The sequence below is a fragment of the Collinsella intestinalis genome, from assembly GCF_902364775.2.
GTDB lineage: Bacteria > Actinomycetota > Coriobacteriia > Coriobacteriales > Coriobacteriaceae > Collinsella.
The window spans coordinates 131063-188733 of sequence record NZ_CABJEU020000001.1 but is presented as its reverse complement, the minus strand read 5'-3'; the positions used below and the strand labels follow the sequence as shown (position 1 = coordinate 188733).

At 64.6% G+C, this 57671-nt stretch carries 41 protein-coding genes and 1 tRNA gene; 10 read left to right on the top strand and 32 right to left on the bottom strand.

Going from position 1 to position 57671, the window contains the following annotated elements; translation table 11 throughout:
* Positions 1-102: 102 nt before the first annotated feature.
* From FY258_RS00715 to FY258_RS00705, 3 genes are all read right to left on the bottom strand, one after another.
* Positions 103-1002, bottom strand: coding sequence for a TVP38/TMEM64 family protein (locus FY258_RS00715; protein WP_259324385.1), 900 nt, complete (start codon positions 1000-1002; stop codon positions 103-105).
* Between the two features lie 255 nt (positions 1003-1257).
* Entirely contained in the window at positions 1258-3048 is a 1791-nt protein-coding gene (locus FY258_RS00710) for a HAMP domain-containing sensor histidine kinase (protein ID WP_259324384.1), read from the bottom strand.
* Positions 3045-3863, bottom strand: coding sequence for a response regulator transcription factor (locus tag FY258_RS00705; RefSeq protein WP_259324383.1), 819 nt, complete (start codon positions 3861-3863; stop codon positions 3045-3047). The genes FY258_RS00710 and FY258_RS00705 overlap by 4 nt, the downstream gene beginning before the upstream one ends.
* Positions 3864-4155: 292 nt before the next feature.
* Between FY258_RS00705 and FY258_RS00700 the strand changes: the two genes are divergently transcribed.
* A complete protein-coding gene (locus tag FY258_RS00700; protein ID WP_118102411.1) occupies positions 4156-5031 on the top strand; it encodes a metallophosphoesterase in 876 nt (291 codons plus the stop codon).
* Between the two features lie 41 nt (positions 5032-5072).
* Positions 5073-5804 (top strand): hypothetical protein, encoded by a 732-nt coding sequence (locus FY258_RS00695; RefSeq protein ID WP_118102410.1) that lies wholly within the window; start codon positions 5073-5075, stop codon positions 5802-5804.
* Between the two features lie 279 nt (positions 5805-6083).
* Here the strand turns inward: FY258_RS00695 and FY258_RS00690 are convergent, their stop codons facing one another.
* The 11 genes from FY258_RS00690 to FY258_RS00640 all read right to left on the bottom strand — a co-directional run bounded on the left by FY258_RS00690 (position 6084) and on the right by FY258_RS00640 (position 20330).
* Entirely contained in the window at positions 6084-7472 is a 1389-nt protein-coding gene (locus tag FY258_RS00690) for a 6-phospho-alpha-glucosidase (protein WP_118102409.1), read from the bottom strand.
* Positions 7473-7626: 154 nt separating this feature from the next.
* Positions 7627-9291, bottom strand: coding sequence for a PTS transporter subunit EIIC (locus tag FY258_RS00685; protein WP_118102408.1), 1665 nt, complete (start codon positions 9289-9291; stop codon positions 7627-7629).
* 4 nt (positions 9292-9295) lie between these two features.
* Positions 9296-10183 (bottom strand): PRD domain-containing protein, encoded by an 888-nt coding sequence (locus FY258_RS00680; RefSeq protein ID WP_118102407.1) that lies wholly within the window; start codon positions 10181-10183, stop codon positions 9296-9298.
* 27 nt (positions 10184-10210) lie between these two features.
* Positions 10211-10765 (bottom strand): PTS sugar transporter subunit IIA, encoded by a 555-nt coding sequence (locus FY258_RS00675; protein WP_182279351.1) that lies wholly within the window; start codon positions 10763-10765, stop codon positions 10211-10213.
* A 619-nt stretch (positions 10766-11384) separates the two neighbouring features.
* On the bottom strand, positions 11385-12023 hold the full coding sequence (locus tag FY258_RS00670) for a hypothetical protein (protein ID WP_118103921.1): 639 nt from the start codon (positions 12021-12023) through the stop codon (positions 11385-11387).
* Positions 12024-12178: 155 nt separating this feature from the next.
* Entirely contained in the window at positions 12179-13636 is a 1458-nt protein-coding gene (locus FY258_RS00665) for a hemolysin family protein (RefSeq protein ID WP_118102405.1), read from the bottom strand.
* A 151-nt stretch (positions 13637-13787) separates the two neighbouring features.
* Positions 13788-14612: a PAQR family membrane homeostasis protein TrhA gene (trhA, locus tag FY258_RS00660; RefSeq protein ID WP_259324382.1), complete on the bottom strand. Its 825-nt coding sequence runs from the start codon at positions 14610-14612 to the stop codon at positions 13788-13790.
* 141 nt (positions 14613-14753) lie between these two features.
* A complete protein-coding gene (locus FY258_RS00655) occupies positions 14754-15491 on the bottom strand; it encodes a LytR/AlgR family response regulator transcription factor (protein WP_118102404.1) in 738 nt (245 codons plus the stop codon).
* A 170-nt stretch (positions 15492-15661) separates the two neighbouring features.
* The gene (locus FY258_RS00650) at positions 15662-17149 is read right to left on the bottom strand and encodes a sensor histidine kinase (protein WP_118102403.1); all 1488 of its coding nucleotides are present in this window, start codon (positions 17147-17149) and stop codon (positions 15662-15664) included.
* A gap of 209 nt (positions 17150-17358) precedes the next feature.
* On the bottom strand, positions 17359-18636 hold the full coding sequence (locus FY258_RS00645; protein WP_118102402.1) for a metal-dependent hydrolase family protein: 1278 nt from the start codon (positions 18634-18636) through the stop codon (positions 17359-17361).
* 245 nt (positions 18637-18881) lie between these two features.
* On the bottom strand, positions 18882-20330 hold the full coding sequence (locus FY258_RS00640; protein WP_118102401.1) for an APC family permease: 1449 nt from the start codon (positions 20328-20330) through the stop codon (positions 18882-18884).
* 944 nt (positions 20331-21274) lie between these two features.
* Between FY258_RS00640 and FY258_RS00635 the strand changes: the two genes are divergently transcribed.
* Complete coding sequence (locus FY258_RS00635; protein WP_259324381.1) at positions 21275-22036, top strand: C39 family peptidase; 762 nt, start codon at positions 21275-21277, stop codon at positions 22034-22036.
* A 161-nt stretch (positions 22037-22197) separates the two neighbouring features.
* On the opposite strand, the gene arcC is transcribed toward FY258_RS00635, so the two are convergent.
* Both arcC and nifJ read right to left on the bottom strand, forming a co-directional pair.
* Entirely contained in the window at positions 22198-23160 is a 963-nt protein-coding gene (gene arcC, locus FY258_RS00630) for a carbamate kinase (RefSeq protein WP_118102400.1), read from the bottom strand.
* Positions 23161-23871: 711 nt separating this feature from the next.
* Positions 23872-27417 (bottom strand): pyruvate:ferredoxin (flavodoxin) oxidoreductase, encoded by a 3546-nt coding sequence (nifJ, locus tag FY258_RS00625; RefSeq protein WP_118102399.1) that lies wholly within the window; start codon positions 27415-27417, stop codon positions 23872-23874.
* A 389-nt stretch (positions 27418-27806) separates the two neighbouring features.
* Here nifJ and FY258_RS00620 point away from each other — a divergent pair, with 389 nt between their 5' ends.
* Positions 27807-28742 (top strand): hypothetical protein, encoded by a 936-nt coding sequence (locus FY258_RS00620; protein WP_118102398.1) that lies wholly within the window; start codon positions 27807-27809, stop codon positions 28740-28742.
* A 37-nt stretch (positions 28743-28779) separates the two neighbouring features.
* Here FY258_RS00620 and FY258_RS00615 read toward each other — a convergent pair whose 3' ends face one another.
* The 7 genes from FY258_RS00615 to FY258_RS00585 form a co-directional block, all read right to left on the bottom strand.
* Positions 28780-29754 carry an FHA domain-containing protein gene (locus tag FY258_RS00615; protein ID WP_220396004.1) on the bottom strand — a complete coding sequence of 325 codons (975 nt, stop codon included), beginning with the start codon at positions 29752-29754 and terminating at the stop codon, positions 28780-28782.
* Positions 29732-31633 (bottom strand): serine/threonine protein kinase, encoded by a 1902-nt coding sequence (locus FY258_RS00610; RefSeq protein WP_182279350.1) that lies wholly within the window; start codon positions 31631-31633, stop codon positions 29732-29734. The genes FY258_RS00615 and FY258_RS00610 overlap by 23 nt, the downstream gene beginning before the upstream one ends.
* On the bottom strand, positions 31630-32574 hold the full coding sequence (locus FY258_RS00605) for a hypothetical protein (protein ID WP_118102396.1): 945 nt from the start codon (positions 32572-32574) through the stop codon (positions 31630-31632). The genes FY258_RS00610 and FY258_RS00605 overlap by 4 nt, the downstream gene beginning before the upstream one ends.
* Positions 32575-32602: 28 nt before the next feature.
* Positions 32603-33199: a recombination mediator RecR gene (recR, locus tag FY258_RS00600; RefSeq protein WP_118102395.1), complete on the bottom strand. Its 597-nt coding sequence runs from the start codon at positions 33197-33199 to the stop codon at positions 32603-32605.
* Positions 33200-33310: 111 nt separating this feature from the next.
* Positions 33311-33637, bottom strand: coding sequence for a YbaB/EbfC family nucleoid-associated protein (locus FY258_RS00595; protein ID WP_118102394.1), 327 nt, complete (start codon positions 33635-33637; stop codon positions 33311-33313).
* Between the two features lie 236 nt (positions 33638-33873).
* Positions 33874-36363, bottom strand: coding sequence for a DNA polymerase III subunit gamma/tau (dnaX, locus tag FY258_RS00590; RefSeq protein WP_118102393.1), 2490 nt, complete (start codon positions 36361-36363; stop codon positions 33874-33876).
* A gap of 12 nt (positions 36364-36375) precedes the next feature.
* Positions 36376-36663, bottom strand: coding sequence for a hypothetical protein (locus FY258_RS00585; protein WP_259324379.1), 288 nt, complete (start codon positions 36661-36663; stop codon positions 36376-36378).
* Positions 36664-37446: 783 nt separating this feature from the next.
* Here FY258_RS00585 and FY258_RS00580 point away from each other — a divergent pair.
* From FY258_RS00580 to pknB, 6 genes are all read left to right on the top strand, one after another.
* Complete coding sequence (locus tag FY258_RS00580) at positions 37447-39534, top strand: serine/threonine-protein kinase (RefSeq protein ID WP_182279349.1); 2088 nt, start codon at positions 37447-37449, stop codon at positions 39532-39534.
* A complete protein-coding gene (locus FY258_RS00575; RefSeq protein WP_118102391.1) occupies positions 39531-40520 on the top strand; it encodes an FHA domain-containing protein in 990 nt (329 codons plus the stop codon). The genes FY258_RS00580 and FY258_RS00575 overlap by 4 nt, the downstream gene beginning before the upstream one ends.
* Before the next feature lie 3 nt (positions 40521-40523).
* Complete coding sequence (locus FY258_RS00570; protein WP_006723393.1) at positions 40524-40937, top strand: FHA domain-containing protein; 414 nt, start codon at positions 40524-40526, stop codon at positions 40935-40937.
* A complete protein-coding gene (locus FY258_RS00565) occupies positions 40934-42604 on the top strand; it encodes a Stp1/IreP family PP2C-type Ser/Thr phosphatase (protein ID WP_118102390.1) in 1671 nt (556 codons plus the stop codon). Before FY258_RS00570 ends, FY258_RS00565 begins: the two co-directional genes overlap by 4 nt.
* Positions 42605-45421: an FtsW/RodA/SpoVE family cell cycle protein gene (locus FY258_RS00560; RefSeq protein WP_118102389.1), complete on the top strand. Its 2817-nt coding sequence runs from the start codon at positions 42605-42607 to the stop codon at positions 45419-45421.
* A gap of 63 nt (positions 45422-45484) precedes the next feature.
* Positions 45485-47416, top strand: a complete 1932-nt coding sequence (gene pknB / locus FY258_RS00555) for a Stk1 family PASTA domain-containing Ser/Thr kinase (protein WP_118102388.1) — start codon at positions 45485-45487, stop codon at positions 47414-47416.
* A 58-nt stretch (positions 47417-47474) separates the two neighbouring features.
* Here the strand turns inward: pknB and FY258_RS00550 are convergent.
* The 9 genes from FY258_RS00550 to FY258_RS00510 form a co-directional block, all read right to left on the bottom strand.
* Positions 47475-47550 (bottom strand) — tRNA-Arg (locus FY258_RS00550).
* 75 nt (positions 47551-47625) lie between these two features.
* Positions 47626-48006, bottom strand: a complete 381-nt coding sequence (locus tag FY258_RS00545; RefSeq protein WP_118102387.1) for a DUF956 family protein — start codon at positions 48004-48006, stop codon at positions 47626-47628.
* 204 nt (positions 48007-48210) lie between these two features.
* On the bottom strand, positions 48211-49131 hold the full coding sequence (locus tag FY258_RS00540; RefSeq protein ID WP_118102386.1) for a PTS system mannose/fructose/sorbose family transporter subunit IID: 921 nt from the start codon (positions 49129-49131) through the stop codon (positions 48211-48213).
* Between the two features lie 19 nt (positions 49132-49150).
* Positions 49151-49966, bottom strand: a complete 816-nt coding sequence (locus FY258_RS00535) for a PTS mannose/fructose/sorbose transporter subunit IIC (RefSeq protein WP_118102385.1) — start codon at positions 49964-49966, stop codon at positions 49151-49153.
* A gap of 10 nt (positions 49967-49976) precedes the next feature.
* Complete coding sequence (locus FY258_RS00530) at positions 49977-50969, bottom strand: PTS sugar transporter subunit IIB (RefSeq protein WP_118102384.1); 993 nt, start codon at positions 50967-50969, stop codon at positions 49977-49979.
* A gap of 413 nt (positions 50970-51382) precedes the next feature.
* Positions 51383-53308: an ABC transporter ATP-binding protein gene (locus tag FY258_RS00525; protein WP_118102383.1), complete on the bottom strand. Its 1926-nt coding sequence runs from the start codon at positions 53306-53308 to the stop codon at positions 51383-51385.
* Between the two features lies 1 nt (position 53309).
* The gene (locus FY258_RS00520; RefSeq protein WP_118102382.1) at positions 53310-55127 is read right to left on the bottom strand and encodes an ABC transporter ATP-binding protein; all 1818 of its coding nucleotides are present in this window, start codon (positions 55125-55127) and stop codon (positions 53310-53312) included.
* A gap of 439 nt (positions 55128-55566) precedes the next feature.
* Positions 55567-55941: a CDP-alcohol phosphatidyltransferase gene (locus FY258_RS00515; RefSeq protein ID WP_118102381.1), complete on the bottom strand. Its 375-nt coding sequence runs from the start codon at positions 55939-55941 to the stop codon at positions 55567-55569.
* Between the two features lie 235 nt (positions 55942-56176).
* A partial coding sequence (locus FY258_RS00510; RefSeq protein WP_187361952.1) for a CapA family protein occupies positions 56177-57671 on the bottom strand: 1495 nt, incomplete at its 5' end.

Below are 57671 nucleotides of genomic sequence, written 5' to 3'. Positions count from 1 at the left end.
CTTCCCCAAAACGTACACTTATTTAGCGTTTGCCCAGGATTTCGAAAAATAGGTGTACGTTTTGGGGAAGGTTTTGCGCTTGAATGCGGTGCTTGGCGCCTCTCACCGCGTGCGGCTGCGCAGGCGACGATACATCAGGCCGCCCACCGCCAAGAGAAGCGCCGACGCCACCAGCGTGCATGCGACCAGCGGCCAATTGCCGGAGCCGACCGCAGACGCCGTGATTGTCGAGGTCACGATGGAGGGGATACGCCCAAACGTGGCGATCAGGACGACCGGGAGAAAGCGCATGTTCGTCAGCCCGGCAAAATACGTCAGGAAATCCTTGGGCGTGCCGGGAATCAGGAACACGATGAGCATGATGAGCTCAAGGCGCTTGGCGCTCTTCAGCCAAGAGAAGCGGTCGAACAGCGACCGATCGAAAAACAGTCCGACGAGCTTCCAGCCCCAGCGACGAGTCGCCCAGTAAATCGCCGACGTCGCCAAACCCGAAGCAACCAGGCATAGGGCCGTGCCCTCCCAGAAGCCAAACGCATATCCACTGGCGAGCTCGACTGGTTCACCGGGCAAAAACGCCAAGAGCACCTGCACGATATTGATGCCGAGCATCGTCAGCCGACTGGCGAAAGCATGATCCGCCACGAACGCGCGAACGGCGCGCGCATCGGCGAGCCAGGCAAGCAGTCCGGGGAGATATTCCCAGCAGAGGAGCGCAGTGGCGGCGGCAGCCGCGACCAAGCCGATGAGCACGCGACGGCGCAGGGCCTTGCGGCGAAGCTTGATTCCCATGTCCTCGTCAAGGGGCTCACAGGTCTTAGCAGCCGCGGTGGAACGCGCCTCCTCGACGGCATCCGGCGCGGCTTCGGCGCGATCGCGCTTCCAAGCCTCAGCCAGCTTCTTGACGTCCAGCTTGCGCGCCGCACCGCCACATGCCACAGGCTGCTGCGGAAGCAGGGCGTTCATCTCCATGGGAGTCTCGCCCTCGGTCTGCATTCTCATCATCGCGGCACCTCCTACGTTCCGTGCGAGTTAAGTGTCACAAGGGGGTGTCTACGTTTTGTCGACCAGCGATGACAATTACGTAAGCCTTGGGTGTTCCTAAGTAATTCTTTACGGATGGCATGGATTGCCCCGCTATGCGAAAGCCCCCATCTATGGAAGGGCCTCGCCGCGGGAGCCACCCTCAGCCTTGGCGCCCCCGGCGTGGGAGCCAACTTCAGCCTTGGCGCCCCCGGCGTGGGGACCGCCCGCGCCTCTCTAGAAAACGCTCTCCCTGTCGAGCCGGACATCGAACGTCGCGATGACCCGCGCGCCGCCCGACTCCGCGTTCGCGAGGGCAATTCGGCCTCCGTGAAGTCCGCATAAGACGCTCGACACATTGAGACCCAGGCCAAAGTGCTCCGCCGATTTATTCTCGCTGAAGAACGGGTCGCATCCGCGCCTGAGCGCCTCGGGGGTAAATCCGGGGCCGTCGTCGGTGACAACAACGGTGAGGACGCCCGCATCGACCATCATGTCGAATGCCACGCGCGTCGATGCATGCACGCAAGCATTGCTCAGCAGATTGTCGAGCACCTCCTCCACCAAGGGAAGGTCGAGGAAGAGGGGAGGCGCAGCGGGACGACCGTCCGCCGCGGAGGCCGACCCGCCAATCGCATCGGGCGCCGGCATGACAGCCGTCTCGGTCGCCGACGCGGCAGCCGCCGTGCCCGTAGATGGCAATTCCAGCTTCAGACCACCACCGCGTGCGGCGATAACCCCAGATACATGGCGGTCCAGCTCCTCACGCAGGTCATCAAGCGCAAGCGACTCGCGTTCGACCGGACGGTCCTCAAGCTTGGTGAGGCCGCCCATCGAAGTCGCATATCGCTCAAGTCGCGCGACCTGGGAAGAAAGTGCGTCGAGCGCGTCCACATCCAACGTGTCCCCGCGACGCAGACGCATCTGAGCCATCTCCACCGTCCCCTTGAGCACGGTGATGGGCGTGCGCAGGTCATGCGCGAACGCCGCATTGAGGCGCCGCCGCGACTCGGCCGTGCGCCACAGTTCGCGCTGGACCTCGAGCAGCGATGCGCGCATGTGCTCGAGCGTCTCCGACAAGCGCCCCAACTCGCGACCGCGAACGGTGCCAATGGCAAAATCCAAGTCCTGCTCGGCGATACGGTCGGCCGCGCCGGCGAGTTCGGCCAGCGGCCCGGCAATGTGCACGCGGTAGAAGCGGCGGAACGTGAGCAGGCCCAGGCCGCCGTATGCGAGGACGGGCGCAAGTCCCGTGGCAAGCGTGAGGATCCACGGCATCAAGCTCGCGGGAGGCTGCGATGCCGCATAGTAAGCCGTATTCGAAACCAATCCCTCGCCGAACGTCTCCTCGAGATCCGCCCCGGTCATCGACTCGAACAACTCGACGCTCTGCGCACGGCCCTTGCGGCTCAACTCGTCATATCGGGCGAGATTGTCCGCGGAGATCGTGCTGTTCACCTCCAGAATATCCTCCTGCGGATACCCCTCGTTGTAATTCAGCCCCCAATCGTATAGCTGGACCTGGCCGCTGCGGACCAGGCCCACGGTTGCATACAACGAGCTGATAGTGCGTCCGCCATCCGGGACATAATCGCTTCCAGTCCCCCAATCGCCCGTCGCGATAAAAACCGCATACGGCCCGTCGCCTGGCAAGTCGAGCTCTGAGGCGGGCAGCAGCTCCCGTGTGTTGGGGTCATAGATATACGGGCCTGAATCGATTGGGCCGCGTTGGGTCAAGCCGTTGTCGAGCGTCACCTCAAGCTCGTAGTACCCGTTGTTCCAGGCTGAGAGCACCTCGATAAGCCCGAGCGACGCGACGGTCGCAACCACAAGGTACACGGCCAAATACACCGTGAACGTCACGCCGAGCGGACGCGTGCGCCACCACACGTGCAAGCGCTCGCGCCTGGGAAGCCGCTTCAGGGCCTCGCGCTCACGGGCGCGGGCCTCGCGGCGCTCGGCGCACCGGGCGCGGCGCTCGGCACGGTGAGCGCGACGTTCGCGGCGTTCTTCATCGCCCCTGATCACTTGGCCACCCACTTGTAGCCCACGCCCCACACCGTCTCGATGGGATCATCGGCCACGCCGGCGGCGGCAAGCTTGTTACGAATGCGGCGCACATGCTCGCGCACCTGCGACGGATCGCCCGCGGCGTCCCAACCCCACACGCGCTCGTAGATGGCATCGCGGTCGAACACCTGGCCCGGCCGCTTGCTGAGCAACGCGACGATGTCGAATTCAAGCTTGGTGAGGTCGACGTACGTGCGGGAGGGGCAGGCGCCGGCACCTCCCGCGATCGACCCCTCCAACGCATCGGAGATCTTTGCATGGGAGCCCTCCGAACCGGGCTTTTCCACGCCGACGCCCTTCACGGCCCCGTCGCCTGGCTCACCAGTGACGGGGCGCACCTCAACCGTGCGCTGCTTGTAGTCAATCGTGAGCTCCCGGAAGAACCGGACCGCGTTCTCACGTTCGCGCACGCGCCCCTCACGTGCCATGTGCGCGGCCACGCGACGCCCGAGCACCTCGAGCGAGAACGGCTTCATCACGTAGTCGTCGGCACCGGCTGCGAAACCGTCGAGCTGGTCGACATCCTCGACGCGCGCGGTCAAAAAGATGATCGGGCAGCTCAGATGCTCGCGCACGCGGCGGCATACCTCGAAACCATCCATGCCGGGCATGTTCACGTCCAACAACATGATGTCTGGGGCTGCGCCGACCGAGGCCGCCGTGAGCGCCTCGGGACCGCTGTTCGCACATGTGACGTCGTAACCCTCCATGCGGAAGTACTCGGCGAGCATATTCGCGATATCGACCTCGTCATCGACGACCAGCATGCGCATGGCGCTCTCCCCCATCTTCGCCCGGACCTCACATCAGGGCATCATCTCATCATTTCCCTTCCGCCATTTTCCTCCATATCTGTCTACGATTTGTCGATATGGATAAAATGTCATTCCACCGTATGGGGAACCGGTCAGTTTCGATTCGATCAGAACAACAAGTTATTAGACGCCCTGTTATTAGCTCTTTTTTACACCTATCTACCTGCAGTTTTCTAAAACTTGTTTAATTATAGGGAGAGGCAATCTGACAGACAATTTATTATTTGACCCCTCCATGAAAGGGGATTGCATGAGAACGATCGTCGTTGGGGACATGCATCAGAAGCAGCGTCTGATTTTACCCATCGTGGATGGCACCACGAGGCTCCTCGGGGCCAAAAGGGTCGTGCTGCTCGGGGATTACTGCGACGACTGGAGCCCCGACAGGGAAACGACCGATGCGAGGCGCCTGGTTGAGGGGCTGGAACATCAGGCAGATTGGGTCGATCGCACGCGTGGGCGCGGGATACAGGTCGATGTCCTGCTCGGAAACCACGATATGCAGTATCTCATCGAGCGGCAGGGGCCGGGCACCAATCTGAACTGCATCATCCCCGTCCAACGGCTGCTCATGCAGATGAATGTGCGCATGGCCGCCGTCGTTGACGGATGGCTCGCCACACACGCCGGACTTACCAGCCAATTCGCCGACATCGTGCTCGAGATCGGCGAGGAGGCAGCGCGTTCCGCCGAGCCCCCGTACACCGCCGATCCCCCATACACCGCTGAGTCGCTTTCCGATATCCTCAACGCCCTGTTCGACCGCGCGCTGACCGAGATGTCCGAGCACGGCGACGACGAGGGGCTCTTGCTGCTCAACCTTTGCGGCCCCGGCAGGGGCGGCGCGTGCATTCCCGGGCCCCTATGGGCATCGACCAGCGAGCTGGCGATTCTCGGGATGCCGCACCTCAACCAGATCATCGGGCACACGCCCGTCGATTCCGTACGGAAACTCGAGGAGCAGGGGTTCCGCGGCGAACGATACGTTGCCTGCGACACGTTCTCGACCAGCTTCGATTTCCGCCCGCTTGGCGACGGGAGCATCCTGCTCGTCGACGACGAGACGCACGAGATGCGAGCTGTGACGCCCGAGGAAGTAGACTGCGATTGGGCAGGGGCGCGCTGATGAAATGCGCCCGGCGCGACCGGCGAAGTAAAGGAGATGCCATGGGAAATGCATCAAGTCCCACATTCCGAGAGTTTCTCAATCTGCTTATTTCCGTCACCCCGGAACCGGCGCTGAAGACCGATGAATTCAAAGCCGCGTGGGACGCGGCAGCGAAAGAGCTTGATGAAATAATCGATAAGCTCAAAGGGAATGAGGGCGATGCGGGTCTCATCGATGAGCGCGACGCCAAGGTGCGCAGGCTCATCGCATTGATCCGAACAGACCTCCGCGACAGCTATCTTTTTAATGACACAGAACTTCAAAAGCAAGCTGGCAGCACCGCGCTCAGCGATTATGAGCGTTTCCTCGAAACGGATTCCGCAACGCAATCAAAGTACGCCGGCCATAACTGCGATGGAATTGCGTGGGGTGCACAGAGCGAGATACTTCCTCCTCCCGTCACCAGCAGAAGCATGGAATTCCCCAGCGGCGCTATCGACGGCCACCCCTATGCCAGCTGCTGGGACCACGCCATCACGAACCTCATTTGCAAGACCTGGGGATACTCAAAAATGTCGTACCTGAAAACGCCGTGTGCCGACAAGCTCGTTTCAGGACGTACCTATAAACCAAAAGACAAGAGCATCTTTCTCGCACTCATGCTTGGAGTCCACAAATCTCCTGGGGCCAATTGGCTCAACGTCGGAGCTAGCGATGTGATGCAGGAATACGTCACCTTGTATCGTGCCCAGCAGGCTGAACGAGAGGCGGCCTCCCCACCGTCATCGTAAGAAGTCGGTATGAGCTTATGAACAATTGCCGAGGGACGGCTTGGAAATGCCCGGCGTTTCCGCAGGTAGATCGGCGTGCAAAAATGGAGCTTATGAACGGACCGTTCATAAGCTCCTATTTCTGCCGGAAAAATCGTTCATATCCCCAGGATGCGCATCACGGAGCGCACCCGAAAGGCCCGTTACCGAGATGCGCTCCCTGAGATGCACCCCTGGAGGAAGCCATGGGGTCTCAGGAGTTGCAGCGGGCCGCACGCAGCCGGTCCGTCGACGGCCTCGTTATTTAAGCTCCGGCCAGTAATCCTTGTTTGCCTCGATCATGTCGTCGAGGACCTCCTTGGCGACCTTGATGGAAGGGACGGTCTTGTTAAGCGCGAACGCCTTCAGGACCTTCTCGTACGACCCCTCGATGCAACCCTCGACCAGCAGTTTCTCGCAATTGACCTGCTGCATCATGAGGCCCTGCTGGAACAGCGGGATCTCGTCGCGCGAGATGACCTCGGGGCCGTTCTTGCCGATGTAGGCGGGCAGCTCGACCATGGCGTCGTAGGGCATGTTGGGAATCGCGCCCTTGTTCTGGCAAATCACCAGGAAGCGCGCCTTGGTGTCGTTCTTGAGAGCGAGCGCCAGATCGGCGATCCAGTCACCGTGACTACCCGCGTAGAAGATGCTCTCATCGATTTCGCCGGTCGCCTCGTAGCGGTCGATGCCCTCGAACAGGCTCTTCTCGCGGCCGTCCATGACCTCATTCGCGCGGGTGCGCTCGGGGTCTGAGTGCTCGACGAACTCCTTCTGCTGCAGGTAGTAGTTGAGGTAGGTGTTGGGCAGGTACTCCGGGAAGAGCTCCATGATCTCGTAGACGCCCTTCCACACGTAGTACCAGCTGCCCTTGGTGTGGCGGTTCTGCTCGGCGCCACTCTCGCCGCCGTCCTTCTTCACGCCGGCCATGGCACCCTGCTTTGCAGCGTTCTTCACATAGCTGTCGGGCAACAGGATCTCGTGCTCCATGATGTAATCACGCAGCTCGGGCAGGATCTCCTCGCCCTTGCAGCGGATCGAAGTGAACCATCCGAAGTGATTGAGCCCAAAGTAATCGTACTCGACGTCGCGCTTGTCGATCTGGAGCGCCTCGCACACCACGTCGATGATGGCGATGGGCATGTCGCAGATATTGATGATGCGCGCATCCGGGCGCAACACGCGGCACGCCTCGGACACGATCGCCGCGGGGTTGGAGTAGTTGAGGATCCAATAGTCGTCCTTTGCGTACTTCTCCACCAAATCGATCAGCTCGACCATGGGGAAGATCGTGCGCATGCCATAGGCCATGCCGCCACACCCGCACGTCTCCTGTCCCACGCAGCCGTGGCGCAGCGGGATCTTCTCGTCCTGCTCGCGCATGGCGTACTTGCCCACGCGCATCTGGGCGAACACGAAGCTGGCGTCGGTAAACGCCTCCTTCGGATCCGTCGTGACGGTGAGCTTGATGTCGGTGCCGAGATCCTCGTGCAAGATCCAATCGACCAGGACGCCCACCTTGCGCTGGCGCTCCCCGTCGATGTCGTACAGGCGGATCTCGTCGACCTCGAGCTCCTCGCGGCGCAGGGCGATCGACTTGACGATGCCGGGCGTGAAGGTGGATCCGCCACCTGCCAGGGTGATAATCATGATGCATCCTTTCTCATATGCGAAAAAACGGGACAAACGCGCTTGCCTTGAGGATTCCCGGCGCGTGACGCGCCGAGCGGGCGGGGACGGGCGGGCTTGCGCACCCGCCCCCGCGCATGGCGCCGCCCGCAAGCGCAAACGGCGCGTTTGGGGGTTACATGCCCTCCAGGGCATCCTCGACCTGGCCGCGCACGCGAGCGACCTCCATGCCGAAGATGATCTGGATGTCATTGCCGTTGCGGACGATGCCGCTGTTCTTCATGTGGTTGATGAGGTCCTCATCGATGAGAGACTCGTCGGCCACATTTACGCGAAGGCGAGTGAAGCAATTCTCGGTGGACTGGATGTTGGCCTTCCCGCCGAGGCCGGCGATGAGGTCGAGGATCGGATCGGCGTCACCGGAAGCCAGCCCCGCGGAATCGCCGGCGACCGTCTGCGCGGGCTGAGAGCCCGTGGTGGAAGAGTCACCAGAAGCGTTGGACTCGCGAGAATCGCCCGCCGCGACGGCGCCCTCCGTCCGAGCCGCCTCGGCGGCGAGCTCGGGCTCGCCCTCCTCACCCTCGCGGCCGGGGGTGTGCAGGTGCAGCTTCTTGATGAGCACCGAGAACACGACGAAGTACAGGACCGCGTTGGCGACGCCCAGGACGAGCATCATGGGCCAGTTGGTCTTCTCGACGCCGAGCACCAGGTTACTCACCACGATGTTGATGATACCGCCCTGCACGGAGGCGGGGATGCTCAGGACCTTGAGCAGAACGAGGCTGATGCCGGACAGAATCGAGTGGACCACGAACAGCACAGGGGCAGCGAACACGAACAGGAAGTCCATCGGCTCGGTGATGCAGGTGAGGAGCGCGGTGATCATGAGGGGCAGGATAACGGCGCGGGTCTTGTCCTTGTTGGACTTATAGGCCGTGAAGATGAAGGCGGCGCCGATGCCCAGGTAGGGCCACAGGTTGTTGAAGGCGTAGCCGTTGTAGTAGGTGCTGTCGGAGAACGGGACGCCAGGCATGCCCATCTCGGCGACGCGGATCGGGTAGGCGCCGGCGATCACCGTCTCGCCCAGGGCGAGCGTGCCGCCCATGTCGGAGAACTGGAACGGGGCGTACACGAGATGATGAAGTCCGAGCGGGACGAGTAGCTTGTTGAGCGCGCCGTAGATGAACAGACCGATGTTGCCGCTCTGCTGGATCATGCCCGCCACCGAGGCGATGGCGCCCTGCACGGGAGGCCATGCGACGCAGGCGAGGGCACCCAGGCCGAGGGACACGCAGATCATAATGAGGAACGGGAAGCGAACGCCCGAGAACATCGACAGGGCGATGGGGAACTGCTTGCCGCCGAACTTGTTGAACACCCAACCGGCGATGCAGCCCAAGATGATGCCGCCGAACACGCCCATGTCGAGAACCTGGATGCCCAGGACCTCGCTCTGACCCGTGCCGATGAGGCCGAGCTGGCCGGGCTCGGCGAGCATGCCCATGGCCTCGAGGGTGATGTTGTTGGCATTCAGGAACAGGAAGAAGGACATGAGACCGATGAGCGTCGCATGGCCCTTGTCCTTCTTGGCCATCGCGCCGGCGATACCAGCGCAGAAAATCACCGCGAGGTTGTTCACGATGAACATCAAGCTGTTGTAGATGATCTTGCCCATGGTGGCGAAGAACGGCAGTTGCAGGAAGGGGACCATCGAGGTGATGGTCTGATTGGTGAGGAGGATTCCCAAGATCAGCACGGTGCCCGCCACGGACAGGTACATCAGCGGCTGGACGATTGACTTGGAAAACACCTCCAGCGAACTCTTCAGCTTATTTGCCATTGCCTTACGCTCCTTTCTGTTGGTCGCCCGCTGCGACAGACGACTCCCCCGACGCGTCCGCATGCGGGGCGTGTACGAGATTTGCGATGTGGTACACCAGATATCCCTTCTCGGCATCGCTCACGACGCAGCCATACTCCTGCTCGATATGCGCGCCGATGCGCTCGGTGCACTCAAGCGCATCAGGGTACTGGTCTTTACCCAAGTGGAATAGGAAGGTGTCCTCGGACTGCGCGATGCTCTTGTCGAGCACGCGCTGGGAGAAGAACTGAAGGTGGCGCAAAAAGCGCTCGTATTGGACGCTACCCTCGTCATACGTGAGCCCAAAAGTTTCGGACACGGTATCGAGGATGCCGTTGATCATCTTGATTGAAAGCATCAAATGGTCGGTACGTTGCTTCATCGTCGCGTTCACGATGTGCAGGGCGATGAAGCCGACCTCGCCCTCGGACACCTCGATGCCGAGGTGCGCGCGAATGATCTCGCGCGCCTTGAGGGCGAGCGCGAATTCGTCTTTGTAGAAGCGCTTGATCTCGAACAGGAGCGGGTTGTCGCAGGCGACACCCGTCCGCTCGCGCTCGAGCGCCATCGAGATGTGATCCGTCAGGGCGATGAGCACGTTGTCGTCGATCGGGGCCTTCGATTCGCGGCGCAGCATCTCGACGATCTCCTCGGCGATGAGCAGATACTCGGCGGGGATGCCCTTGATGAGGCGCTCCAGGCGCGTCAGCTGGTCGGGGTCGTCGAGGGTGAAGACCTTGTCAACGGATGCGGGGTCGAGCTCGTCTCCGCGCTTGCGGCCGAATGCGATCCCCCTGCCGACGGCGATCCTCTCGGCGCCGGCATCGTCGACCATCGCGACGTTGTTGTTGTAGATGCGTTTGATAACCACGGCTATGACCTCGGTTCGAGCAACCGGCTAGCGAATCAGGGAGAGGACGACGTCGCCGCGCGCGACGGCGCCAGCAGGGCACTTGGCCAATGAGAGGTCTGAACCAAGCTCGGTGACGACCATCATCGTCGTGTCCTCGAAACCGGCGGCCGCGATCTTCTCTCGATCAAACTCAACGAGAATCTGGCCCGCCTCGACGCGATCGCCCTGAGCGATGCGAGCGATAAAGCCATCGCCCTTCATGTCTACCGTATCGATGCCGATATGGAGCATGACCCCCATGCCGGCTTCGTCCTTGATAGCGAGCGCGTGGCCCGTCGGGAACAAGGCCTCCACCGTTCCAGAAATAGGCGCAACGAGGACACCCTCGCTCGGCACAATGGCGATACCGTCGCCCATGGCCTTGCCCGCAAAGACGGGATCGTTCACCTCAGAGATGTCCATCACGGTGCCGGATACTGGGCAGAGAACCGTCGCAACGGGGGTGGCCTGAGGGGATGCTTCGGCCGTGCGACCGTCCTCAGTCGCCGGCTGCTCGACCTCAGATGTCTTACCGCCAAACAAGTTCGAAAGGAAACCCATTTCGTAATCACTCCTCGTGTTGCCGCATCGCGGCATGAAAAAAGACCGGACCGAAACTGTGCGGTTGCGCAAGAATGCCGCCACTGGGCGGCGCTTGGCACTGCAAGAGTTTGGTCAGGCCCACGAAGCGCGTCGAGGTAACCTTCCTCATTTCTTGTTGCGGTTTGGAGTATAAGAATCCCCCGCGAGCCGCGTCAAGCCGCAGCACCGAGATGGGGCCTTCATGCAACCGTGAACGGTAGCTATTTTATGGTAAACGGTCATTCGTTTGCAGAGCCGCATTCAAAAGATCGGACCGGAAGCCCCTCTTGGCTCCTTGGGAACCGCAGGCTGACGAGCCCTCAACGAAGCAACGCGACGCGACGCGCAGCCATCAGGAACCATGTGCGGTTGAAACCCGTGCGCAATCGAGAGCTTATGAACGATTGGAGGATATGAACGATTGCAAAAATCGCACTCATGAGTCCATGACGTTTTCCCAGGTAGAGAGCTGTACAAAAATGGAGCTTATGAACGAATCGTTCATAAGCTCCTATTTCTGCCGGCAAAATCGTTCATATCCTCAAGGGACATGGCGGCACGACGGCGATGCCGCGCGGAAACGCGATGCGATGCCTTGCTACTCGGCGGCAGCGCCACCGAAGACGGCGCCCTCGACGTCATCATGCGCGACAACGGAAGCACCCTCGGTATCGATCGGGCCGAAATCCTCGGCCCCGCACTCGGCGCCGTTCGCCGCGGCACCCAAACTAGCACCGGCGCCATCGCCCGTAGCGGCCTCCCCGCGCAGGCTGCCAACCAGGCTTGCGAGCGCGGCAACCGTGCCCGGGAAGTCCGGCGGCGTCTGATCGGCGTGCAGATACGCCCAGTTCATCATGAAGGAAGCGGAAGAGAGCGCACCGACGGCAAGTGCGTCATCAGGGCAGGAGATCTCAACGTCAAACAGACGGTCATCGCCCATCACGCCACGCGTGCGACCGCTGGAAATACCGCCGGCAAGCCCCGTCTCGTTCATGATCTCGACTGTGAGGTGCTCGAGCAGGTGGGCAAGCTCCGTATGGCCCATGCAGTCCTGGAACTTGGAACCAGCATCGCCCAGGCACATATGCTCGGCGATGGCGGGGGCGAGATAATACACACGGGCGGTCGCCTCAACGTCCTCAGACGTCATGAGGGGCATGCCAGGGTTCACAAGCACGCGGGCGGTCAGCTTTTTGGGTCCCACCGTGACCTTGAGAATGTTGAACAAATCGGCCATGGCCTTACCTTTCTCATCGGCGCCCGAACGGCGCTGATCGACTACATCGCTACGGAGCGACATCCGCGCACCCCGCGCACGCGCTCGCTCGGCATCCGGGTGCCAGTGCGGTTCACTCGCCTTGCGGCTCGCGCCCCACCGGAAACGCGTCGCCCCTACTCGCTCTTCTCGGGCTGGTACTCGGGCGTGAGATCATCCGGCGAGATGTTCGCGCCCGCTCGCACCGAACGGGAGCGCGTGGCGTTCTCCTGCACGTGCTCGCGAATCGCGCGCTCGACTCCGGACCGAACGTCCGCGGCGCGCTCCTCCTCGGAGGGCTTGGGCTCCTCGAGAGGCGCAATCACGCGAATGAGCGAGATGCGCTGCCCGCGCATGGACTGCACCTTGAACTTGTACCCATCGGACTCGAAAACCTCGCCAATATCGGGCAGGGAGTCGCAAAGGTCGAGGATCCAGCCGGCGATGGTCTCGTACTCGTCGCTCTCCTCGATGGGCCAGCCGAGCTCGATCGCGTCATCGCACGGGAAGCGGCCATCGACCAGCCACTCGCGCTTGGAGAGACGCGTGAGGTACTTGTTGTCGGGGTCGAACTCGTCCTCGATCTCGCCGACGATCTCCTCGACGATGTCCTCGATGGTGATGATGCCGGCAGTGCCACCGTATTCATCAACCACCACGACGATCTGGTCGTGCGCCGTCTGCATCTCGGAGAGCAGAGGCAAGATGTCCTTGGTGTCGGGGATAAAGGTGGCGTCGCGCATGAACTCGGACACGGGGCGATCGCCCTCGCCGCCCATGACGGGGCCGATCAGGTCCTTGATGTGGGCGATGCCGACCACGCCGTCCTGATCCTCGTGGAACACCGGCATACGGGAGAAGCCCGTCTGGCGCATGAGGTTCATGACCTCGGTGACCGTCTGGATATCCTCGGCCATGGTCACGTCGACGCGCGGCACCATGACCTCGCGCGCGGAGGCGTCACCCAGGTCGAACACCTCATGGATGATGCGCTTCTCCTCGTCGAGCAGGGTGTCCTGCTCGTTGATCATGTAGCGGATCTCCTCCTCGGAAACGTTCTGCCGGTCGTCGGCGTTCTTGATGCGCAAGATGCGGGCGAGACCGTCGGCGGAGGCCTGCGTCAGCCAGACGAGCGGGCGGGCGACCTTCTGGAACACCGTGAGCGGTTTGGCGACGCGCTTGGCCATGCCCTCGGCATCGGCCAGGGCGATGCGCTTGGGAACAAGCTCGCCCACAACAATCGAGAGGTAGGACACGGCGAGCGTGATGAGCACGGGCGCGAGGCCGGGAGCGACCATGGTCAGCGCATCGATGCCGAAGCTCGACAGCCACTGCGCGAGCGGGTCGGACAGGTTGGTGGACGCGACCGCGGAAGACGCAAAGCCCACGAGCGTGATCGCAACCTGAATGGTGGCGAGGAAGTTGCCGGAGTTGGCCGCGAGCTCGGCGGCGCGGGCGGCGCGGCGGTCGCCTCCTTCCGCCTCGTGGTCGAGCACGGCACGCTTGGCCGTGGTAAGGGCCATCTCCGACATGGAGAAGTAGCCGTTGACGATGGTGAGGACGAGCGTGGTGATGATACTGATGGTGATGTCCATGGGGACGGGTTCAAACCTCCTGGGTAGGTGTATGGCGCGAGCAATGTGTAATTGGGGACGGGTGCGAATTGCACATCGCACGATGCACGCAAATCGATGTGTAATTTGCACCCGTCCCTCATTACACATCCGAGGATTTACGCACCAGAAGCTAGATCACGAAGAGGACCACCGCCAAGAATTGCAGCACGCTGCCGGCAAGAACCCACAGGTGGAAAATACTGTGCATATAGCGAATCTTCTTGAGAACGTAAAACACCGCTCCGACGGTGTAGCACACGCCGCCCACAGCGAGCAGAACGAGCGCGGTGGGATGCAGTGCGGCGACAAGCTGCGGCAAGCGGAAGACGACGAGCCAACCCATCGCGACGTAGATTACAGCGGCGAGCCAATGGGGCTGGCGCTCGCGCATGAACGCCTCGAACAGCACGCCCGCGATTGCGATCGCCCACACGGCGATGCACAGCGGGATACCGCCGGCATCGGCCAGCGTGATGAGGCAAAACGGAGTGTACGTGCCCGCGATGAGCAGGTAAATGCAGCTATGGTCGATCACGCGAAAGACGCGCTTGGCAGCCGGGACGGCAATGGCGTGATACAGCGTCGATGCAAGATATTCGAGGATGAGCGCGATGCCGAAAATGATCGCACTGGCGAGCGACGCCGGATGGGCCCCATGCATGGCCGCCTTCACGACCATGACGACGAGCGCGGCGATGCCGAGGGCGACGCCTATGCCGTGCGTGATGGAGTTCGCGATTTCCTCACCCAGCGTGTACTGGGGCACCAAGTGACGCTTGACCGTACGAGCCGCCGCCTTGACCGGCGCTCCGACGGTGGCGACCGCCTCCTTTGCGGTCGAACCGGCGGCATGCAGCAAGCGCTGCGCCCGCGATGCCGCGTCGGCGCGCGCTATGGGAACAGGGGCAGCCGCGACATCGGGTCGCGGCGAGGGACTGTCACTCGCGTCAGGCATGGTCTCAGATCGTCCTCCAAAAATAGCTACATTGCTCGTTACTATAGCAAAATGACGTGGTACGCGCGAGGAAGCGCACCACGTCACCCATGTCTATGAAGACTCGCCACAAACCGCGCGCGGGCGCGCGGCGCCGGCTCATCACGCCAGGCCGAGCTGCTTTTTAACACCGGTCGCACGCCTGCGGCTGACCGGGATGCTCGCGTCCGTCCGGCCGAGCTTGAGCTGCATGAGGCCGCTCGGCTTGAGCACCTCGACATCGCGGACGTCGTCGATGTTCACCAGGAAGCTGCGGTGCACGCGCAGGAACCCCTCATTTGCCAGACGGCGCTCCAAAACCGAGATGGAATCATTGACCAGGTAGGTGCCGGCCTCCGTATGAGCGGAGGCGTAGTCGGCGCGGGCCTCGATATAGGCGATGTCGGTCACGGGGATGTAGGTGCGCTTGCCGTTGCGCTCGCCCTGGATGCGGCGCACGGGCTCGGCCACCGCCGGCCGGCGGGCGTTGAGGGCGTTCTCGACCTTGTCGAGCGCCTTCTCAAGGCGGTCCTGCTCAACCGGCTTGAGCACGTAGTCCGCCGCGTCGAGCTCGAACGCCTCCGCCGCGTACTCGGAAAACGCCGTCACGAACACGATCACCGGGGGCTTCTTCAGCTTTTGCAACGTATCTGCGAGCTGAACACCGCTCGTGCCGGGCATTTGAATGTCGAGGAACAGCACCTCGGGACCAAAGGCCAAGATCTTCTCGACCGCCTCCGTCGCCCCGCCGGCCTCCTCGATGCGTCCGACGCGGCCGTCCTGCTTGAGCAGGTAGTTCAACTCAGCGCGAATCGGCGGCTCGTCATCGACAATCAAAACACGCCATGCCTGGTCGGCCATGCCATCTCCCTTGTCCCATGGGCTCTGCGCCCAACACGTCATCCAATCAAATCGGCCGCGACGCGCAACCGTATGTCGCGCACAGTCAGGACCTTAGTGTAACGCGGGCGCAGGGCACGGCGCGCCCGCATCGACCCGCAAGACGCGCTGTGCCGCGGGCCGAACCGCCGTCACCTGGCAGAGGGAAGCGCCGTCCCCTCCGGCTCGTGAGGTTCGCCGATCAGGTCGACCGTCACGCGCGTTCCCACGCCCTCCTGCGATTCGACGTGGATGCCCGATTCCGCGCCAAAGAAGAAGTGTATGCGCATGAGCACGTTGACGAGGGCCAAGCCGCCGCCGCGCTTGAGCGAGCCGTCCGCCGTAGTGGGAGCGTCCCTCCTGCTCATGGACTCGAGCTTGGCCTCGACGCACTCGCCGTCCTCCTCGGTGCAACCACACGAGCACATATCGTCCTCATCGCGCTTCACGTCGAGCAGGTGGGCGAGCGTCTCCTCGTTCATGCCGATGCCATCGTCCTCGACAACGATCTGGATACCGTCATCCGTCTCAAGGGAGGAAAGCTTGATGGACAACGGCTCGACCTCGCGCATCGCATGCTTGATGCAGTTCTCGAGCAGCGGCTGCAAGATGAACGGCGGGACGCGGCAATCGAGGGTGAACGGGTCGAAGTCGACTGAAAGCTTGAGACGGCCGTCGCCGTAACGCGCCTGCATGAGGTTGATGTAGCGCATGCCCTGATCGAGCTCGTTCTCGAGCGAGGTAAGCGCATCGGAGTTCGACAGCGTCTGGCGATAGTAGTTCGAGAAGTCGATGAGCAGCGAGCGCGCCTTCTCCGGCTCCGTTCGCACCAGCGACACGATGGTGCCGATGGTGTTGAACAGGAAGTGCGGATCGACCTGGGACTGCAACGCGCGCAGTTCCATGCGGGCGCTCAGGTCTTCCTGGCGCTCGAGCTCGAAGCTCGCCAGCTGTGTGGAGATCAGCTCGGCAAAGCCCGTGGCGAGCGCAGTCTGGCGCGCGTCGATGTCGCTGTAGCGCGGATAGTACAGCTCGAAGGTCCCCATGCAGCGATCGCGGACGATGAGCGGCGCTGTGATGCCGGCCTGCAGGCGCGGGAAGAAATACGGCTCATCGGGACCGGACGTCTCGCGCGCAAAAACCTCCATGCGTTCGTTCTCGATGACGCGCAGCGTGCTCTCGAGGACGACCGGCGTACCTGTGGGGCAGCGGTCCGAATCCTCGCCCCAACTCGCGATGACCGCCGTGCCGTCGGTAATGCAGATCGCCGAGGCCAGGGTCTCGGGCAGGATCAACTTGCAAGCGCCCAGCGTCGCCTCGGGCGCCAGACCGTGACGGATGTAGGCGAAAATCTTGCTCGCAATGCCAAGCGTTCGGTCGGTCGCGGAGAGCGAGAAATCATCGGGCGCGACGAACACGTATGCAAAGAAGAAGCACAGCAAGACGAGGCCGGCGATGGTAATGACCGCAGGGACCGGGTTAGGGTTGGCCACGAATTCGAGGGCCAGCAGGCCGAGCAGCATCGGGACGCACAGGATGAGGCCGCGCAGCGCCCAACTCTGGGCGACGCGGAAGAATTTCGTCTGATTCCAACGGGCAAACGGCCGCCGCACGCAAACACCTACCTTTTTAATATTCATCGCACGCGCTCCATGATACCAATCGGCCGAAAAAAGCGCCCACCCCGAATAGCGGGATGGGCGCTCGTGTCGTCCCCCTGGAGCGGCGCCCTGCCCCGCCCCGGGTAAACGTGGGGACTCCCCGGCCCCTCCACGACGCCGCTTCTCTGTCTGATGCGAAGCCGCTACGCCTGGAGGCAGAGCCAGGGAGCCCTATGGGAGTAACTCAGTTACTCGGAGTACTTGTTGCCCTCACCGAAGGTGCCGGCGTCGACAATCCAGCCGTCCTTCATGATGACGTCCATGTTGTCAACGTTGAGGGTGTGGATGTCAGCGGCGACATCGCCGTTGACGACCAGCAGGTCGGCGCACTTGCCGGCCTCGAGGGAACCGGTCTCGTCCTCGATGTGGCACATCTTGGCACCGTTCAAGGTGGCGCAGGTGATGGTCTCGACCGGGGTGAAGCCGATCTTGTCCACGAACTCGTACATCTCCTCGATGGAGCAAGTGCCGTAAGGAGTGACGAAGGAGAAGGAGTCGGAACCGATGGTCATCACGACGCCGCGCTTCTTGGCCTCGCGCAGGCAGTCGTAGTTGCGCTGGAGCTCCTTCTCGACGAGGGTGCCCTCGTACTTGTCATGCAGCTCGGGCACGTAGACCGGCGGATAGGTGGAGTACCAGGTGGGCAGGAAGGCGATCGTCGGGGTGAAGAAGGTGCCCTGCTCGGCCATGAGGTCCATGGTGCGCTCGTCGATGTCGAAGCCGTGAATCAGCTGCTCGCAGCCAAAGCGGACGGAATCGTAGGCAGCGGCGTGGTTGTTGTAGCAGTGACTCCACACCGGGATGCCGACCATCTTGGCCTCGTCGATGACGGCCTTGATCTCCTCGGAGCAGTAGTGCTGGTCGCGGCCGGAGTCCCAGCGCCAGATGCCACCGCCGGTAGCCCAGATCTTGATGGCGTCGGGGTTCTCACGCAGGCGACGACGAACGGCCTTGCGCAGATCCCACGGACCGTCGACCTGGTCGCCCCAAGGATGGGACTCTTTGTTCTCGAGCTGGCTGCAGTGGTGGGAGTCACCGTGGCCGGCGGTGCGGCAGAAGCCGAGGCCGGTGGCGAGGACTCGAGGACCCTTGAAGACGCCTTTCTCGATGCAGTCGCGGACCTGGATGCCGAAGCGGCCGATCTCGCACACGGTGGTCAGACCGTGGGTGAGGCAGTCGTAGGCCTGCTTGACGGCGACGGCCTGCTTCTCGAGAAGCGGCTGCATGACCCAGTCGGTGTCATCGTCGGTGAGGTTGCCGGAGAAGTGCAGGTGAGTGTCGATGAGGCCGGGCATGACGGTCTTACCGGCAGCGTCGATGACCTCGTAGCCCTCAGGGGTGTCCTGGTGGGCGCCGGCGTACTCGATCTTGCCGTTCTCGTCGACGAGAACCAGGGAGTTCTCGACCGGCTCGGCGCCGGTGCCGTCGATGAGCTTGCCTCCGACGATTGCATACTTCTTACCCATGTTGTTCCTCCTTATTGGAACTTTTGGATTGGCTAGTGGCACCCGGCCACGCGGGGTACGTGCGCGGCCGGGCATGCCGCAAGAGAGGAGAGACGCGGCGGGTATGCCGCGATGGAACGCGGAGCTCGGTGCACCTTGTTCCATGGTGGGGTCGGCGCCGGGGCGCTCTCCCCTGGGGATCGGTGTGGACCCCCCGGAATGCGGCGGGCGCGTCGTGTCGTGCGCCCGCCGACGAAGGGGTTTCGCTACTTCTTGGCGCGAGCCTTGGTGGCGAACATGAGGATCAGGCCAACGACCAGCCAGCCGAGCACGATGGACCACTCAACCATGTTGAGGGAGGCCGGGCTGAAGGGCAGGACGAGCAGGCCGATGATCACGGCGCCGGCCAGGATGGCCAGGAAGATGCCGAACTTGCCGCCAGGGACCTTGTAGGGACGAGGCAGGTCGGGCTCGGTGTAGCGCATCTTCAGGCACGCAAGGGCGACCATGGTGCAGGAGAAGATGAACGCCAGGGCGGACACGTTGGTCAGCGGGATGAGCATGTTCTTGCCCAGGAACGGACCGATGACGGTGATGACACCGAGGACCACGCAAGCGAGCTTGGGGGCGCCGGACTTCTCATCAACCTCGGCGAACTTCTCGGGGAGCTGACCCTTGCGGCCCATGGCGAGCATGATGCGGGAGGTAGCGCCGTAGAAGGAGTTCATGGGACCCATGGGCCCGAGGGTGGCGATGACGAGCATGGCCACGTACAGGATCATGTTGATGTTCTTCAGGCAGGCCAGAGCGGGGACGGGCTGAGCCACGAACTCGTTCCAGGGGAGGATGGTGCCGAAGGAGTAGATGCAGACCATGTAGAAGCCACCGGCGGCCAGGAGGGCCAGGGTGATGATCTTGCCGAACTTGTTCCAGTTCAGACCCTCAGCGGCCTCCTCGGCCTGCTGCGGGATGGTGTCGAAGCCCGCATAGAAGAACGGGGTCAGCACCAGGACCGAGACGATACCTGCGAGCAGGTTGGTGGACTCGGTCTCGGCGACACCGCCGCCAGCGCCGGCGACCTGGGAGAACACAGGCATGGCGTTGTTGGGGGAGCCGGTTATGATGGAGACGCCCATGGCGAGCAGCATGCCGCAGAGCAGGGCCTTGGTGAGGAAGGCCTGCAGCTTGGCAGCGGAGCTGGCGCCGCGGAAGTTCAGGAAGACCACGTAGCCGGCGAAGGCAAGCGCGATCAGCGTCGGGAACAGGTAGACGTCTGCACCGAGGATGGTGTAGAGCTTGACGGCGCGGAGCCACTCAAGACCAGGCAGGCTGCCGAACATGTCCGAGACCAGCGTGGAGATGGCGATTGCCTCCCACGGGCACAGAATGCCGTTGCCCAGAGCCAGGAGCCAGCCGGTGATGTAGGACACCGTGTGACCGAAGGTGCGGTCGACGTACTCCACGATACCGCCGGAAACCGGGATGGCGGCCGTAAGCTCGCCAAACACCGCTCCGATGGGCACCAAGGCGATGGCGCCCAAGAGGAATGCGATCATAGCGGGGACAGGACCGCCGCCAACGACCATCCAGTCGCCGACCTGCAGGACCCAACCGGTACCGATGATGGCGCCGAAGCCGATGGTGAAGAAGTTCCACAGCGACAGCGTCTTCTTCATGCCGCCCTGATCGGCAGCAGAAGCGTTGGTTTCCGCCATAGCACGCCTCCTTTCTTTTGTTTGGGGCCGACGTTTCCACTCGTCGACCCGCCCCCTCGCGCTCGCCGGTTTGGCGGGCGCCTTTTCCACGTCCTGAAGAATATTGCCAACCGATGTGAAGGTTTGCGGTCAGTCGACGTTCGGAATGTCATCGCAGACGAACGGGCGCCGTTCTCCGACTAACGGTCGTTGCGCGAAAGAGCGGCCGCGCCCGATTTTCCGTTCACCGCTCAAATCGACCAGTCGCGGAAGTGGGGTTCGCCACCACCAAAGTAGGTTATAAGGCGAGCGGCCCTTCGCAGCGCCCCGGCCCGATCGCACCCGGACGCACGGCTGCCCAGCTGTTTATATTTGGGCTGGTAGAATGTACTTCGTTTGTTTTCGATGGCGTTTGAGCCGTCTCGATCCGGGAGGCACCGATGGACGACCGATACCGCGGGGACGACCCCCGTCGCTCCGTGCGCCTTGCATCCTCCGCGAATAACGGGCCCACGCGCGACCGCGCTCCCCTGCCGCTCGGCGTCAACGAGCGGACGCGCGGCGTGGGATCGCGCCCGATGAACGGCAACGGAGTTCGCTCGAGCAGCGGCGGCGCCCCGCATCCCGAGTTCCGTCCTCCCGCGCGGGCAGCGGCCAACGCCCCTGTGTATCGCGGCCCCCGCACGCCGCGCTCGCAGAGCCCCCACGCCCCGCGCCCACAAGGCGATCGGGACCCGCGCCCCATGCGCCGGGACCCCTACGCCCGCGATTCCCGCGTCGGACGGGCGTATCCCGACCCACAGGCGCGCGCAACGGGTAGGCCCTCTTCCGGTGGCCGCGCGCAAAACCAACCATCTCGCGACGCCGGTCAACGCCGAACCCTCAACGGAAGCTACGCCCACACGCCCTCACGTCACCGCTCAAGCGGAGGCCGGGGTCCGCGCGCGGGATACGTAGGCGGGCCTTTGCGTGGGGGCCGCAATACCGGCCGCATCTTCTCGCGTCCCACGTGGCGATCCGTGCTGTTCAGCCCGCGCGGAATCGCCGTGCTCTTGGTTATCGCGGTGATTGGTGCGGGAGGCCTTGGCATCAACGCCAAAATCCAACGAGACAAAGCGGAGGAAGCCGCGCGCATCGAGGCGAAGAAGGAAAAGGAGCGCCTCGCCAAGCAGACGGTCAACCCGTTCAAGCTCGGGCCCACCGCCATCCCCGTCTCCACGCCGCGCTCGCAATGGACGGCGGGCACAATGCCGCATCTCTATCAAACCGACCCGCTCTGGGCGAACAAGCCTTACGCCGGAAGCAACATCCGCATCGCCGGCTGCGGCCCCACGAGCCTTTCCATGGTCTACACATACCTGACGGGCAAGACCGATCTCGATCCAGTCGCCATGGCCTCGTTTGCCGAGGAGCACAACTTCGCCCCCACCGGTGCGACCGAATGGCGCTTCATGACCGACGGTGCCGCCGCCATCGGATTGAGATCGACCCCCGTGGCCCCTTCGCGCGCGAGCATCGCATCCGCGTTGGATGCCGGCATGCCGATCATCTGCTGCCTCACGCCCGGCGACTTCACCACAGTCGGGCATTTCCTTGTCATCAAGGGCATGGACAGCCGCGGCATGGTCGAAATCCATGACCCCAACAGCCCCTACAACAGCGCAAGACGCTGGCCGATCAGCCAGGTTCTCCCGCAAATCGAAGCGCTCTGGGCCTTCTCGCTCTAAGGCCATACAAATAGACGCCCCGGGGCAGTAAGCCGGGGCGTCTGGGAGGGGGAGGCTCTGTAAGCGTCACGCGCGATGCAGCAGCCACACGCGGCGACGGAAATCATCGGACGCCCGGCCGGCTCGAAGCGGCAGCCGGGCGCCTGACGACATAGGGGGCACTAACCGACGATGCGGGTACCGGAGAGGCCGGCCATGGTCTCGGCAGCCTTGTCCAGGGCGCCGATGATGCAGGTGCGGCCCTTGCGGGAGCGAGCGAACTTGATGGCGGCGCGGACCTTGGGCTCCATGGAACCCTTGCCGAACTGGCCCTCGTCAGCGAGCTTCTCGGCCTCGTCGGCGGTGAGCTCCTCGAGCTCCTGCTGATCGGGCTTACCGAAGTTGATGGCGACGTGCTCGACGGCGGTCAGGAGGAACAGGACGTCGGCGGAGCAGTCCTCAGCGAGGAGCTCGCCACCCATGTCCTTGTCGATGACGGCGGCGACGCCCTTGTAGCAGCCCTTGTTCTCGTAGTCGCGGACGACGGGGATGCCGCCGCCACCGCAAGCGATGACGATGAACTCGTTATCGAGGAGGTTGAGGATGGAGTCGGCCTCGACGATCTTCTTGGGTTCCGGGGAAGCCACGACGCGACGCCAGCCACGGCCAGAGTCCTCGACGAAGGTCATCTCGGGGTTCTCGGCCATGATCTCCTTGGCCTGCTCCTCGGTGTAGAAGGGGCCGATGGGCTTGGTGGGGTTGGCGAAGGCGGGATCGTCCGGGTCGACCTCGATCTGGGTGACGACGGAGGCGGCGTGCCAACGCTTATAGCGCTTGTGCATCTCGCGGCCGATGCCCTGCTGCAGGTGATAGCCGATGTAGCCCTGGGACATGGCGCCGCACTCGGGAAGGTCCATGGAGGGGGTGCCGATGGCGTCGTGAGCAGCGGCGAAGGCGTTCTGAATCATGCCGACCTGCGGGCCGTTACCGTGGGTGATGATGATCTCATTGCCCTGCTCGATGAGGCCGAGCAGCGCGTGGGCGGCGTGGCCGACCTTCTCGATCTGCTCTTCAGGGGTGTTGCCGAGGGCGTTGCCGCCGAGGGCGACGACGATGCGATCGGGCTTGCCAAGGGGCTTGGACATAACTGCCTCTTTTCTTCTCGTTTTGCTGGTAACAAATATTCACCAGCTGACGTACTTTATGCAATATACCCTCCCAAGCACAATCGATTAACAATGATTTCGACTGTCTTGGTGAACGGACGATAATTGGCGATAAACGTTATATCCCAAGGATATAGGCATAGTTTGACCACATTGCTCAAACGGTTTTGCACGCCTTAAATCTGTATACCTATCCTGCCGATTTGGCTTGTCTATTCATCTCTATACAAGATTCTGCGCGAATATGCGTACCTGTTATTGCAATGGAGTGACGTCCGATCTGACAGGCCCCGCAGCAGTCGCGAGGCCGAGCGCGAACGTAGGGCCGGGGACGAGGGCGAGCGCGGGGCCGGGGGCAGGGGCGGGCTCTGGGCTGAGCGCGGGGCCGGGGGCGGAGCTGGGCCGGGGCAGGCCCGGCCCCTCGAGATGCAACGTAAGTCACGTTTGGCGCATCAAAAACGTGACTTTGGTTACACCTCGGGCCCCGGCGCAACGGCGGCGGCCGCACCTCGGGCCCTGGCTCAACGGCGGCGGCCGCACCTCGGGCCCTGGCTCAACGGCGGCGGCTGCACCTCGGGCCCCGGCTCAACGGCGACGGCCGCATCTCTACTCAAAACAAAAGCGCCCCCGCCGAACATCTCGACGGGGGCGCACAAATCGCTCTGTGCTACAAAGCGCAGCTCTCGAAGACTACTCCTCGTTATAGAGGGTCTTGAGCTTGACGAGGTGCTTGTAGCGATCCATGGCGGCAGCCTCGTTGGCGGCGAAGAGCTCCTCGGCGCGCTCGGGGAACGCGGCGGTCAGGCTCGCGTAGCGGGCCTCGTTCATGAGGAACTCCTGGTAACCGCCGGCCGGCTCCTTGGAGTCGAGGGCGAACTTCTTGCCCTCGGGGGCAGCCGGGTTGTAGCGGAACAGGTTCCAGTAACCGCAGTCCACGGCCTTCTTCATCTCGGCCTGGCAGTTCTGCATACCGCCCTTCTTGATGGAGTGCATCTCGCAGGGGCTGTAGCCGATGATGATGGACGGACCGTCGTAGGCCTCGGCCTCGTGGATTGCCTTGAGGGTCTGAGCCGGGTTGGCGCCCATGGCGACCTGTGCCACGTACACGTAGCCGTAGCTCATCGCGATCTCGGCGAGGCTCTTCTTCTTGATGTTCTTGCCCGCGGCGGCGAACTGGGCAACCTGGCCCAGGTTAGAGGCCTTGGAGGCCTGGCCGCCGGTGTTGGAGTACACCTCGGTGTCGAACACGAAGACGTTGACGTTGTTGCCGGAGGCCAGGACGTGGTCCAGACCGCCGAAGCCGATATCGTAGGCCCAACCGTCGCCGCCGAAGATCCAGAAGGACTTCTTGGTGAGGTACGCCTTGTCGGCCAGGATCGCCTTGGCCTTATCGCAACCGCAAGCCTCGAGCTGCTCGATGTAGGCGGCAGCCGCGGTCTTGGAAGCCTCGGCGTCGTCGCGGGAGTCGATCCAAGCCTGAGCGGCGGCCCTCAGCTCGTCGGTCGCGCAGTCGGAAGCCATGAGCTCCTCGGTCTGGGCGACGAGCTTGCCCTGAACGGCCTTGTAACCGAGCTCGAGACCGAGACCGTGCTCGGCGTTGTCCTCGAACAGGGAGTTGTTCCACGCCGGGCCATGGCCGTTCTTGTCGGTGCAGAACGGGGAGGTCGCGGCCGGGTTGCCCCAAATGGAGGAGCAGCCGGTGGCGTTGGAGATGAACATGCGGTCGCCGCAAACCTGGGTCACCAGGCGAGCGTAGGCCGTCTCGGCGCAGCCGGCGCAGGAGCCGGAGAACTCAAGCAGAGGCTGCTTGAACTGGCTGGACTTGACGTTGTTGCCGATGAGCTCGGGCTTCTCGGCGACGTTGGCCACGCAGTAATCGAAGGTCTTCTGCTCCACGAGCTCGCCCTCGGCGGGAACCATGGTGAGCGCGTCCTTGGGGCAGACCTTGGCGCAGTTGGTGCAGCCCATGCAGTCGAGCGGGCTGACGGCGATGGCGAACTTGTAGCCGGTGTCCTTGGGGATCTTCACATCCAGCATGCGCATGGTCTCGGGCGCCTCGGCGACCTCGGCCTCGTTGAGCGCGAAGGGACGGATGGTGGCATGCGGGCAGACGTAGGCGCACTGGTTGCACTGGATGCACTTGGTCTCATCCCAGTGCGGGACCATGACGGCCACGCCGCGCTTTTCGAACTGGGAGGCGCCCAGCTCGAACTGACCGTCGGCGCAATCCTTGAACGCGGAGACGGGCAGGGAGTCGCCGTCCATGCGGGCGATGGGCTCCATGAGCTCCTTGACCTGCTTGGCGATGGCGCTCTTCTCCTCGTCGGAGAGGACGGAGGCGGGAGCGGCGTCGGTGGCGTCGGCCCAGTCGGCCGGGACGTCGAACTTCACAAAGGCAGTGGCGCCGGCATCGATGGCCTTGTGGTTGGCCTCGACGATGGCCTCGCCCTTCTTGGCATAGGACTTGGTGGCCGCTTCCTTCATGTAGCGGATCGCGTCCTCCTGCGGCAGCACGCCGGCCAGGGCGAAGAACGCGGACTGCAGCACCGTGTTGGTGCGCTTGCCCATGCCCACCTTGGCGGCCAGGTCGATGGCGTCGATCAGGTAGACGTTGATGTTGTTCTGGGCGATGTAGCGCTTGGCGTTGGCCGGCATGTGGGAGGCAAACTCCTCGGGCGTCCACTGGCAGTTGACCAGGAACGTGCCGCCGGGCTTGACGTCGCGGACCATCTTGAAGCCCTTGATGATGTAGCTCGGGTTGTGGCAGGCCACGAAGTCGGCCTTGTTCACGTAGTACGGCGAGCGAATCGGGGAGTCACCGAAGCGCAGGTGCGAGGTGGTCACGCCGCCGGTCTTCTTGGAGTCGTACTGGAAGTAGGCCTGGACGTACTTGTCCGTGTGATCGCCGATGATCTTGATCGAGTTCTTGTTGGCGCCAACGGTGCCGTCGCCGCCGAGGCCCCAGAACTTGCACTCGATGGTGCCCTCGGCCGCCGTGTTGGGGGCGTCCGGATCCATGGGCAGGGACAGGCCGGTGAGGTCGTCCTCGATGCCGATGGTGAACTCGCGCTTGGGCGCGTCGGACTTGAGTTCCTCGAAAACCGCGAAGGCAGCCGCCGGGGGCTCGTCCTTGGAGCCGAGGCCGTAACGGCCGCCGGTCACCACGAGGTCGGAGCGACCGGCCTCGTACAGGGCGGAGACGACGTCCTGGTACAGCGGCTCGCCGATGGAGCCGGGCTCCTTGGTGCGGTCGAGCACGGCGACCTTCTTGACGGTCGCGGGCAGCGCGGCCACGAAGTCCTCGACGGACCACGGACGGTACAGGCGGACCTTGACCAGGCCGACCTTCTCACCATGGGCGTTCAGGTAGTCGATGACCTCCTCGAGCGTATCGCAGAAGGAGCCCATGCACACGACCACGCGGTCCGCGTCATCGGCGCCGTAGTAGTCGAACAGATGATAGCTGGTGCCGAGCTTGGCGTTCACCTTGTCCATATAGGACTGAACGATGGCGGGCAGCGCGTTGTACGTGCCGTTGCAGGCCTCGCGGTGCTGGAAGAAGATGTCGCCGTTTTCATGGCTGCCGCGGGCCGCGGGATGCTCGGGGTTGAGCGCGTGGTCGCGGAACGCCTGGACGGCGTCCATGTCGCACATGTCCTTGAGGTCCTCGTAATCCCACACGGCGACCTTCTGGATCTCGTGCGAGGTGCGGAAGCCGTCGAAGAAATTGACGAACGGCGTCTTGCCGGTGAGCGCGGCGAGGTGGGCGACGGGCGAAAGGTCCATGACCTCCTGGACGTTGCCCTCGGCGAGCATGGCGAAACCGGTCTGGCGGCAGGCCATGACGTCGGAGTGATCGCCGAAGATGTTGAGCGCGTGGGTGGCGACGGTACGGGCCGAGACGTGGAAGACGCTCGGCAGGCCCTCGCCCGCGATCTTGTACATGTTCGGGATCATGAGCAGAAGACCCTGCGATGCCGTGTAGGTGGTGGTGAGGGCACCAGCGCCCAGGGAGCCATGCACGGCGCCGGCGGCGCCGGCCTCGGACTCCATCTCGACCACGTTCACGGGCGTGCCGAAGATGTTCTTCTTGCCCTGAGCGGCCCACTGGTCGACATGGTCGGCCATGGGGCTGGACGGCGTGATGGGATAGATTCCCGCCACCTCGGTGTACGCGTACGAAACGTACGCGGCGGCCTCGTTGCCGTCCATAGATTTGAACTTGCGATCTGCCATATACCCCTCTCCTCTCGAACTAGGTATATAAGGCGCCGGGGCCAGGCGGACCCCGGGTTATATATGAGAACGGCCCCGCGCGGGGCGCCAAGCGCGACCCGGAGGCGGTCCTTCCCATAGGTGGTGCGCGCGGCATGACGAATCGACGCGGAACTACGCACGCGTCCTCATTGTACCCCGCTCGGCGACGCGAATGCCGACAATCGGGGTTCATCGGCAAACGTTTTACCCAGATAAATTCGCAGGTCATCGAGCAGCTTGAACAACGCCTGGCGACGCTTGCGAACGGGGCCTCCCCAAGCCAGGCCCCCTATCAAAATTGTTGCTCAACATTTTGTCCGCACGGGCGCATACGGTAGAGACATCGGATTCTATGGACAGGAGGAGCCATGGGAAACTCGAATGCAACGCCGGCGGCCCAGGCCGGCATGACCGCCGCCGAAGCGCGCGCGGCGGTGCACGCCCGCAGGGAGGCTCTCGCCCGCGCCGAACGCAGGCATCGGGAGTGCTGGGATGAGACGGAGCGCATCTCCAACCTGCGCGAGCGCCTGTGCGATCTCAAGCGGGAGGATCGGGCGCGCCAGATCGCCAGCCTCCAGCTGGACGCCGAGGGCGCAGAGCCCGGATGCGAGGTCAGCGCCGTATGCGACCGCGTGGCCGAGGAGGCCGCAGCCCTCGAACCCCCGTGCACCGAGCCCCACGCCGAGCAATGCCGCTGCCCCAGATCCACCACCTACCGCGAGCTGCGTCGCCGCATCGCCTACCTCAAGAGCGCCGTGACCCAGACGGACCTGCAGGCGGCGTTTTTCGACCTGTACTCCGCGGAGCTCGAGATGGACAAGGCCCGTGCAGAGCTGTTCTGCCTGCTCAGGGACCTGCCGGAACGCATCGTGCAAGAGATTGGCGAACAGGTGCCCACGCAGGAAGATTTCGACGAGTTGCCCAACGCCTGGGGTATTGCCGCTGTCGAGAACCACATGCGCGGAGAGGGCCCTGCCGACGAGCCGGATCCAGTCGACCAGCTCAATTACCGTAGGTGGCTCGTCGAGCTCTCCCAGGGAGCGCTCGACTATTCCGGCCACCTCGAACATGAGATGGCCCGTCATCGCATCGAGCTCGAGGTGCTCGAGCAGCAGGCTGCGACCGTCGATTTCTTCGAGGGAGACGAGCTCGAGCAGATCGCCCAGGCAGCGGTGCTGCAAAAAGCGCGCATCGACGCATGCCGAGAGCAGCTCGATGAGCTCGCCTCCGCCGCCGGCGCACTCGACAAGCGCATGGAGGCATCCGAGGCGGAGCTGCAGCGCTTTCTCGGCAGAGAGGAGTAGGGTCGGGCCCTTCGGCGGGCCAGCCGGCGATGTGCCGCTAGCGCGCCATCTCGGCCGCACCCTCCACTAGGACGAACGTCGTACGCGAACCCAAACGGACCTCATCGCCGGGATGTATCTCCACGGCTTCGTCTTTTGCGATGCGCACCAGGGCCGAGCCGTCGCCGTCGACCACCACGGTCCCGTTGCTGGAGCCAAGATCGCTCAGCATCCAGCGTCCCAAACCGGCATCGGCGGCCTCGTACCACACGCGCGCATGATGGGCCGAAACGTCTCCGGCCACGTCGGTGATATCCTCCGCACCCGTGGCCAATGCGCCGATCTCGGCCCCGGCCGAACCGGACGAGACCCAATACGGTTCGCTGGCGATGACCCCATCCACGATGCGCACAAACCCGAGCACGCGCGGCAGCACAAGATCGACCTGCGTCTTCTTGGGATCGAGAGAGACCGGGCAGGATGTGGGCGTGCCGAGCCTGCCGCCCATCAGGCAGCGGATGTACTCTGTGGTGTAATCGACCGCTCGGCCAACGTTGGCCGAGCACCCCGCCGCCACGAGCAGGACCAAGGCAGCCTCGGCGCGCTCCCCCACCGTGTAACCCTCGCCATCGCGCACGCGGGCCAAGGCGTTGCGGTAGAGGCGCACGTCATCATGGCTCGCCTCCAGCGCACGCACCATGGGTTCGCCCGCCTCGCCGCACACCATGTCGAGAATCTCCGCGCAGGTGCGCGAGCCCGAACGGCTGGTGCGCAGGCGGTTCATCACGCGCTGCGCCGCAACACCGTAATCGCGGAACAGCCGCTCCTGAGACGCATCGGCCGGGGCGTGCACCACAAAGCGCGACACCCAGCTTCGATCGGACGAACGGCTCTGCGGGCTGCGCCCATCGGCAAGCGGTCGTTCGGACAAGATCATCGAGGCCAGCTCCTTATGGCTGATCCCCCCAAATCGCTTGAGTATGTCGAACAGGGCCCCGCAGGGCGTCTGCTCATTCGCGCGCTTCAGCGGCATCTGGGACCTCCGTATCCTCGGGCAGGGAGGCGTGGGCATCGGACCCCTCCCCCATAATCGAACGTTGCGCCGCCATATGCGGCAAGCCGGCGACGGGCGCGCCGAAGGGCCGTGGCAAGGCCGTGGTGGCGTACTCGAGCACAAGCGGGCACCACGCCGCCGCAACCGCCAGGAACAGCGCAGCGAACAGTGGGGACCTTCCGATCACGCCCAAGAACGAGACGTGCGAGACGAGCGCGAACACAAGCGCCGAGCCCGCCGCCAGGGCGAGCGTCCCGCGCACGAAGCCCGCGCGCGTGCCACCGGCCCGAGCGCGCCCCGCCAGGGCGCAGACCGCCGGGAAGGCGAGCGTGAGCCCCACGAGCACGGCGGGAACCTCCCCGCGGGCCGCGAGGGACCCCAAGCGGAACAGGACCGTTACCCCGTCAAGCAGCAAGGCGGTCACGCAGATCATCGTGACGAGTGCGGCGCCGGACAAAGCCATGCCCACCACGCCGATCAGGCGGTTCACCGCGTACGGGGACCGGCCCTCGCGACGACGCACCTCGCCCCGGCACGGAATCAAGCGCTCGCCACGCAGAGCACGCCGAACATTTTGGGCATAGCGCGCGCAAAACGCCGAGAGAGCGTCACGCAGGACCTCCGCCGAGGGCCGCGCCTCTTGTCCCGGTGCGAACGCGGGGGCGAGCACCTCGGTGAGCTGGCCATCGACGCGATCGAGAGCGCGTTTGAACTCGAGCTCGTCGTGCGCATCGGTCACATCCAGCGAGACCCCCGTCGCAACCGCCGCGACCTCGGGTTCGAACATGAGCACATCGCCCAAATGGAACGCCGCGTGATGCGCGGCCACGAGCGGGCGCGGGGGCTCGTCCATCTTGATGCGGTAGAGCGACTCGCCCGCTCGACCCTCGAGCTCGAAGGGCGGCAGGCCGCAGGCCAGCTCGAAGATGACGCTCGCTGCGGCGTAGACGTCGATCTTCTCGGATTTGCGCAGCTCGACGAGATTGGGCAGGTCGCCCGTGAGCATCTCGGGCGGGGCGTAATCGGGCGTTGCGCGCCGCAGCGTCGCATAGCGCATGGTGTAACCCGGAGCCCCCATGGGATCGAGGTGCACGGAGGAGCCGAAGTCGATCAGGCAGAGGTCGAAGGCGCCGTCGGCCGCCTGCTCGGTGACCGACAGGTGCGCTGTTCGCACAAGGATGTTCGACGGAGATATGTCACGGTGGACGAAACCGTCCCCCACCAGGTCGAGACGCGTGAGCAAGTCGGCCAGATCGCGGCCGATGCGGGCGGCGACGAGCGGCGCGACTCGACCGGCCTCGTCAACCGAGAGCATGCGCGCAGCCACACTGAGCGTCACGCCCTCAACCCACTCCATGACGATCGCGGGGGCATCCCCGATGTGCGCGAAACCGAACAGGCGCGGGAAGCCCTTGAAACCGGAAAGCGATCGATGGCTCTCGTATTCAGCGCGAAACGCCGTGTGCGCGAGGTCGACGCGAGCCGCAAAGGACGCATCGTCCTCGTGCTCGGCGCGAACCGGCGTATTCAGGGTCTTGAGCGCGCAGGTCTCGCCAAGGGCGTTCGTCGCGCGCACGACAGTGCCCAATCCGCCACGGCGGGCGGAGGAGTCGTCCACGAACAGAATGCCAAAACGGCGGTGATATGTCTCGCGCTCGGGCTCCGCCATACGGAAGGGCTCCTCAAAGCCCTCGAGGCGCACCATGCGCGCGCCGCGGACATAACCGCTGGGATACGGCGGTGTGGAACGGTTCGGATCGGCGCCCGAGCGAGCGGGCGCCTCATGGGACGGGCCGACCTCCGCGGGCCCAAGCGGCTCGGTGGTGCGCGGGGTCATATCCTCGGCTGACGCGCTCATAGGCTGAACCTCCCGTACACCTGCTGGAATTCGGCGAGCTCCGCGCCCTGGGCTCGACGGATGGCATCGATGCCCGTGTTGACGGTATCGGGGTTGCCCGCATATTGCCATGAACTGTGAACGACCCCGGCATAGGTTGCCAGCAAGCGATACATCCTGATGAGATCGCCCTGCGCCGCCTTGTACCGCGAATCGTTTGCGACCAGAATCTCGTCACGCACATGCATGTACTCGTTGACCAGACGGTCTCGCACGCTCGCAGCCTGCGCCGCTCGGGTACCGCACGTGCCCGCGTCCGCCATGCAATCGTTGTTGAAAGCGGCGGTGATGCCATTGATCTCGCCCACATATCCGCTGATGCGGCCGGCCGAGGCGCTCAAAGCGTTGTAGAACTGCCGCTCCTGCTCCTCCGTGACCGCGGGCTCCGTGGGGACCTCCGCCGGCGGGGCGGGGTCGGGAGCGGGAGTCGACGTGCCGCCCGCATTGCCGTGCGAGCCGCCAGGTGCATTGGAGCCAGCGCCCGCACCGGTCGAGCCCGACGCGCCGGGCGCCGAGGACGCACCGGAAGCTCCGCCGCCCACAACACCGGAGATAACCTGCTCGAAGGCCACGCCGCCCAGCGTGAGACCGCCGGCGTGACCATCCTCAGACGAAGTGGAACCATCCGCGGCCGCCTCGCCGGCCTGCGCCCCGCCATCGGAACCCGCACCCTGCGAAGCGCCGCCGACAAGGGCGCCGGACCCGAACAGCCCCTCGACAAACGCATCGGCGAAGCCTCGCTCCTCGGTGCGCTGCGCGACCTGGATCAACGACGGCAATGAGGCGGCATAGGTGACGACGCCTAGGCCAAGCAGGGCGAATGAAAAGGTGACGAGTCCCACCAGGCGAGGAGGCAGCGCCGTGCGACGCAGGCGCCTGCGCGATGTGTCGAAGATGCGCATCGCAACTCCTCTCGCGACGGACGGGGCGCTAGAGCGCGCGACGCGCCTCGATGGCACGCCCAAGGGTTAACTCGTCTGCATATTCGAGGTCGCCGCCCACGGGCAGGCCGCTCGCCAGCCGCGTGACGGTGATACCGAGCGGCTTGATGGTGCGCGCCAGATAGCTTGCGGTGGTCTCTCCCTCGATGTTGGGGTTTGTGGCGATGATGACCTCCTCGACCTCCTCCGTGCCCAGGCGGGCGAGCAGCTCCCGCACGTGGAGCTGCTCGGGACCGATCTTGTCCATGGGGCTGATCACGCCGCCGAGCACGTGGTACAGGCCGCGATAGCTGCCCGTGCGCTCGATTGCCGAGACGTCGCGGGGCTCCCCCACCACGCAGATGCGACCGCGATCGCGCGAGGAGTCCTCGCAGATCGCGCATTCATCGCCCGTCGCGTAGTTGAAGCAGCGACTGCAGAAATGGACCTCGCTCTTCACCATGAGAATGGCGTCCGCCAAGCGGCGCGCCTCCTCGGCGTCGGCCTCGAGAAGGTGATAGGCGATACGCTGAGCGCTCTTGGGACCGATGCCCGGAAGGCGGCCCAGCTCATCGAGAAGGATTTGTAGACTGCGGTCGGCGCTCATGCGCGTTTGCCCTCCCAAAATGGCGCGACAGGCAACACATGTGTAATTGGGGACGTACCCCAATTACACATGCCCGGCTAAACGAAGCGGTCGAGATGAAATCTCTTGGATTTAGAACGGCATACCGGGCATGCCGACGCCCATGCCACCGGTGGCGGCGCTCATGCGCTTGTTGGCGATCTCTGCCACACCGCGGTAGGCCTCGTTCACAGCGGCCACGATCATGTCCTGGAGCATATCGACGTCCTCGGGGTCGAGCGCGTCCGGGTCGATGGTCACGGACTGGAGCTGCATGTTGCCATCCACAGTGACCTTGACCATGCCGCCGCCGGCACTGGCGTCGACGGTGACCTCGTTCATGGACTCCTGGGCCTCGGCGAGCTTCTTCTGCATCTGCTGGGCCTGCTTCATGAGCTGCTGCATGTTGATTCCGGCCATGGGTTCTCCTCACTAGTAAAGCCTGCGGTTTAACAGGCGGGTCATTCCAAGGGGCATGGTACCACGTGGGGCGGACACAAGCGCATATCTCCCCTGTACGGAAGAGGGTTTATGGGCGCTCCGCCCCGCGAACGGCTGATGCCGCGCGAGGCGGATGTGGGGGCGCGAGCAGGGTCGTCCCAAGCCGGCGCCATGCTATTTGAAGGTCACGTTGCCCCAAACATGCCGGCGCCATGTTATTTGAAGGTCACGTTGCCCCAGATGTTCTGAAGCACCTCTTTGGGGTCGACCGGAGCATCGTCGGCGGCGGTCTCGCCCAGATCGGGAGCCGGAGCGGACGCAGGGGCCGCGGCGGGCGCAGAGGCCGGTGCCGATACGGGAGCGCCGGCGGGGGCCGACGCCTTGGACGCCTCGGTGGGCGCGGGAGCCGGAGCCGGGGCAGCTGCAGGCGAAGGTACCGGGACATCGAACGGCGGAACCTCGGCGTCGTCATCGTACGACGCGATGAACGCATCGTCATAAGGCGGCATGTCGTCTTCCCACGCCTTGCGATCGGCCTCTATGTCACGCTCCGAGAGGACCGTGGGGCCGCTAGCGTGATCGGCGACGGGCGCCGCGGGGGCCGGCGTCGCGGCGGCGGGGGCGGAAACGGCCGACTGGGATTGCGTCGGCGCCGGAGAAGGAGTTGCGGGGGCAGAGGTCGTAGCGCGGGGCGCCGCGGAGGCCGCAGCGCCCATCGGGGCGGCCGAGGTCGCCGAGACCGGAGCGGTCTGGGGGGCGGTGGAAGCCGCGGGGACCGACGTCGCGGGACGCGTGGGCGCGGAAGCAGCCGTCGCGGCGGGCCGAGCCGGCGCGGCGGGTTGAGCCGGCGCGGCGGGGGCACCGACCGGAGCGCCGTCCATCACGTACTCAACGGAGCGCTTGCCAAAGACCTCGCAGATAACAGGCATCACCAGGGCGTTGCTGTCCGGGCGGCTGATCATCTTGAGAGCGAAGTTGGAGCCCTTGGGGAACGCGACCACGAGGGTCTCGCCATCGTCGCTCACAGCGCGGGAGCTTTGCAGCAAGCCGCCGCGCGACGGCTGGACCGCGGCGATCTTCTTCACCGTCTCGACCCAACGGCGCTGCAGCTCGGCGTCGTCGGCGGAGGCGGGCGTCACCGCGCACGAGCTCATCGCCGGCGTGGCACCCGCCGGCACTGTTACGGGGGCAGCGGGCTTTTGGGCGCGCGCGGACGGAGCGGGGGCCGAGGCGCGCACGGGGGCGGAAGCCGGTTCCGGGGCCTGCGCGGGGGCAGCAGAGGTGACCGGGCGCGCGGGCGGCTCCTGCACCTGCGCCGGAACCGCAGCGCCCACGGAGGCCGGGGCGCTCGTCGGGGCCGCCGCGCGCGCAGGCGCCGGGGCGCTTGCGGAGGTAGAAGCGCTCGCCAGGGGCACCGCGCGCGCAGATACCGGCGCAGGCGCGGCCTTACGAGCCTCCTGGGGCGCGGGCGCGGCCTTCGACCGCGTTGCCGACGCGAGCTGCTCGGCCGACATCGGCGCACTCGGCACGCCGGAGGCGATCTGGGCCTCGAGGCGGGCGATGCGCTCGGCGAGCGCCTCGAGCGTCAGATCGGATTCGGGGCGGGCCAGGCGCGTGCAGGCGATCTCGAGCACCAGGCGCGGATCGGTTGCGTTGCGCATCTCCAGCGCGGCGTCATCCAGCACGGTCAACGCGCGAGAAAGGCGGTCGGCCCCCTCGAACAGGCGAGCCTCCTCGACGAGCGCGGCCACCTCCTCGGGCGTCCCATCGAACAGCTCGGCGCGAGGGCCCGCGATCGCGGCCGTGTATACGTCACGGATGTGCGCGATCAGGTCGCGCGTGAGCTCCTGCAGGTCATTGCCCTCGTCAACCTGAGCCCGAATGAGGCCGAACAGGCCCACGGTGTCGCGCACCGCCATCTTGCAGGCAAACTCGGACAGCACCGTGGACGCCACCTCGCCCAGCAGGGCGCGCGCGTCGTCGATGCGCACCGAGCCGTCGCCGAAGACCGAGAGCTGCTCCAACGTGGATAGGGCGTCGCGCATGCCGCCGCGGGCGTGGCGCGCCACAACCTCCAGCGCCTCCTCATCGAAGGCGAAGCCCTCTTGCTCGCAGATGTAGCGCAGACGGCCGATGATGTCGTCGTTCGAAATGCGGTGGAAGTCGAAGCGCTGGCAGCGCGACAGGATCGTCTCCAGAATCTTTTGCGGATCGGTGGTGCACAGGACGAAGATGACGTGACTCGGCGGCTCCTCGAGCGTCTTGAGCAGGGCGTTGAACGCCTGCGTCGTGAGCATGTGGACCTCGTCGATGATGTAGACCTTGTAGGCACCGCGCACCGGGGCGAAGCTCACTGAGTTGATGATCTCCTCGCGCACATTGTCCACACCCGTGCGAGACGCGGCGTCGAGCTCGTAAACATCCGGATGCGTGCCCTCGGCGATCGCCGTGCACTCAGGGCAGGTACCGTCGGGGTTGCAGCCGGTCGCACCCGCCGCGCGGGCGCCCTCGGCCTTCTCGCACAGCAGCGCCTTGGCGAGGATGCGCGCCATGGTGGTCTTGCCCGTACCGCGCGGGCCGCAGAACAGGTACGCGTGGCTCAGGCGGCCCTCGGCCACCGCATGCTCCAGCGTTGAGACGATATGCTGCTGGCCCACGACGCTCTCGAACGTAAGCGGGCGGTACTTCCTATAGAGCGACTCCATGGGGAATTCCTCCTACAATCCGCGCTCGACCAGGCGGCGGTCGATGTCCTTCAGGGTCATGCGCGTGGCGAACAGCTGGCGATACGTCGCCGTCTTGACCTTGTTCTCGGCGCGCAGAACGTCCATGCGCGTGCCGACCTCGGCGAGCTCCGCACGAATGCCCCGTGCGAACGCATCGTATGCCGCGAGCCGCTCGGAATCGTCCACGGGGCGCCCGGCGCCGCTCGCACCGTTCGCAAGTCGCCCGGAATCGCACCCGAGACCCTCGGCGCTGTTCGCAAGTCGCTCGGAATCGTCCATATGCCCCTTCACCACCTTCGTCGCACACCCCTCATCGCGCACACCCTTCATCGCGCGCGTGAATAATCGTGCCCACCATCATAGCGTCTCGCGTGGCCCCACGTCCGCGGTGCCAACCCGCACGGATGCGCTCCGACGACGGTCGCTGACAACGGAAACCGAAACCGACTCGCAGAAAATGGTCGTAAATTGCCAGGCTGCCGCAGAGCAGCAGATTGCGACCAGATTTCTCGGCATCCGGTCTGGAAAATGGTCGAGAATTGCCACGCTATCGCAAAGTAGCAGATTGCGACCTTCCCCAAGTCCTTTCGGGCTGGATTGTGGTCGGGAATTGCCAGGCTGCTACAAAATGGCAGATTGCGACCGTTTTTATCGGCGTCTTACCGGATAAATGGTCGGGAATTGCTACGCTGTCGCAAAGAGGCAATTCCCGACCATTTTCGGGCCCAGCATCAGCAGATTCGGACCCTCCGCCGTTTTCTGGCTCCGTTCCTGCTCCGTTCTGGCTCCGCCGAATCCCGCACCGGCCGCAAGCCCCCCCCGAGCCAGCCGCCGGCCCCGCACCCGCCGCCGGCCCCGCACCCGCCGCCGGCCCCGGCCACACCGGCCCCATACTGCCCCCCCCGAACCGTCGCTGCGCCCCGACCGTTGCCGCATCCCGGCCCGCACGGATGCGTGCCGACGACGGTCGCTGAAAACGGCGCACACGGACACCGTGGTAAAATGGGCCGAAACTACACTTGGCTTCGGCCGGAAACGAACTTTAAACGCACGAGGATGGCCATGCCGATCTTCCCCTTCAACATACCCGACCCGCAACAGCGGGAAAAACCCTCGCAATCCAATCACGCGAGCGACCCGCGCACGGCATCGCAATCCAATCACGCGGGCGACCCGCGCACGGCATCGCGCTCCAATCACGCGAGCGGCCCGCGCCTGGCATCGCGCTCCATGTGGCGCCGGCCCGCATCCCCCAACGGCCCCGCCGCCGTGCCCAGCCCAGCGCAACCAGCCGGGCCCGCCCTGTTTGCATCCCAGGCCCCGCACGGGGGCCGGTCCCCCATCGCTCCGCCGCCCGCCGCCGGCTCGGCAGCGTCGTCCCTGCTCAAGCGCTATCGTCCGCTCGAGACGCGCGCCGCGGGCGGCTTTGGCAGCGTCGAAATCTGCCTTGACTCCCGCCTGCAGCGACGCGTGGCCATCAAGCGCATGCCCCTGGCATCGCCCGATGCACGAACCCCACTCGAAACCACCGCCACCGCGCTCGCCGAAGCCCGCACGGCCAGCATGCTGCAGCACCCCAATATCGTGCAGGTCATCGACTTCACCTACGACAGCGCCCACGCCTACCTGGTCATGGAATACGTGGACGGCATGACGCTCGAGGAGTTCCTCCAACAGGTCGAGGGCCACTCCCTCACCTACGACGAGGCGGCCTGCATCGCCGACGCCCTGGTCCAGGCCCTGTCCTTCGCGCACGAGAACGGCGTGCTCCATCTCGACATCAAACCCGCCAACGTCCTGATCGACCGCAACGGCCACGTCAAGCTGGCCGACTTCGGCATGGCCATGCTCGCCAGCGCCGCGGGCTTTGGCGGCGCGCGAGGCGGCACCATCGGCTATATGCCCCCCGAGCAGCTCAACGGCGAGCAGGTTGACGAGCGCAGCGACATCTTCGCCTTGGCCGCGGTCCTCTACGAGTCCCTCTGCGCCACGGCGCCCTTCCGCGCCGGCACCCCCGCCGACTCCCTCGACCGCATCATCCGCGGAGTCCTCTACCCAAGCGACCTGCTGCCCGATATCCCGGAAGCCGCCGAGCAGGCCTTGCTCGATGCGCTCTCCCCCAGCCCGTACGACCGCATGCCGAGCGTGGCGGAATTCGGAGACGCCTTCCTGGCCCGCCTGGGCAATCCGCGCGAAGGCCGCAAGAGCCTTGCGCGGATCATCACCCGTCTCACCTCCGACGATACCGAAGACGCCCTCGACCCGACCGACGGCCGCGGCGAGCGCGTATGGGAGCTCGACCCGGACGAGGGCTATCTGGGCAGCCGCTTCCCCCGCGCACGCGAATATGCGCTCGGCGCCGTCACAGGCGTGGCGGTCGCAGCCGTATCGTGGGCGCTTTTGGGCGACCTGCAGGTAGGCGAAGCAGCGGTCCGCGCCATCACCGCGGCGGGCATCGGCGTGGGAGCGGGCATCGCGCCGCAAATCGGGTCGGCCCTCGCCCTTGCCGGATGGCTCATGCTCATCGTCAACTCAACACCCCTGTTCGAGGTGTTGCCGCTGGCCGTTTTGGCATTCTGCCTCATGGCCGCCTGGTGGTTCGTATGGGGCCGCCTGCATCCGGCCGCGTCGACCGTCCTCGTGACCTACGTCGCCCTTGGCCTAGCCACCGGTGACGCCATGATCCTCGCACCCGTATCCGCCGTGATCGGAGGCTTTTTCCTCACCCCGAGCGTGGCTGCCGCCGCCTCCGGTGCCGGAGCCGCCTTCGCGCAGCTCCTCGTGACCTCGCACCTGCAGGCCGGGACCCTGGATTCGCTCGACGCCCTCATGACGCTCGCAACCCCGGCGTTTCTCGTCCCCGCAGTAGGCGCCTCCCTCATCGCGGCTGGGACCTCCTGGGCGCTAACGCGGACATGGGAGAACCGCAAAAAGGGACGTCCCGCATACCCGCTCACCGTCCTCTACCTGCTCATCCCGTTGTGCGCTGTCGCATGCCGCTATCTTGCGCACCCTATGGAAATTAGCGCGGTGGCCCCCGCCGACGCGGCCGTGGCCCTGGGCCTGGGCGGCCTATCCTCTATACTTGTTTGGCTATGCATATTTGCTCTCGGTTATAAGCGAGATTTTTCGGAAGGTGATCGTTCGTGAACTTCCTGAACATATTTGAAGACCGCGTCGCCGGGATCTTCGGCGCGGCGCAGGCGCCCTTCTCCTTCAAGAAGCTCGCCAAGCAGGCGGCCCGCGAGATGGAGGACCAGACCCTGGTCATCAACGGCGTTAACACCGCCCCCGCCCTCTACACCGTGCTCATCGCCGCCGATGACGATCAGCTCCTGGCGCCCTATTACTCCCAGCTCGCCGGCGAGGTCACCGAGTTCGTGCGCGCCCAGGCCGAGAAGAAGCGCTACCGCTTCGTGGGCACCCCGCTCGTCCGCTTCATGATCGACCCGTCGCTCAAGCCGGGTAAGTTCTCCGTGTTCGCCGAGAACGTCGACGCCCCCACCCTCGCCCGTCTTTACGAGGAGGAGCGCGCCTATCTCAAGGGCGCGTCCGGCAAGGCCACGCCCGCGCCGGCGCCCATGCCCGCCTGCGTGCCCTCTCCCGCCGCCGGCGCCGTGCCGGTGGCGAATCCCGCGCTCGACGCCGCATTCAGCCCCGCGTCCGCGCAGGTCGCCGGTGCCGCCGAGGTCGCCGACCCCTTTGCGCCCGCACCGACGCCCATCCCCGTCCCGCAGACCATGACGCGCGAGCAGCTCGCCGGCATGGGCGGTGCCGCCGCCGCGACCGGCGCGGGCATCGCTGCCGCGGGCGCGGCCCATATGGCGCCCGCAAAGCCCTCCGCCCCCGCCCGTCCGCTCGCCCAACTCGTCGACGTCGTGACCGGCGACACCTATGAGCTCACCTCCGCCCGCGCCACCGTGGGCCGCGAGCGCTCCGTGGCCGACGTCGTCCTGCGCGACCCCAACGTGAGCCGCCGCCACGCCGAGCTGACCTTCACCGGCAGCGACTGGTCCATCGAGGACCTCAATTCCACCAATGGCACCATGGTCAACAACCGCCGCATCACCCGTTGCCCCCTGCGCAACGGCGACGTGCTGACCTTCGGTCTGAGCACCTTCGAGTTTAGGGGTTAGCCTGTGATCGACATCATCCTGTTCGCTGGGCGCATCGTCCTCGTCGCACTGCTCTACATCTTCCTGTTCGCCGTCATGAAGACGGGCGTGGGGCTGGTGCGCGGCCAGCGCCGCGACTCCGCGATCTGGACGATCGATGTCGATAAGGGGCCGCGCGGTATTCGCGGCATCCACATGGACATCCTGGGGCCGGTCATCGTGGGCCGCTCCCCGTCCTCCGATATCTGCGTGAACGAGCCCTTCGTCTCCGCGAGCCACGCGCGCTTCTCCCTCCAGGGTCCCGCGCTCGTGATCGAGGACCTCAACTCGCTCAATGGCACCCTCGTCAACGGCCGCGCGCTGCAGGAACCCGCGACCCTTCGCGAAGGCGATGAGGTCCAGATCGGCGACGTGGTCATGAAGGTGAACCGTCGATGACGCCCGAGCAGGACGACCTGCGCACCACCGGGTACGAATCACAAGCCCAGCACGCTCGACCGGCGGCCCCTGTGGCCCCGGCCTCTGCTATTCCGGCATCGGACGCCCCGGATCCCTGGGCGGCCGATTACGCCAAGTCGGCCCCCATGCCGTCCGCCCACACAGTCCCGGCGCATGCGGCGCCCTCCATCTCGGTCGAAGCCGCCCCGGCGCCCGCGCCCACCCCGGCGCCCGCGCCCGCTCCGGCGCATGCCGCCCCCGGCTCCTTCGAGCCCGAGCCCGAGATTCCCATCCAGTCGATCCCCGATCCGACCGCACCCGTCTCGCCTGAAGACACGGCCGAGATCGACCTCCAAGCCGTGGAGGCCAAGCTCAACGATCCCGGCTCGACCATGGGCTTCGAACCCATCACCGACGACCTGATTGACACCGACGCCACCTTCGACGCCGGCACGTCCTCCATGCTCATGTGGGGTGCTCGCTCCGACGTGGGCTGCGTGCGCAGCCACAACGAGGACTCCTATCTCGCCGCCTCGCCGCTGTTCTGCGTGTGCGACGGCATGGGCGGCCACGCCGCCGGTGAGGTCGCCAGCGCAATCGCCGTCGAGACCATCGCCAAGACCGGCCCCAAGTCGGCCGATGCCGCACAGCTCGCCGCCTCCATCGAGGCGGCCAACGCGGCCATCATCGAGGCGGCCGTGAACGGCGTGGGCAGGCCCGGCATGGGCTGCACCGCCACCGCCGCCTACATCGAGGGCACCACCCTCGCCATCGCGCACGTGGGCGACTCGCGCGCCTACCTGCTGCACGAGGGCACCCTCATCCGCGTCACGCGCGACCACTCCTACGTCGAGGAGCTCGTCGATGCCGGTGAGATCACCGCCGACGAGGCGCGCACGCACCCCAACCGATCCGTCATCACGCGAGCCCTGGGCTCCGATCCGGCGATGTACGCCGACCATTTCACCTTGAACGTCGAGGAGGGCGACCGCCTCATCCTGTGCTCCGATGGCATGTCGGGCATGGTCCCGGACGGCGAGATCGAGCGCATCGCCCAGCAGAGCTCCACCGCGCAGATCTGCACGGACAACCTGGTCGACGCCGCGCTCGCCGCAGGCGGCGGGGACAACGTCACCGTCGTGGTGGTCGACATCACCGATGACGGCCGCGTTCGGGAGGTCGCCCGCAAGCACAAGCGCACGCTGTTTTTCGCCATCGTTGGCCTGCTCATCGCACTCATCGTGGCCGGCGTGGCCTCGTTCATCTCCATCCGCAAGTCCGTCTACCTGGGCGTGAAGGACGATGCGGTCGCCATCTACACCGGCATTCCCGACCCATTCCTCGGACTCAAGCTCAACTGGCTCGAGGATGAGACCTCCATCCAGCTCAAGTACCTCCCCGAGGACACCCAAAACCGTCTGCGCGAGGGTATCCCACAGAAGAACCTCAAGGACGCGCAGGACGCGGTGGAGAACTACCGAGCGCAGATCGACGAGACGCAGACCAAGCTCATCGAGGACGCGCGCGCCATCCAACAGGATCTCACCGGGTCCACGGAGGCGCCGGGCACAAGCCCCGCAGACGCCCTGGCAGGCGGAACGTCCCCGAGCGAATCGCCCGCCGATGCCATTTCACCTTCAACCACGACCGAGGGAGGTGCCGCGTAAATGAGTCGCCGCACGACCGAACTGCTCCTGCTCATAGCCGCCGCGTTCCCCGTCACGCTGCTCTACGCCATGTACGTGGTCACCACGGGCGCCGCGCTCTCCTTCCAGACGCTGGCCGTCCCGCTGGGACTGTTCGCCGCATTCGCCGCGGCCCATATCGGCGTGCGCATCTTCGCACCCGGCGCCGATCCGGCGATCCTGCCCATCGTGTTCACGCTCTCGGGCATCGGCATCACCTTCGTCACGCGCCTGCAGCCCGACGCCTCGCTGGGCCAGGTGATTTACCTGTTCCTGGGCGTGGCCCTCATGGTGGGCACACTCGCCGTGGTGAAGAACCTCGAGGTCGTCAAACGCTACAAATACGTCCTGGGCATCGCCGGCATCATCTTGCTCGTGCTGCCCATGTTCATCGGCACCGAGATCTACGGCTCCAAGCTGTGGATCAAGATCGGCAGCTTCCAGTTCCAGCCCGGTGAGTTCGCCAAGGTCCTCATCGTCTTGTTCCTTGCCGGCTACCTGGCCGAGAACCGCGAGCTGCTGTCCATTTCCAACCGCACCGTGCTCGGCATCAAGTTCCCGCGCCTGCGTCTGCTCTACCCGCTGTTCATCGTGTGGGGCGTCTGCCTGCTCGTCGTTGCGTTCGAACGCGACCTGGGCAGCGCGCTTTTGTTCTACACCATCTTCTTGATCATGCTCTACGTGGCCACGGGCCGCGTGTCCTACGTGATCATCGGCCTTGCGCTGCTCGCCGTCGGTGCATTCGGCATGTACCAGATCATGAGCCACGTGCAGGTCCGCGTGGCCATCTGGCTCGACCCGTTCTCCGACGCGCAGAACCTCGGCTACCAGATCGTCCAGTCGCTGTTCTCCCTGGCAGACGGCGGCCTTACGGGCGTCGGCATCGGCAAGGGCATGGCCGATATCATCCCCGTCGTGGCCTCCGACATGATCTTCGCCGCGATCGGCGAGGAGATGGGCCTGCTCGGCGGCTCCGCCGTGCTGCTGCTGTTCATGCTGTTCGCGGTCCGCGGCCTCACCACCGCCGCACGCGCCAAGTCCGACCTGGCGGCCTTCTCCGCCGCCGGCCTCACCGCGGCCATCTCCTTCCAGGCCTTCACCATTGTGGGCGGCGTGACCAAGCTCATCCCGCTCACCGGCGTTACTCTGCCCTTCATGAGCCAGGGCGGCTCCTCCCTGCTCGCGAGCTTTGTGATCGTGGGCCTGCTGCTGCGCGCCGGCGACGAGGCAACCGGCCGCTCGACCGAGATCGCCAACACGAGCACCGACTTGGCCACCGCCGGCTACCGCACCACCGTGCGCGGCTCCCACATGCGCCGTCCCGCCCTCGACACGCCCGAGAGCGGCCTGCTCGGCCGCGTGGCGCTCGCCAACCGCCTGACCCGCACCGTGTTCCTGTTCACTGCGCTGTTCGCCGTGCTCATCGGCAACATCACCTATATCCAGGTGATCAAGGCGTCCGAGTATCAGGACATGCCGAGCAACAACCACACCATCAACAAGGCGCGCTACATCAAGCGCGGCTCGGTCATCACCGCGGATGGCCTGACGCTCGCCGAGTCCATCCAGCAGGCCGACGGCACGTACGCCCGCTCCTACCCCAACGGCAACCTCGCCGCACACGTGGTGGGCTACTACTCCCAGCAATACGGCACCATGGGCATCGAGAACACGCAAAACGACACGCTCACGGGGTCCAAGGATTACTCGAGCTGGCAAAACGCCCTCAACTCGCTCGCCGGCATCAGCGAGCCGGGCAACTCGGTCCAGCTCACCATCGACTCGCGTATCCAGCGTGCAGCCGAGCAGGCCCTCGCCGGCCGCGTGGGCGCCATCGTCGCCCTCGACCCGCGCAGCGGCGCCGTGCTCGCCTGGGCCAGCGCCCCCACGTTCGACAACACGAACATCCAGGCGGCGATCGAGGCCGCCAACGCCAGCGGCGGTGCGGACACCTCCATGTACGACCGTGCAACCCTCGCGCTCTACACGCCGGGCTCCACCTTCAAGGTGCTCACGCTCGCCTCTGCGCTCGAGAATGGCCTGGCCACGCTCGACACCACCTACGACAGCCCGGGTCGCATGGAGATCGGTGGCGCGGACGTTGTGAGCATCGGCGAGCGCGGTCACGGCACGATCTCGCTGGCCAAGGCCTTCGCGCTCTCGTCCAACACGGTCTTCGGCCAGGTGGCCGACGGCTTGGGCGCCGAGAAGCTCGTGTCCACAGCACGCGCCTTCGGCTACGGACAGCAGCTCGGCCTGGACTTCACCACCGCCGCATCCGTCATGCCCAACCCCGAGGAGATGACCGAGTGGGAGCTCGCCTGGGCGGGCGCCGGCCAGCCCGTCGGCCAGGGTCACACGCCCGGCCCGCAGGCCACTGTGATGCAAAACGCGCTCATGGCCGCCACGATCGCCAACAACGGCATCGCCATGAACCCCTACGTGGTCTCGCAGATCCTCGCCCCCGACGGCACGGTCCTCAAGACCACACGCGGCCGCTCCCTCGGCCAGGCCGTGAGCACCGGAACCGCCGAGCAGGTCAAACAGGCCATGCTCGACGTCGTCCAGAGCGGCACCGGCTCGGCCGCGGCGATCGCGGGCGTGAAGGTGGCCGGTAAGACCGGCACGGCCGAGACCAACAACGCCAACGCGAACTCCACGTTCGTTGGATTTGCCCCCTACGACACCCCCACCGTGGCAATCGCCGTCGTGATCGAACAGAACGCGAAGGGCGAGGAAAGCGCGGCGGCCGTAGGCGGACAGGTCCTGCGCGCGGCGCTCGCGACACAGGGGCTGTAGCAATTCACCGGTACGAGGTAACACTTCCGCCTCCGGCGGATAGATTGATGAGGAGTTAAAGACATGCCAGACGGACAGCGCGTACTTGGAGGAAGGTACCTGCTCAAGGATAAGGTCGGAAACGGTGGCATGGCCAGCGTGTATCGCGCGCAGGACCAGGTGCTCGACCGCACCGTTGCCGTGAAGATCATGCTGCCCCAGTACGCCGGGGACGCCACCTTCGCCGCTCGCTTCAAGCAGGAGGCGCAGGCCGCAGCCGGTCTGCAGAGCCCCTACATCGTGGGCGTGTACGACTGGGGCAAGGACGGCGACACGTACTACATCGTCATGGAGTACCTGCGCGGCACCGACCTCAAGAGCGGCGTGCGCAGCCACGGCGCCCTCGATCCCAAGAAGGTCGCCCAGATCGGCTCTCAGATCTGCGGTGCCCTCTCCGTCGCGCACAAGCATGAGATCATTCACCGCGACATCAAACCGCAAAACATCATGGTGCTGCCCGACGGCAACATCAAGGTGATGGACTTCGGCATCGCGCGAGCCAAGAACAGCCATCTCACGCAGGACAACAACGTCCTGGGTACCGCCCACTACGTCTCCCCCGAGCAGACCCGCGGTCAGGACCTGGGCGCCACGAGCGACATCTATTCCCTCGGCGTGGTCATGTACGAGTGCGCCACCGGCCGCGTGCCCTTCGATGGCGACGATGCCATCTCCGTGGCTCTCAAGCAGGTCAACGAACTGCCCATCCCGCCGAGCCAGGTGAACCCCGGCGTCGACCCAGCACTCGAGCGCATCATCCTCAAGTGCATGGAGAAGGACCCCGCCAACCGCTTCCAAACCGCCGACGAGCTGCGCCAGGTGCTCAACGCCTATGCCGCCGGCCGCGCGGTCGACGTGGCAGAGCCCACGCGCGTGATTGCCGCCCCCATGGGCGTCGGCGGTGCCGAGACCCGCGTGATGAGCGATGCCACCCAGGCCATGGTGCGTCCTGCCGGCACTGCAGGCCCCGGCTCCACCGCTGCCGGCCCGCGCGTCGCCGCGTCCGCGTCCTCTCGCGGTCAGAACAGCTACGATGAGCCCAAGAAGGGCAACGGCGCAAAGATCGCCGCCATTGTGATCGGCGCCATCGTGGTAATCGCCGCCGCCGTCTTCTTTGCCAGCAACCTGTTCGGCGGGTCCGGCGAGATGGTCATCGTTCCCAACGTCATCGACTACACGCAGGAAGAGGCCGAGGACGCGCTCGAAAACGCCGGCTTCAACGTCGAGTACGGCAAGGCCGTGAATGACGATGAGGTCGAAGAGGGCCGCGTCGTCGACCAGACGCCCGACGGCAACAAGGAGGCGCCCGAGGGCTCCACGGTTACGCTGACGCTCTCCAAGGGCCCCGTCCCCGTCAAGGAGACCGAGGTCCCCAACATCACCGGCAAGACCGCCGATGAGGCCGAGGCCCTACTCACCGCCGCCAATCTCAAGGGCCAGGCGCACGAGGAGTCCAACGAGGCCGAGGCCGGCACCGTCTTCAAGCAGGGCAAGAACACCGGCGAGGTTGTTGAGGAGGGCACCGTCATCGAGTACTGGGTGTCCACCGGCCCCGACACCATCGACGTGCCCAACCTCACCGGCAAGACCAAGGAGCAGGCCATCGAGGCGCTCGGCGATAAGCTCAGCTACACCTTCAGCTCCGATTACAGCGCCACCGTCCCCGCCGGCTCCGTGATCAGCTACGAGCCCGGTGGCAGCGTCAAGCCCGGCACCACCATCAAGATCGTGCTGTCCCAGGGTCCCGAGCCGGTCGCCAAGGTCAACGCACCTAACTTTGTGAACGACTCCGCCTCCCACGCCAAGCCGCAGCTCGAGTCGCTCGGCTTCAAGGTCGTGGTGAACGGCCCGGCAGACGGCATCATCGTGAGCCAGTCCGCCTCCGGATCGCTGGATAAGGGCACCACGATCACCCTCACCACGCAGGCGCGCACCGACGCCAACACCGAGGACTAGCAGATCGCGAGAAAAGGCCGCCACGCGAACGAGCGCGTGGCGGCCTTTTTAGTTGCAATGGTGCCCCCGATACGATTCGAACGTACGACACCCGCTTTAGGAGAGCGGTGCTCTATCCCCTGAGCTACGGAGGCATTGCCATGGTTGCGCGACTGGAACATGCCCGACGGAAAGCCCGTCAACGCATACAAAAGCGCGCATGGGATATTCTAGCGGTTTTTGCGGAACAGTGACAGCACGCCGCGTTTGATCACGTCAAAGAAGCTCAGAGAGCGCAAAAGCTTGTCTTCGGGCACATGCTCGCGCATGGCCCGCAACGTGGCCTTATTGTCCCTCGTGGAAAACGAGAACCCGCTTTCACTCCCCTTCACGAAGATCGCGAAGCGCGAGATCTTTTTACCGCCGAACAGCACCGACGCCGCCACGTGGTCGACCTCGGACCAGGGGATCTGGATGAAGTCCTCGGGGTTTTTCTCGTTATAGAACTCGAAGGCGTTGTTGCCGAGCATCACCGAACCATAGGTCGACATCCCATGAAACGACGTGGCCTTCTCCGTGTAGTAGACCGAGCTGTTCTGCGATTGCGCCATCCCTGCATCCTCCTCAAGCGTTTCCCTGCATGTTCGGCCGGAAACGCGCGTGTGTCGAAATCCCGCCAGGCGGTCTTGAAGAAATATACGACTGCGGCGGGAACGCCCGCAAGTACGAAAAAGCCGCGCCGCTGCGAATGGCGAACCATGGCAGCGGCGCGGCTCGAGGCTCAAGCGCCTGAGCGCGCTTGATACCGAAGCGTCTTACATGATGCCGAGCAGGCGGGCAACGATACCCACGGCGAACAGGGCGATGATGATGACGATCGGGGAAACCTTCTTCTTGAGCAGCTGGCAGCACAGGAGCGTGAGGCCCACGGCGGCAAGGCCGGGAATCAGCTGGTCGAGATTGGCCTGGAGCGTGGTCACCTTAGCGACCTCGAGGCCGGTGGGACCGAGCGCCGCGAACTGGCTCAGGGCCTGATGGATGCCCTCAGCACCCGCGGGCAGGCTCGCCCAATCGATGTAGGCGCCGGGGGACTGCTGAACCGTGGAGACGACCGGGGTGAAGGAGATGCTCACCCAGCGCTGCACGAGCGCGCCGATGATGAACATGCCCAGAATGGAGGCACCCTCGGTGATCTTGCCCATAAGACCGCCGGAGAGGTCCTTGGTAATGGAGGTGCCAACCTTATAGCCGAACTCCTGGGTGTACCAAAGGAACGCGATGCGGATGATGTTCCACGCGAAGAAGAACAGCAGCGGGCCCATGATGGAGCCACCGAGGGCCAGGGAAGCGCCGAGCGCGCCGAGGATCGGGCGAAGGGTGAACCAGAAGACGGGGTCGCCGACACCGGCCAGCGGGCCCATCATACCGACCTTCACGCCCTGGATCGCAGCGTCCTCGACCTGAGCGCCGTTGGCGCGGTCCTCCTCAAGAGCGAGGGTGACGCCGATGACGGGAGCGGACACGTACGGATGCGTGTTGTAGAACTCCATGTGACGCTTGAGCGCCGCAATCTGGTCCTCCTTGTTGGAGTAGAGCTTCTTGATCGCGGGGATCATAGCGAAGCACCAGCCGCCGTTCTGCATGCGCTCGTAGTTCCACGAGCCCTGCAGGAACTGATGACGCATGCACACCGACATGCGATCGGACTTGGAAAGCTGAACCTTGTTCTCTGCCATGATGTACGTCCTCCCTTCCTTACTCGTAATCGTTCAGGATATCGCCGAGCGGATCGCCGGTACCGGCAGAGCCGCCGCTGTTCTTGGCCAGGTCCTTGAGGCCGAGGTACAGCAGAGCGAGGGACACGCCGATGACGCCGAGGGCGATGAGCGTGAGCTGCGGGATGGCGGCGAGGACGAAACCGAGCGCGAAGAACGGCCAGACCTCCTTGGTCGCCATCATGTTGATGACCATGGCGTAACCGACGGCGGCGACCATGCCACCGCCGACGGCCATGCCGCCGGACAGCCATGCAGGCATCATGTTGAGCACGTTGGTCACGATCTCGGGCGAGACAAAGCACAGGGCCACAGCCGGGATGGCGATGCGGACGCCCTGCATGAGGATGGCAAGGATCTGCCACATCTCAACGCCCTTGAAGTCGCCCTTCTCGGCGGCAGCGTCCATGGCGTGAACCATGGGGATGGCGAGCGTGCGGCAGAGCATCGTCAGGAACAGGCCGGCCACGGACAGCGGCACGGCGAGCGCGATGGAGGTGGTGATGGCGGTCTGGGAGTCGGCCGCGCCACCGTCGAGTGCAAGCACCATGATGATGGCGGACGCAACGGAAGCCAGGGCCGCATCGGGCGCGATGGCGGCGCCGACGTTCGCCCACCCGAGGGCGATCATCTGCAGGGAGCCGCCGAGCATGACGCCCTCCTGCAGGTGGCCGGTCACGAGACCGATGAGCGTGCAGGCCACGAGCGGCTGGTGGAACTGGAACTCGTCCAGAACACCCTCCATACCGGCCAGCAGCGCGATGATGGCGATCAGAACGATCGAAAGTGCTGACATATTCCCTCCTTTACTGGGCGGCCAGCTCGGACTTGGCCTTCTTGATCATCGCGTCGAAGGACTCGGCGGAATCGGCCGGGACCTTGCGGATATCGAAGGTGATGCCGCGGGCGGCGAGCTTCTCGAGCGTCTCGACATCGTCGTTATCCATGGCGATGGCGTTGGTCACGACGACCTTGCCCACGGAGTGGGCCATCGAGCCGAGGTTGACCTCCTTGATGTCCACGCCGCCCTCGACCGCGCGGAGCAGGTCCTGCGGGGTCTCGAACAGGAGCATGGCCTTGGTGGCGCCGAAACGCGGGTCCTTGGCGACCTCGATCATCTTCTGGACCGGGACGACATGGGCCTTAACTCCGGGAGGCGCGGCCTCCATGATCATGGACTTGCGCAGGTCGTCGTGGGAGACGGCGTCGGACACGACGATGATGCGATCGGGCTTGGTCATCTTGGTCCACGTGGTTGCCACCTGACCGTGGAGCAGACGGGTATCGACACGGGCGAGCACGAACTTGATGTGGCCGTCGCCGAGGACCGTGCCCTCGGGAATGGCGCCCTGATGGGCGGCCGGGGCCGCGGCTGCCGCGGGCTTGGCCTCCACAGGCTCGAGAGACTCGGGCTTGACGCGAACGCCGGCGCGGGCCTCGGAAATGACGTGCTTGGCGATATCGTGGGCCGTCTTGGATGCGTCGAAGCGAGCGGTGTACACCTCGACGAGCATCGGCAGGTTCACGCCAGTCAGGATCGCCCAGCTGGGATGGGCGTCGAACAGACCGCTGATCTGGTTGAAGGGAGTGCCGCCCCACAGATCGACGAGGAACAAGACGTCCTCGGGATCGTCGAAGGAAGCGACCGCCTCTTCCACCTTCTGGCGGAAGTCGTCCGGACCCATGCTCGGCATGAGGGAAACCGTGGCGACGTTGGGCTGATCGCCGAAGACCATCGAACCGGTCATCTTCAGACCCTCTGCCAAGTCACCGTGGCTTGCCAAAACGATACTTACCATCACACAACCTCCTCTGTTGCTACACGTTTTGAACACAACACGTGTAATGGTATGCCGCTCGTCTGCATTAAACAACCCTTCGTCGAACTGCGGGAATAGTGCATATTCGCAGTTAGATGGGTCTTTTATTTAATTTCGTTGTTAACAGAATCCTTATTTTCGCAGCTAGATATCCATGTAAATGCATATATTCGCAAATCGTTTCATTACGCAGTGCATACAAAGACCCCCGGGATACCACTCGGCGAACGGTATCCCGGGGGCCTTGAACGACACCTATCACTTAGCCGCGTCTCAATTGGGGACAGGCACAAATTGAGACACCTCTATAAGCGTGCCCGCGCGACCTGCGACGCGCCGAATGTCTCAATTTGTGCCTGTCCCCAATTGAGACATGGGCGAGGCGGGACGGCCTAGGCGAACTGGCTCCGGTAGAGATCGGCGTAAGGACCGTTCTCCGCGAGCAGCTCCTCATGAGTGCCCTGCTCGATGATGGTGCCGGCGCGCATATGCAAGATCAGATCGGCGTCCACGATGGTACTCAGACGATGCGCGATCACAAAGCTGGTGCGCCCGTGCATGAGCGTCTCCATCGCCTGCACGATGTCGCGCTCCGTGCGTGTATCCACGCTCGACGTCGCCTCGTCCAAAATGAGGATTGCGGGGTTACACAGAATCACGCGCGCGATGGTGAGCAGCTGACGCTGGCCCTGGCTGATGGTCTCAGCATCGTTTTCGATATGCGTGTCGTAACCCTGCGGCATCGTGCGGACAAAGTGGTCCACATGCGCCATCTCGGCCGCGCGCACGATTTCCTCGCGAGTGGCATCGGGACGGCCATAGGCGATGTTCTCGGCGATCGTCCCGTCGAACAGCCATGCATCCTGCAGCACCATGCCAAAGTTCGCGCGCAGGTCCGGACGAGCCATCGCATGGGTGTCCACGCCGTCGAGTTCGATCGAGCCCCCGCCGATTTCGTAAAAACGCATAAGCAGGTTGATGAGCGTGGTCTTGCCGGCGCCGGTGGCGCCCACGATGGCGACCTTCTGCCCGGGTTTCACATGGAACGTCACATCGCGCATAAGCGGCTTTTCCGAATCGTACCCAAAGCGCACACGGCTAAAGTCCACACGCCCTTCCACGGCGGCGGGAAGCTTCGCGGCGACCTCGGGCAGCGGGTCGGGCTCGATTTCCCCCTCATCGAGAATGTCGAACACGCGCTCGACGCTGGCAAGTGCGTTCTGCAGCGTGTTGATGGTGAAGGACAGCTGCGTGAGCGGCTCGGAAGCCTGGTGGATGTACTGGAAGAACGCCTGGAACACGCCGATGGTGATCTGGCCGCCCACGAGCATGCCACCCGCCACCACGGCGATCAGCACCTGGGCCAGGCGGATGATGAAACGGATCAGCGGGCTGATGGCATTGGTGGCAAAGTCCGCGCGGCGGCTGGCACGAGCGAGCTTGTCAGACAGCTCGTGCACCCTCTGCGAGCTCGAACCCTCACGGTTGAAGCTCTTGATGATGAGGCGCCCCGAGTAGGCCTCCTCCACCGTCGCGGTGAGCTCGCCCACATAACGCTGACGCTCGGCGGCGAGCCTGAGCGTCCACTTGGACACGCCCTTGGTGATGAGGGTCGACACAAAGGCGAACACCAAAAAGATCGCCGTGAGCAGCACACTGTAGCACAGCATCATGTAGAGCGCGCCGATGATCGTGCCCACCGCGCTCATGAGCTTGAGCAGGCCGGTCTGCAGCACCTCGGACATCTTGTCCAGGTCGTTCGTGGCACGGCTCACCACCTCACCGGGCTTGTGGCCGTCGTAGAACTTCAACGGCAGGCGGCTGAGCTTCTCGGCGATGCTCCGGCGCAGCGAAAGGTTGAGCTTCTCGGCAAAGCCCGCCATGACAAAGCACTGCACGGAGTACAGCGCGCAGGCGCCCGTCCAAATGCCAAAGTAGATGGCGAGCTCGCGGCCGCCGGTCTCCCAACCCACCGTGAAGGCGCGGCCCTCGGCAAAAGCGGCCTGGATATTGGCCCACAGCACGTCGATCACGCGCGCACTGTACGCCGGCGCGGCAACATGGAAGCCCGTGTACACGAGGATGGCGGCGATCACCACACCGAAACGCCAGCGCTCGCCCGCCGCGGCACGCCATAGACGGCGCACCGTCCCCCAGGTGTCTTTGGGGACCTCGAGCTCCTCCTCAGGGGTGCCGGAGGCATCGGCCATTGCCTGCGCATCGTCGATAGCGCCCTGCTTGCGCTCGCGCTCGAGGCGGGCGTTCTCGGAGAACAGCTCGTCGGAGCCGTCGTCGCGCTTCTTCTTATCCCACGCCATGCTACTCGCCTCCCTTCATCTGACTCTCCGCGATCTCGCGATACACCTCGCAGCCCTCCATGAGCTCCTTGTGCGTGCCCTTGCCCACAATGCGGCCATCCTTGAGCACGACGATCTGGTCGGCATGCAAGATGGTGTTGATGCGCTGGGCGATGATGAGCACGGCGGCGTTGCGCGTCTCGGGCTTGAGCGCGCGGCGCAGAGCTGCATCGGTCTTGAAGTCGAGAGCGGAGAAACTGTCATCGAAGATATAGAGGTCCGCATGCTTCATGAGGGCGCGGGCGATGGCCAAGCGCTGGCGCTGGCCGCCGGAGAAATTCGTGCCGCCCTGGGCAACCGGGGCGTCCAGGCGCTCGGGCAGGCCCCACACAAAGTCGGATTGGGCCACGTCGAGGGCGTGGCGCATCTCGGCCTCGGTCGCGTCGGCACGGCCATCGCGCAAGTTGCTGGCGATGGTGCCCGAGAACAACCAGGCCTTCTGCGGCACATAGGCGATGCGCTCGCGCAGGTCGTGCTGGGTCATGGAGCGCACGTCAACGCCTGAAAAACGCACCGAGCCTTCCGTGACGTCGTGCAGGCGCAGCAACATCTTGGCGATGGTGGACTTGCCCGAACCGGTGGAGCCGATGATCGCGGTGGTCTGGCCGCGACGGCAGGAAAAATCGATATCGTGCAAGGTGTCCTCGTCCGCATCGGGGAAGCGGAAGGAGACATGGTCGAACGTGGCAACCGGGGCGGTATCGGACAGGGAAGCATTGAAGGCTCCGTCCTCGTCCGTCACGGTGACCTCACCCGCCACGGCGGCCTCGCCCGCCGTGGCGGCCTCGCCATTCGACCCCGGCGCCAGCGGCGCGGAGCCCGTGCCGTCGAGGATGCTCGGCTTCTTCTCGATCACCTCGGCACAACGTTGCAGGCACACGATGGCGCGCGGCACCATCAGCGCGACGAACTGCGCCATCATGATGTAGAACATGATGAGCATGGCATACTCGACCACCGCGGAGATGTTGCCGATCTCCATGGCGTGCGCGCCCACGCGGTTGCCTCCGAGCCACATGAGCAGCACCTCGGCGATGTTCATGAGGCAGAAGCTGAAGCAGTCCACGCCCGCGAAGATCCAGTTCACCTTGATCGCTGCATCGGCGTAATCGGTGAACACGCGACCCATGCGGCCCTCCTCGTGGCGCTCTTTGCCAAAAGCGCGGATCACGCGGACGCCGATGATGTTCTCACGCAGGACCACGTTCATGCGGTCGATAAAACCCTGCATCTTCTCGAAGATTGGGGCCGCGCGGCGCACGGCGATCACAGCGAACACCATGACCACGGAGACCACCGCGAGCATCATGGCGCCCATCTGCGCGTCGACGCGGAAGGACAGCACCGTGCCCATGACGCAGATGATGGGAACCGGCAGCATGGCCTGGGCGGCGAGCATGACCGTCTGCTGGATGACGTTCACATCGTTTAAGGTGCGGGTGATCATGGAGCCGGTGCCGAACTCCTCGAAGTCGCCGCCCGAGTAGGTGAGCGAGGCATCGTACACGGCATTGCGGATATCGCGACCCACATAGGAGGCGAGGCGGGCGCACAGGTAATTGCCCAGCAGGGCACCGCCGCTCGCGCAGCAGCACGCAACGAGCATCTTAAGGCCCTGACCGATGATGAAATCTGTGTTCCCGCTGGTCACACCCTGATTGATCATGCCGGCGAGCATGGTGGGGACATACAGCGTGCCAGCTACGTCCAGCAGCAACGCCGCAAGCGTCGCCGCAACGAGGGCCTTATACGGTTTGATGGTTCGCAACAGCAGTCTCATACGCACGTTCCCCTCCCGGCCGCCCCCACGGCCAGACATATGCACCTCAAGTCAATACCAATCCTACCTGAACAACTGGGCATCCTGGGTGGTGACAAACGTCTCAATTTGCGTGGGCCCGCCGATCGGGGGGCGGCGGGAGGCGGGGGTCTGGCAGGGCGTCTGGCGGCGGGAGGCGGGGGTCCGGCGGCGGGAGAAATGGTCGGGATTTGCCAGGCTGTTGCAGCGCGGCAAATCCCGACCACTTTCTGACGGCACTCGGCTGAAAAACGGTCGCGAAACGCCAGGCTGTAGCAGAGTGGCAAATCTCGACCGTTTTGGGAAGCCCAACGGAAGGAAACCCAACAGCAGAAAGTCCACCAGAAGGAAACCCGACAGAAGAAAGGGGCCGCCGGCGGCGACCCCTGCAAGTGCGATGAATTGTTCACGTGGCGTGCGGTTACTCCTCCGCAGGCTCCTCCTCGACGAGCTCCTCAACGGACTCCTCGGCCTCAACGGGCTCGGTGCCGGGATACACCCAGCCTTCCTGGATGGACTCGAAGAACGCGGCCCCATCGGTGAGGTCGTGCACGCTCTTGCCGTCGAGCCAGGGCAGCTCGACCAGCTCGGGAAGGGTGGTGACGAGCTCGGAGCAATCGACGAAACGGCCCTTTTCGTTCAGCTGCTCGCAGTCCTGCACGCGCCAGTACCCGTCCGTGTGGGTGACGTAGTACTCATGCCCATCGACGTCCATGAACACGCGCGTCTTTGAGCGGAGGTAGGACAAAAGCCCTTCGAAATCCAGGGAGATCTCCTGATCAGCCTTCATTCCCATGATTGGCTCCTATCTGTCGGGCACCCGGAGCCCTTTGTCCGGGCGCATGCATAACCGATAGTTCCATCTTTCCCGCCTTATACCTATTTTTCGAGCAGAAGTTGGTAGGCGGTTAGTTTGTTCGAGCAGCGGCATGTATAAGCGTGCGGACATATTGAATAACCCTCTCGAACGGCGGATTGGAGGGCCGCCTCGCAAGTCGATGAGGCGGCGGCGAACCTGGGGGCAGGCGAGCCTACATATCGATCTCGAAGTCCTCGCCTATCACGCGGTTCGTCGCGTCTCGAATCCAGCCGAGCGGATCGGGCAGACCTGCGAGCAGCTCATTTCTACGCGCCAGCTCGTCGGTATAGCCCTTGACCGTGCGCACGGTGCTGTCGCCGTTTTCCCAATGTTCGATAAGCGGCGTCCACGTCGCCTTCGTCACGCGCACGCGGCGCGGAGGGAATGCGGGATCGACATTCGCCTCCTTTTCCGCCGCGGCGTCCTTGGACTCATCGCGGTTCGCGCTCCCCTCCCCCTTTGCCTGGGTCCCGGACGCATCGACGCGCTCGAACACGCAGCTGAAAAGGCCCGACATGATGGTGTCGGGATTGTTGTGATATCCAGAGAGGAAGTCGCCCAAGCCGTAGACCGCGAGCACGTTCTGCCCATCGGGAGCCTCGAGGAGCTCCATGGACTGGATCACGTGCACATGGCTGCCGATCACCAGGTCGACACCGGCATCGACGCACTCCTGGGCCCACTGGCGCTGCGTCTCGCTCGGCTCGTGCTCATACTCGACTCCGGCATGCAGATATACCACCACCGCATCGGCAAAGGCGCGCGAGCGGGCCACATCCTCGCGCATGACCTCGGCGTCATAGGGCACGGCAAAGTAGGCATTAGGCAGGTCTGCCTGGGCGTAGCCGTTTTGACCGTAGCTGTAGGAAAGAAACGCGATGCGCAGGCCGTTGCAACTCACGATGCGCGGGGCCTGTCGGTCGGCCTCGTTGGCAAAGCTGCCGATAGTGAGGAGCTTGTCCCGCAGACCGTTCCAAACGCCCTGGGCATGTTCGATCGCGGGGACCCAGGTGTCGTACGTGTGGTTGCTGTTGGTGTTCACCACATCCCAACCCACCTTTGCCACAACGGGAGCAAGTGCATCAGGCGTGTTGTAGCTGGGATAGCCGTTGTAGCCGTAGCGGTCGGGACCGCCGAGGGTGGTCTCTTGGTTCACGAACGAGATGTCGTAGGAGGCGATCTTCTTCTTGATCTTGCGATAAAAGCCGTCGAAGCCGTACTTCCCGTCGCCCACTGCGCCAGCGGCGGCATCGGCGATGTCGAGGAGATTCTCGTTGAAGAGGTTGTCGCCCACGGCCGAGAAACTTACGCGGCCCTCGCCGGTCTTGGTGGTGCCGAGGTCGAGGTAGCGCGGCGGGTTTTCCGCCTGCGCCGCAACATTCGAACCGGCACCGGAAAGCTGCTCGACCAGTGCGGTGCGCGGAGCACGCCACTCAGCGACCGTCTGGCCTTTAGCCGGGGTGTCCGTATCGTTGCGGGTGTTGGAAAACAGCCCACCGACCGCGGGGACCATGACGAAGGCGAGCAGGGCAACGGCGGCAATGCCGAGAAGCGGGGCCGCCGGGATACGCCGGCGAGCGGACGGCGCGGGGGCCGGGCGGGGCGCGCCACGCGGGGCGGACGTGCGGGCCGTGGCGGGCCGGCGGGTTCCCGCGGGCGGGCGGGGC

Coding starts and splice junctions, on each gene's coding strand:
- FY258_RS00715 (WP_259324385.1), bottom strand. CDS start 1,002: ATGATGAGAATGCAGACCGAGGGCGAGACTCCCATGGAGATGAACGCC.
- FY258_RS00705 (WP_259324383.1), bottom strand. CDS start 3,863: ATGCGCATGCTGGTCGTCGATGACGAGGTCGATATCGCGAATATGCTC.
- FY258_RS00700 (WP_118102411.1), top strand. CDS start 4,156: ATGAGAACGATCGTCGTTGGGGACATGCATCAGAAGCAGCGTCTGATT.
- FY258_RS00695 (WP_118102410.1), top strand. CDS start 5,073: ATGGGAAATGCATCAAGTCCCACATTCCGAGAGTTTCTCAATCTGCTT.
- FY258_RS00690 (WP_118102409.1), bottom strand. CDS start 7,472: ATGATTATCACCCTGGCAGGTGGCGGATCCACCTTCACGCCCGGCATC.
- FY258_RS00685 (WP_118102408.1), bottom strand. CDS start 9,291: ATGGCAAATAAGCTGAAGAGTTCGCTGGAGGTGTTTTCCAAGTCAATC.
- FY258_RS00675 (WP_182279351.1), bottom strand. CDS start 10,765: ATGGGTTTCCTTTCGAACTTGTTTGGCGGTAAGACATCTGAGGTCGAG.
- FY258_RS00670 (WP_118103921.1), bottom strand. CDS start 12,023: ATGGCCGATTTGTTCAACATTCTCAAGGTCACGGTGGGACCCAAAAAG.
- FY258_RS00665 (WP_118102405.1), bottom strand. CDS start 13,636: ATGGACATCACCATCAGTATCATCACCACGCTCGTCCTCACCATCGTC.
- trhA (WP_259324382.1), bottom strand. CDS start 14,612: ATGCCTGACGCGAGTGACAGTCCCTCGCCGCGACCCGATGTCGCGGCT.
- FY258_RS00655 (WP_118102404.1), bottom strand. CDS start 15,491: ATGGCCGACCAGGCATGGCGTGTTTTGATTGTCGATGACGAGCCGCCG.
- FY258_RS00650 (WP_118102403.1), bottom strand. CDS start 17,149: ATGAATATTAAAAAGGTAGGTGTTTGCGTGCGGCGGCCGTTTGCCCGT.
- FY258_RS00645 (WP_118102402.1), bottom strand. CDS start 18,636: ATGGGTAAGAAGTATGCAATCGTCGGAGGCAAGCTCATCGACGGCACC.
- FY258_RS00640 (WP_118102401.1), bottom strand. CDS start 20,330: ATGGCGGAAACCAACGCTTCTGCTGCCGATCAGGGCGGCATGAAGAAG.
- arcC (WP_118102400.1), bottom strand. CDS start 23,160: ATGTCCAAGCCCCTTGGCAAGCCCGATCGCATCGTCGTCGCCCTCGGC.
- nifJ (WP_118102399.1), bottom strand. CDS start 27,417: ATGGCAGATCGCAAGTTCAAATCTATGGACGGCAACGAGGCCGCCGCG.
- FY258_RS00620 (WP_118102398.1), top strand. CDS start 27,807: ATGGGAAACTCGAATGCAACGCCGGCGGCCCAGGCCGGCATGACCGCC.
- FY258_RS00615 (WP_220396004.1), bottom strand. CDS start 29,754: ATGCCGCTGAAGCGCGCGAATGAGCAGACGCCCTGCGGGGCCCTGTTC.
- FY258_RS00610 (WP_182279350.1), bottom strand. CDS start 31,633: ATGAGCGCGTCAGCCGAGGATATGACCCCGCGCACCACCGAGCCGCTT.
- FY258_RS00605 (WP_118102396.1), bottom strand. CDS start 32,574: ATGCGCATCTTCGACACATCGCGCAGGCGCCTGCGTCGCACGGCGCTG.
- recR (WP_118102395.1), bottom strand. CDS start 33,199: ATGAGCGCCGACCGCAGTCTACAAATCCTTCTCGATGAGCTGGGCCGC.
- FY258_RS00595 (WP_118102394.1), bottom strand. CDS start 33,637: ATGGCCGGAATCAACATGCAGCAGCTCATGAAGCAGGCCCAGCAGATG.
- dnaX (WP_118102393.1), bottom strand. CDS start 36,363: ATGGAGTCGCTCTATAGGAAGTACCGCCCGCTTACGTTCGAGAGCGTC.
- FY258_RS00585 (WP_259324379.1), bottom strand. CDS start 36,663: ATGGACGATTCCGAGCGACTTGCGAACAGCGCCGAGGGTCTCGGGTGC.
- FY258_RS00580 (WP_182279349.1), top strand. CDS start 37,447: ATGCCGATCTTCCCCTTCAACATACCCGACCCGCAACAGCGGGAAAAA.
- FY258_RS00565 (WP_118102390.1), top strand. CDS start 40,934: ATGACGCCCGAGCAGGACGACCTGCGCACCACCGGGTACGAATCACAA.
- FY258_RS00560 (WP_118102389.1), top strand. CDS start 42,605: ATGAGTCGCCGCACGACCGAACTGCTCCTGCTCATAGCCGCCGCGTTC.
- pknB (WP_118102388.1), top strand. CDS start 45,485: ATGCCAGACGGACAGCGCGTACTTGGAGGAAGGTACCTGCTCAAGGAT.
- FY258_RS00545 (WP_118102387.1), bottom strand. CDS start 48,006: ATGGCGCAATCGCAGAACAGCTCGGTCTACTACACGGAGAAGGCCACG.
- FY258_RS00540 (WP_118102386.1), bottom strand. CDS start 49,131: ATGGCAGAGAACAAGGTTCAGCTTTCCAAGTCCGATCGCATGTCGGTG.
- FY258_RS00535 (WP_118102385.1), bottom strand. CDS start 49,966: ATGTCAGCACTTTCGATCGTTCTGATCGCCATCATCGCGCTGCTGGCC.
- FY258_RS00530 (WP_118102384.1), bottom strand. CDS start 50,969: ATGGTAAGTATCGTTTTGGCAAGCCACGGTGACTTGGCAGAGGGTCTG.
- FY258_RS00525 (WP_118102383.1), bottom strand. CDS start 53,308: ATGGCGTGGGATAAGAAGAAGCGCGACGACGGCTCCGACGAGCTGTTC.
- FY258_RS00520 (WP_118102382.1), bottom strand. CDS start 55,127: ATGAGACTGCTGTTGCGAACCATCAAACCGTATAAGGCCCTCGTTGCG.
- FY258_RS00515 (WP_118102381.1), bottom strand. CDS start 55,941: ATGGGAATGAAGGCTGATCAGGAGATCTCCCTGGATTTCGAAGGGCTT.